The organism is Bacillus crepusculi (assembly GCF_014764715.1).
GTDB lineage: Bacteria > Bacillota > Bacilli > Bacillales > Bacillaceae > Bacillus.
The window spans coordinates 173,015-230,685 of record NZ_JACXXE010000005.1 but is presented as its reverse complement, the minus strand read 5'-3'; the positions used below and the strand labels follow the sequence as shown (position 1 = coordinate 230,685).

52 protein-coding genes, 1 riboswitch and 2 other annotated features (2 of these 55 running past the window's edge) are annotated in these 57,671 nt (G+C 42.4%); of the genes, 6 read left to right on the top strand and 46 right to left on the bottom strand.

Translation table 11 applies throughout. The features are described 5' to 3' along the window. Positions 1–276 carry the 3' portion of a YslB family protein gene (locus IEE86_RS11495; protein ID WP_191097347.1) on the top strand. 168 nt of this gene lie to the left of the window's left edge, so only the last 276 of its 444 coding nucleotides appear in the window; the start codon falls outside the window, past its left edge; it ends in the stop codon at positions 274–276. 295 nt (positions 277–571) lie between these two features. Here the strand turns inward: IEE86_RS11495 and IEE86_RS11490 are convergent, their stop codons facing one another. Genes IEE86_RS11490 through IEE86_RS11480 form a run of 3 tightly spaced genes read right to left on the bottom strand, consistent with a single transcriptional unit; the run spans position 572 to position 5,377 of the window. Further along, positions 572–2,365 (bottom strand): ABC transporter substrate-binding protein, encoded by a 1,794-nt coding sequence (locus IEE86_RS11490; RefSeq protein WP_191097346.1) that lies wholly within the window; start codon positions 2,363–2,365, stop codon positions 572–574. A gap of 20 nt (positions 2,366–2,385) precedes the next feature. Continuing rightward, positions 2,386–3,906 carry an ABC transporter permease gene (locus tag IEE86_RS11485; RefSeq protein ID WP_224740934.1) on the bottom strand — a complete coding sequence of 507 codons (1,521 nt, stop codon included), beginning with the start codon at positions 3,904–3,906 and terminating at the stop codon, positions 2,386–2,388. 13 nt (positions 3,907–3,919) lie between these two features. Continuing rightward, on the bottom strand, positions 3,920–5,377 hold the full coding sequence (locus IEE86_RS11480; protein WP_191097345.1) for an ABC transporter permease: 1,458 nt from the start codon (positions 5,375–5,377) through the stop codon (positions 3,920–3,922). 129 nt (positions 5,378–5,506) lie between these two features. Here IEE86_RS11480 and IEE86_RS11475 point away from each other — a divergent pair, with 129 nt between their 5' ends. Beyond that, positions 5,507–7,276, top strand: a complete 1,770-nt coding sequence (locus IEE86_RS11475) for an ABC transporter ATP-binding protein (RefSeq protein WP_191097344.1) — start codon at positions 5,507–5,509, stop codon at positions 7,274–7,276. A gap of 21 nt (positions 7,277–7,297) precedes the next feature. Here the strand turns inward: IEE86_RS11475 and IEE86_RS11470 are convergent, their stop codons facing one another. From IEE86_RS11470 to zapA, 15 genes are all read right to left on the bottom strand, one after another. Continuing rightward, a complete protein-coding gene (locus IEE86_RS11470; protein WP_191097343.1) occupies positions 7,298–8,533 on the bottom strand; it encodes an aspartate kinase in 1,236 nt (411 codons plus the stop codon). 131 nt (positions 8,534–8,664) lie between these two features. Next, positions 8,665–8,842: riboswitch (Lysine riboswitch) on the bottom strand. 61 nt (positions 8,843–8,903) lie between these two features. Then, a complete protein-coding gene (gene uvrC, locus IEE86_RS11465; protein WP_191097342.1) occupies positions 8,904–10,676 on the bottom strand; it encodes an excinuclease ABC subunit UvrC in 1,773 nt (590 codons plus the stop codon). Between the two features lie 139 nt (positions 10,677–10,815). Next, positions 10,816–11,130 carry a thioredoxin gene (gene trxA, locus IEE86_RS11460; RefSeq protein WP_007501629.1) on the bottom strand — a complete coding sequence of 105 codons (315 nt, stop codon included), beginning with the start codon at positions 11,128–11,130 and terminating at the stop codon, positions 10,816–10,818. Between the two features lie 246 nt (positions 11,131–11,376). Continuing rightward, a complete protein-coding gene (locus IEE86_RS11455) occupies positions 11,377–12,855 on the bottom strand; it encodes an alpha-N-arabinofuranosidase (RefSeq protein ID WP_191097341.1) in 1,479 nt (492 codons plus the stop codon). Positions 12,856–12,930: 75 nt separating this feature from the next. Further along, the gene (locus IEE86_RS11450; RefSeq protein WP_191097340.1) at positions 12,931–13,908 is read right to left on the bottom strand and encodes an electron transfer flavoprotein subunit alpha/FixB family protein; all 978 of its coding nucleotides are present in this window, start codon (positions 13,906–13,908) and stop codon (positions 12,931–12,933) included. Positions 13,909–13,952: 44 nt separating this feature from the next. Next, a complete protein-coding gene (locus IEE86_RS11445; protein WP_191097339.1) occupies positions 13,953–14,726 on the bottom strand; it encodes an electron transfer flavoprotein subunit beta/FixA family protein in 774 nt (257 codons plus the stop codon). 31 nt (positions 14,727–14,757) lie between these two features. Next, positions 14,758–15,537, bottom strand: coding sequence for an enoyl-CoA hydratase (locus tag IEE86_RS11440; RefSeq protein WP_191097338.1), 780 nt, complete (start codon positions 15,535–15,537; stop codon positions 14,758–14,760). 26 nt (positions 15,538–15,563) lie between these two features. Continuing rightward, a complete protein-coding gene (locus tag IEE86_RS11435) occupies positions 15,564–16,148 on the bottom strand; it encodes a TetR/AcrR family transcriptional regulator (RefSeq protein WP_191097337.1) in 585 nt (194 codons plus the stop codon). 169 nt (positions 16,149–16,317) lie between these two features. After that, positions 16,318–18,036, bottom strand: coding sequence for an AMP-binding protein (locus tag IEE86_RS11430; RefSeq protein ID WP_191097336.1), 1,719 nt, complete (start codon positions 18,034–18,036; stop codon positions 16,318–16,320). Positions 18,037–18,137: 101 nt separating this feature from the next. Further along, the gene (locus IEE86_RS11425; RefSeq protein WP_191097377.1) at positions 18,138–18,593 is read right to left on the bottom strand and encodes an Imm63 family immunity protein; all 456 of its coding nucleotides are present in this window, start codon (positions 18,591–18,593) and stop codon (positions 18,138–18,140) included. Between the two features lie 164 nt (positions 18,594–18,757). Beyond that, positions 18,758–19,162 (bottom strand): DUF350 domain-containing protein, encoded by a 405-nt coding sequence (locus tag IEE86_RS11420; protein WP_007501637.1) that lies wholly within the window; start codon positions 19,160–19,162, stop codon positions 18,758–18,760. A gap of 14 nt (positions 19,163–19,176) precedes the next feature. Next, the gene (locus tag IEE86_RS11415) at positions 19,177–21,534 is read right to left on the bottom strand and encodes an endonuclease MutS2 (protein ID WP_191097376.1); all 2,358 of its coding nucleotides are present in this window, start codon (positions 21,532–21,534) and stop codon (positions 19,177–19,179) included. Between the two features lie 21 nt (positions 21,535–21,555). After that, positions 21,556–23,268: a DNA polymerase/3'-5' exonuclease PolX gene (polX, locus tag IEE86_RS11410; RefSeq protein ID WP_191097335.1), complete on the bottom strand. Its 1,713-nt coding sequence runs from the start codon at positions 23,266–23,268 to the stop codon at positions 21,556–21,558. Positions 23,269–23,382: 114 nt separating this feature from the next. After that, positions 23,383–23,916 (bottom strand): CvpA family protein, encoded by a 534-nt coding sequence (locus IEE86_RS11405; protein ID WP_191097334.1) that lies wholly within the window; start codon positions 23,914–23,916, stop codon positions 23,383–23,385. A gap of 7 nt (positions 23,917–23,923) precedes the next feature. Further along, positions 23,924–24,181 carry a cell division protein ZapA gene (gene zapA / locus IEE86_RS11400; RefSeq protein WP_191097333.1) on the bottom strand — a complete coding sequence of 86 codons (258 nt, stop codon included), beginning with the start codon at positions 24,179–24,181 and terminating at the stop codon, positions 23,924–23,926. 179 nt (positions 24,182–24,360) lie between these two features. On the opposite strand from zapA, the gene rnhC reads away from it, so the two are divergent. Beyond that, positions 24,361–25,242, top strand: a complete 882-nt coding sequence (gene rnhC / locus IEE86_RS11395; RefSeq protein ID WP_224740951.1) for a ribonuclease HIII — start codon at positions 24,361–24,363, stop codon at positions 25,240–25,242. A 37-nt stretch (positions 25,243–25,279) separates the two neighbouring features. Here the strand turns inward: rnhC and pheT are convergent, their stop codons facing one another. The 3 genes from pheT to IEE86_RS11380 form a co-directional block, all read right to left on the bottom strand. Then, positions 25,280–27,694: a phenylalanine--tRNA ligase subunit beta gene (gene pheT / locus IEE86_RS11390; protein ID WP_191097331.1), complete on the bottom strand. Its 2,415-nt coding sequence runs from the start codon at positions 27,692–27,694 to the stop codon at positions 25,280–25,282. 15 nt (positions 27,695–27,709) lie between these two features. After that, positions 27,710–28,744, bottom strand: coding sequence for a phenylalanine--tRNA ligase subunit alpha (pheS, locus tag IEE86_RS11385; protein WP_191097330.1), 1,035 nt, complete (start codon positions 28,742–28,744; stop codon positions 27,710–27,712). Between the two features lie 376 nt (positions 28,745–29,120). Beyond that, the gene (locus IEE86_RS11380; protein WP_191097329.1) at positions 29,121–29,864 is read right to left on the bottom strand and encodes a TrmH family RNA methyltransferase; all 744 of its coding nucleotides are present in this window, start codon (positions 29,862–29,864) and stop codon (positions 29,121–29,123) included. A 113-nt stretch (positions 29,865–29,977) separates the two neighbouring features. Here IEE86_RS11380 and sspI point away from each other — a divergent pair, with 113 nt between their 5' ends. After that, positions 29,978–30,199 carry a small acid-soluble spore protein SspI gene (gene sspI / locus IEE86_RS11375; RefSeq protein ID WP_071168808.1) on the top strand — a complete coding sequence of 74 codons (222 nt, stop codon included), beginning with the start codon at positions 29,978–29,980 and terminating at the stop codon, positions 30,197–30,199. 47 nt (positions 30,200–30,246) lie between these two features. On the opposite strand, the gene cstA is transcribed toward sspI, so the two are convergent. Beyond that, a complete protein-coding gene (cstA, locus tag IEE86_RS11370; protein ID WP_191097328.1) occupies positions 30,247–32,043 on the bottom strand; it encodes a carbon starvation protein CstA in 1,797 nt (598 codons plus the stop codon). Positions 32,044–32,394: 351 nt separating this feature from the next. Continuing rightward, positions 32,395–33,483, bottom strand: a complete 1,089-nt coding sequence (locus IEE86_RS11365; protein ID WP_191097327.1) for a M42 family metallopeptidase — start codon at positions 33,481–33,483, stop codon at positions 32,395–32,397. A gap of 179 nt (positions 33,484–33,662) precedes the next feature. Between IEE86_RS11365 and IEE86_RS11360 the strand changes: the two genes are divergently transcribed. Beyond that, positions 33,663–34,067: a sigma-w pathway protein ysdB gene (locus IEE86_RS11360; RefSeq protein ID WP_191097326.1), complete on the top strand. Its 405-nt coding sequence runs from the start codon at positions 33,663–33,665 to the stop codon at positions 34,065–34,067. A 17-nt stretch (positions 34,068–34,084) separates the two neighbouring features. Here the strand turns inward: IEE86_RS11360 and IEE86_RS11355 are convergent, their stop codons facing one another. From IEE86_RS11355 to IEE86_RS11320, 8 genes are all read right to left on the bottom strand, one after another. Next, positions 34,085–34,351, bottom strand: a complete 267-nt coding sequence (locus IEE86_RS11355) for a DUF1294 domain-containing protein (protein WP_191097325.1) — start codon at positions 34,349–34,351, stop codon at positions 34,085–34,087. A gap of 62 nt (positions 34,352–34,413) precedes the next feature. Further along, positions 34,414–34,773, bottom strand: coding sequence for a 50S ribosomal protein L20 (rplT, locus tag IEE86_RS11350; protein WP_007501659.1), 360 nt, complete (start codon positions 34,771–34,773; stop codon positions 34,414–34,416). 31 nt (positions 34,774–34,804) lie between these two features. Then, the gene (rpmI, locus tag IEE86_RS11345; protein ID WP_003216324.1) at positions 34,805–35,005 is read right to left on the bottom strand and encodes a 50S ribosomal protein L35; all 201 of its coding nucleotides are present in this window, start codon (positions 35,003–35,005) and stop codon (positions 34,805–34,807) included. A 24-nt stretch (positions 35,006–35,029) separates the two neighbouring features. Further along, the gene (gene infC / locus IEE86_RS11340) at positions 35,030–35,545 is read right to left on the bottom strand and encodes a translation initiation factor IF-3 (RefSeq protein ID WP_044139937.1); all 516 of its coding nucleotides are present in this window, start codon (positions 35,543–35,545) and stop codon (positions 35,030–35,032) included. 71 nt (positions 35,546–35,616) lie between these two features. Further along, positions 35,617–35,748, bottom strand: a sequence feature (ribosomal protein L20 leader region). A 128-nt stretch (positions 35,749–35,876) separates the two neighbouring features. Continuing rightward, a complete protein-coding gene (lrgB, locus tag IEE86_RS11335; protein ID WP_191097324.1) occupies positions 35,877–36,557 on the bottom strand; it encodes an antiholin-like protein LrgB in 681 nt (226 codons plus the stop codon). A gap of 14 nt (positions 36,558–36,571) precedes the next feature. Beyond that, entirely contained in the window at positions 36,572–37,015 is a 444-nt protein-coding gene (gene lrgA / locus IEE86_RS11330) for an antiholin-like murein hydrolase modulator LrgA (RefSeq protein ID WP_191097323.1), read from the bottom strand. A 136-nt stretch (positions 37,016–37,151) separates the two neighbouring features. Next, positions 37,152–37,892, bottom strand: a complete 741-nt coding sequence (locus IEE86_RS11325) for a LytR/AlgR family response regulator transcription factor (RefSeq protein ID WP_191097322.1) — start codon at positions 37,890–37,892, stop codon at positions 37,152–37,154. Then, complete coding sequence (locus IEE86_RS11320) at positions 37,889–39,646, bottom strand: sensor histidine kinase (protein WP_191097321.1); 1,758 nt, start codon at positions 39,644–39,646, stop codon at positions 37,889–37,891. Before IEE86_RS11320 ends, IEE86_RS11325 begins: the two co-directional genes overlap by 4 nt. Before the next feature lie 178 nt (positions 39,647–39,824). Here IEE86_RS11320 and IEE86_RS11315 point away from each other — a divergent pair, with 178 nt between their 5' ends. Next, entirely contained in the window at positions 39,825–40,604 is a 780-nt protein-coding gene (locus tag IEE86_RS11315) for an HAD family hydrolase (protein WP_191097320.1), read from the top strand. 56 nt (positions 40,605–40,660) lie between these two features. On the opposite strand, the gene IEE86_RS11310 is transcribed toward IEE86_RS11315, so the two are convergent. The 15 genes from IEE86_RS11310 to pnpS form a co-directional block, all read right to left on the bottom strand. Further along, entirely contained in the window at positions 40,661–41,581 is a 921-nt protein-coding gene (locus IEE86_RS11310) for a methyl-accepting chemotaxis protein (protein WP_191097319.1), read from the bottom strand. A 165-nt stretch (positions 41,582–41,746) separates the two neighbouring features. Then, positions 41,747–43,687 carry a threonine--tRNA ligase gene (gene thrS, locus IEE86_RS11305; RefSeq protein WP_191097318.1) on the bottom strand — a complete coding sequence of 647 codons (1,941 nt, stop codon included), beginning with the start codon at positions 43,685–43,687 and terminating at the stop codon, positions 41,747–41,749. Positions 43,688–43,732: 45 nt separating this feature from the next. Further along, positions 43,733–43,981, bottom strand: a binding site (T-box leader). Positions 43,982–44,024: 43 nt separating this feature from the next. Beyond that, positions 44,025–44,894, bottom strand: coding sequence for a putative sporulation protein YtxC (gene ytxC, locus IEE86_RS11300; RefSeq protein WP_191097317.1), 870 nt, complete (start codon positions 44,892–44,894; stop codon positions 44,025–44,027). A gap of 61 nt (positions 44,895–44,955) precedes the next feature. Next, complete coding sequence (locus tag IEE86_RS11295) at positions 44,956–45,594, bottom strand: TVP38/TMEM64 family protein (RefSeq protein ID WP_191097316.1); 639 nt, start codon at positions 45,592–45,594, stop codon at positions 44,956–44,958. A 33-nt stretch (positions 45,595–45,627) separates the two neighbouring features. Then, the gene (dnaI, locus tag IEE86_RS11290; RefSeq protein WP_191097315.1) at positions 45,628–46,557 is read right to left on the bottom strand and encodes a primosomal protein DnaI; all 930 of its coding nucleotides are present in this window, start codon (positions 46,555–46,557) and stop codon (positions 45,628–45,630) included. Positions 46,558–46,574: 17 nt separating this feature from the next. Next, positions 46,575–47,999, bottom strand: coding sequence for a replicative helicase loading/DNA remodeling protein DnaB (gene dnaB, locus IEE86_RS11285; RefSeq protein WP_191097314.1), 1,425 nt, complete (start codon positions 47,997–47,999; stop codon positions 46,575–46,577). A 101-nt stretch (positions 48,000–48,100) separates the two neighbouring features. Continuing rightward, positions 48,101–48,559 (bottom strand): transcriptional regulator NrdR, encoded by a 459-nt coding sequence (nrdR, locus tag IEE86_RS11280; protein ID WP_191097313.1) that lies wholly within the window; start codon positions 48,557–48,559, stop codon positions 48,101–48,103. 4 nt (positions 48,560–48,563) lie between these two features. Next, positions 48,564–48,950, bottom strand: coding sequence for a cytosolic protein (locus tag IEE86_RS11275; protein ID WP_191097312.1), 387 nt, complete (start codon positions 48,948–48,950; stop codon positions 48,564–48,566). Positions 48,951–49,134: 184 nt separating this feature from the next. Then, entirely contained in the window at positions 49,135–49,515 is a 381-nt protein-coding gene (gene speD, locus IEE86_RS11270; RefSeq protein ID WP_003216492.1) for an adenosylmethionine decarboxylase, read from the bottom strand. Positions 49,516–49,749: 234 nt separating this feature from the next. Next, positions 49,750–50,772, bottom strand: a complete 1,023-nt coding sequence (locus IEE86_RS11265; RefSeq protein ID WP_191097311.1) for a glyceraldehyde-3-phosphate dehydrogenase — start codon at positions 50,770–50,772, stop codon at positions 49,750–49,752. A gap of 170 nt (positions 50,773–50,942) precedes the next feature. Continuing rightward, positions 50,943–51,548: a dephospho-CoA kinase gene (gene coaE, locus IEE86_RS11260; protein WP_191097310.1), complete on the bottom strand. Its 606-nt coding sequence runs from the start codon at positions 51,546–51,548 to the stop codon at positions 50,943–50,945. Between the two features lie 13 nt (positions 51,549–51,561). Then, positions 51,562–52,194, bottom strand: coding sequence for a sporulation membrane protein YtaF (gene ytaF / locus IEE86_RS11255; RefSeq protein ID WP_191097309.1), 633 nt, complete (start codon positions 52,192–52,194; stop codon positions 51,562–51,564). Positions 52,195–52,368: 174 nt separating this feature from the next. Continuing rightward, the gene (mutM, locus tag IEE86_RS11250; protein WP_191097308.1) at positions 52,369–53,202 is read right to left on the bottom strand and encodes a DNA-formamidopyrimidine glycosylase; all 834 of its coding nucleotides are present in this window, start codon (positions 53,200–53,202) and stop codon (positions 52,369–52,371) included. Between the two features lie 26 nt (positions 53,203–53,228). Beyond that, the gene (polA, locus tag IEE86_RS11245; protein WP_191097307.1) at positions 53,229–55,868 is read right to left on the bottom strand and encodes a DNA polymerase I; all 2,640 of its coding nucleotides are present in this window, start codon (positions 55,866–55,868) and stop codon (positions 53,229–53,231) included. Positions 55,869–56,112: 244 nt separating this feature from the next. Continuing rightward, positions 56,113–57,671: the 3' portion of a two-component system histidine kinase PnpS gene (pnpS, locus tag IEE86_RS11240; protein WP_191097306.1), read on the bottom strand. It continues 184 nt past the right edge of the window; the window shows 1,559 of its 1,743 coding nt (coding positions 185–1,743); its start codon lies beyond the right edge, outside the window; it ends in the stop codon at positions 56,113–56,115.

Below are 57,671 nucleotides of genomic sequence, written 5' to 3'. Positions count from 1 at the left end.
TGGGAGAAAATCCCCGAATTTTTCCATGATGCCGGATGGGGGACTCTCACGATAACCCATTCTAAAAAACAGGAAATTGAGTTTGAGCTCGAAGGTCCACTTGTATCGAATCGACTCACCTATCAAAAGGAGCCATGTTTTCAAATGGAAGCAGGTTTTATTGCTGAACAGATTCAGCTTCTCAATGAGTACGTTGCTGAATCCTATGAGCAAGTGAAAAAACGTGCTGATAAAGTCATTTTAACCGTTAAATGGGATTTAAGAGACCCTAGCTAACAATGCTTATGAAAGGCGAGGACTTCGTGTCACGCCTTTTTTATATGTCTTCTTCTATCATAGCATACATATAGAAATGGCTTTCGCCAGCGTGTAGACAAACCCTCGCATTCTTTGTCAGTCCTGCGTTCCGGTGCTCACGAATGTCCAATTCGCTCCGCTCCGGTACTCGTCCTTCCTAGACTTCAAGGGCTTTCTATCACGCTGAAAAGAAGACAAAGGGCTAAAATCAAGATCATTTTAGCCCTTTGTCAACAATCTGACATCTACCCCCATCGGAGTAGATGCTTCTTGCTCATTTTTTACTTTCCTGATATGTCACTAAATATTCTTTCACCTTTTTAGCATCCGGCTTCAACTCGTTTTTTGTTTGAACAAGCGGACTGACTGTAGATGATGCCTTGTGTTTATTTCCTTGATAGAAGTTAACAAATTCCTCTTGATTAATGGAATAAAGGATCGCTTTTCGTAAGTCTTCACTTTTTGCCACTTCACGTTTAGAGGTGTTAAATAACAAATAGGCAACAGCATTGCTCTGATTCTTTTGCAAGGCTAGCTTGCTGTCTGCCTCGACTACATCATATTTTGTTTCAGGTATTCCATTAAAAATATGAATTTCTCCATTTCGGAGAGCAGATAACGCACTATCTGGATTTTCGATAAATCGAACGGTGACTTGTGAAATGTTTGGCTCGTTCTCTGTTCCTTTCATATATGCAGGGTTTTTATAAAAAACCGCTTCATAATCGTTTTTATACGATAAAATGTATGGCCCGCTCGCAAACAATTGATTGTTATACATTTTCCCTTCTGTGATTGTACGCTGATCGCCATATGGGATATCCTTTGCTGGATCAAAGGCATCCACATCATATGTGTTTACACGCTCTATCTGTTTCTTAGAAACAATTCCTGCTGATTGATGGGCTAAATAATTTAATACTTGCGGGAATGGCTCTGTTGTCGTGATCTTTACCACTTGATACGCACCTGCTTGATTGTCTGCATCTTCTTTATCTTTTACGAGCTTTTTCACCTTCTGTTGCACATCTTTTTCTAAATCTTCTTTGATCGTACCGCCATTACCTGATGCTGCTTTCAGTTCAGATAGATCGGTTACAACCTCTGCACTTTGAATATGCTCATGCAATGAATATGTACGATGGTCTGGTACTGCGTTTTTATCCTTGGCTCTGTTCAGCGAAAAAACCACATCATCTGCACCTACGCGTTCGCCCGAATCCATCGCTTTTTTATTCTCCACCTTTGCAAAACGGATATCGTCTCTTAATAAGAAGTAATAATGTGTTTTATCTTTTGTTGCGGCATGATTCCAAGAAAGTGAACCTTTTGATGTGACTTTATCATCATCTGTCAAATTCACAAGTCTTACATACATATTGGTATTCAGTGTATTAATTGAGCCATCATTGCCTTTGATCGGATCAAGTGATGTAAGGGAAGCTAGCGCCTGTTGCGTGATGAGCGGATCTTTATTTCTTTTGGATGAATCGTTAAAATCAATTGATTCCCATGCAACTGCCCGAGATTTAGCTAGACGAACGGTCTTCTCATTAATCACCTCTTTGTTCACACCTTGAGCTTTCAATGAATTGTAAAGCGGTGCAATATAGGCCTTATCAAAGACTAGACGCTTTTCTAATTCTTGATACGTTTGAATGTATTCGTCAGGCGTTTCTGTTGCTGCTTTGTCAATCAATTGATCGATTTGTTTATCTGACATGATGCTGTTATCAGCACCGGTTTTAAACAGGCCACGAACCGCATAATCAGGGTTCCCCGTCACAGTCGTCCAGCTCGAAAGAACGATGTCATAATTCCCGGCATCCTTTTGAGCTGTATAGCTGCCATAATCAGGCTGAATATTGAGTTTTACTTTAAATCCATTCTTGACCAATTGATCTCGAACGATATTCAGGTCATCTTCACTACTGCTCATTCCAAGTAATTCAATGGTTTCTTTCGACGCTTGACTACCTTCCTCATTTCCTACACTTGACTTCGTATTGACACAGCCTGCTAATACGAGAAGCAATATGATGAGCAATGGTAATACACTTTTTTTCATAGTATTTCCCCCTTGTGTGTTTACATTTCATCTAATTTTGGATCTAACGCATCCCGTAATGCGTCACCTAAAAAGTTAAATGATAAGACAAGCATGATAATGGCGAGCCCTGGAAAAATTGCTAGATAGGCATGAGATTCTAGATAGGTACTCCCCGCTTTTAATATATTTCCCCATTCCGGAATATGAGGTTCAACGCCAAGGCCCAAGTAACTCAAACTACTTGTCGCAATCACTGCCGACCCAATTGTCAAAGTGGCTTTCACAATCATTGGCGCCAGTGAATTAGGGACAATTTCTTTAAAAATAATAGACCAATCACTAGCACCTAATGCTCGGGCTGAGTGAACATATTCTAGATTAGAAATCATCATGACATTGGCACGCATTGTTCTGGCATAGGTCGGAATCGCTCCTACACTAAGAGCAATGATCAAGTTCACAATATTGGCCCCAAATGCTGCAATGATAGCGATCGCCAGTAATATGCCAGGGATAGCATAAAGAACATCCAGCAACCGCATAATGATATGATCTGTTTTTGGCGTGTAGTATCCAGCAATCGCCCCCAAAAAACCTCCAATGACGGCTGGAATAAGGGTTGAAATGCAGCCAACGAGTAAGGAAATTCTTGCCCCAAAGACAATTTGCGAAAATACATCACGGCCAAATTGATCAGTTCCAAGTGGATAAGCAAGACTTGGTGTTTGCAAAATAGCACCATATTGATTTTCGACCGCCAAGTCATAATCGAAGGTAAATACACTCCACATGGACAGAGAAAAAACAAAAACAATGAACAACAGTCCTAGCATCGCTGCTTGGTTTCTCGTTATTTTCTCCCAGATGGAACGCCATTTTTCAAAACGATATTTTTTGATATGTCTTGTTTTCACCGCAAGCTGTATCGCCAGAAGAAGAGCAAATACGTTGCCCATTACAGATGAAAGCACAAGGGCAATAGCAAAATATGTTCCCGTTACCGGTGATACCTTTCTATCCTCCTGCTTAATGACAAACACAAATACTGCCGTATAAAAGAGACCGATGACAAGCAGAATCAGCATAGCAAGTGGAAAGGAATCCGTTACATAGGGTTTGAATAAATTAAGAGCGGACAAAGCCATGATCACGATATGATTGATCAGCATGTAAAAAGCAAATAGATATGCCAGAGATTTTCTTTCTTTTATGAGACTAAAGGCAAAAACGGTGATGATGAGATGACCAGCCAAAAGACTCAACAACTGCACATAACCTAGACGCCTCGTGAAGGTTTGAATTACACCTGTCTTTTCTAGATCATTCTTTATTTTCCATGTAATACTGACTTGAATAAGTGAAAAGAAAAGGTAAATAAAAGATACACTGAACATCAGTGGCTTCACGGTTTGATTCGCCATATCAACGCTGTTTATAAAGAAAAGAATGGTCATGACAATTGATGCAACAGATGTGAATTTTGCGCCAATATACTCGATAGACCGCTTTTTCACGTGATGCTGCTCATGAGAGTGAATCGACTTCATCGTTGCTGACATTCCTACACCTACTTCAATATTGTTTCATCTTTAATCTAATACGAGGATCAAAAAATGCATATAAAATATCAATGATGACATTCACGACGGAGATGGTAATCGCCACATATACAACCCCTCCCAAAATACTCGGAATATCAGGGATAAACTGCTTATCAACAATATAACTTCCAATCCCACTAATGTTGAATACCTTTTCTGTAACAGCCGCTCCTCCAAGCATGCCACCGAAAAGCAGTCCAATGACGGTAATAATCGGAATCATGGCATTGCCAATTCCATGTCGCCATAGAATATACTGCTGACTTAGCCCCTTTGCTTTTGCTGTAATCATGTAATCTTCATGAATAACTTCGAGCATAGATGACCTGGTCATCCGAGCAATCGAGGCAGTTAACCCCGTACCAAGGACAATGACTGGCATGAGTAAAGATAACCAATTTTCTGGGGAATACGTGGCGGGAAGCCATTTCCATTTAATCGAAAAGTTCAAAATGAAAATGAGCCCTTGCCAAAAGTTTGGAATAGACAACCCAAGTAATGCGATAAACATGAACGAATAATCAAAAAATGAATACGGTCTTGTCGCAGAAATAACCCCTATTGGAATGGCAATCACAATCGCCATGACGAGTGACCAAACGGCTAATGTGAGCGTGATAGGAAATTTATTCGCTATGCTTGTTGCCACTTCTTCATTTCCTGTAAACGATTTTCCTAGATCAAATGTAAAAAGTCCTTTTAAAGCATTCCAAAGCTGTTGGATATATGGCTGATCTAGACCATATAGATGATTAAAAGCTGCGATTTGCTCCTTTGTGGCGGATTCTCCAAGAATATTTACTGCTGGATCAAATGGAGAGAAATAGAGAATGGTAAAGACAAGAATGATTACACCGATAATCACCAATACACTCATAAGCAGCCGTTCAACAACATATTTCAAGAGTGCATGCCGGTATAAAAAAAGCAGAATATACATTGGTAAGCCTGGAATCAATGTCACCATAAGAAAAAGCCGGTTAGATAATAGTGAAGCAAAAACCGTGTGAAACGTGACTTTCGCCTGACCTTGTTTTTTTAGCTCTTCTTCAACCTTCAATTTCACTGTTTTTTGAAAGGCTTCTTCTGTCCACTGATGAGTGAGGCTGTCGATCTCATGTGGATCTATTTTTTCATGGAAGAATTCTTTTTTCCTCAACACTTGCTGCTTAATATCCGCTCTCATTTTCTCTTTAACGCCAGAAACATCTAAACGAGCCTTCACTTCTTCTAATACATGAATATATGTATCTTGTTTACTCTTATGTAAATAATAAAAAAACACAAACAAATGCACGGGTAAACCAACAATCCACAGCACTAATTGATATGTACGGCGCGATTGAATGTCTTGAAATATTCGACTGACCCAGGATGGATGAGATATGCCGCCAATCTCATCATGTTTTACAGCTACCATTCTCGACAACCCATCGTTCCCCCTTTCACATGAATGTTCGTTCCAAAAAGTTAATTGCATTATTCCGATCTGTATAGTAAAGTTTATGCTAGCTTCATTTGAAAGTCAATATCCATATCATACAGGTGGTGGAAAAGATTGAAGGATTTAGCACCTCTTCTAACTGTGAAGGATTTACATATATCTTTTCACACACGGGATGGCGAATTAGAAGCTGTCCGTGGCATTAGCTTTGAAGTAAACAAAGGAGAAACACTTGGTATTGTCGGGGAATCAGGAAGCGGGAAAAGTGTAACAGCCCGGAGTATTTTACAACTCCTTCCATCACCTCCTTCTTTTTTAAAATCAGGAAGTATCACCTTTTTGGGGGAAGAACTCACAACAAAAACGGAAAAAGAAATGCAGGCTGTAAGAGGTCGTGAGATTGGCATGATTTTTCAAGACCCTATGACTTCTCTCAATCCAACGATACGGATTGGCCCCCAAATCGCTGAAAGCTTGATCAAACGCAAAAAGCTTTCAAAAGAAGAAGCTAAACAACAGGCCATTGACCTGATGAAACTTGTAGGGATTCAGCATAGTAAGGAGCGCTATCAGCAATATCCTCATGAATTCTCTGGCGGTATGCGTCAACGGATCGTCATTGCCATCGCTTTAGCCTCTCAGCCAGCCTTGCTTATCGCAGATGAACCAACGACTGCACTCGATGTGACGATACAAGCCCAAATTTTACATGTGATGAAGGATATTCAAGAACGGTTTGGGACCTCGATTATTTTCATCACACACGACCTGGGCGTTGTTGCCGGAATGTGTGATCGGGTGGTTGTGATGAAAGAAGGAAAAATTGTCGAATCCAATACAACAGAAGGATTGTTTGAGAACCCTCAGCATGCATATACACAACAGCTTCTCAATTCTTTGCCTCGTTTACATGAAAAGAAAAAAAACAAGAAAGATTTTGATGCCATACATATCAAGCATCATCCGCCTTTACTGGAAGTGAAATCATTATCTCAGCACTTTCAAATCGGTAAAGGGCATGTGCTAAAAGCGGTTGATCAGATTGATTTTTTGATTAAACGCGGAGAGACACTGGGACTTGTTGGCGAATCAGGTTCAGGGAAATCAACCACTGGCCGAGCGATCCTTCGCTTAAACGAACCAACAGATGGCGATATCTTATTTCAAGGCATTCCAGTCCACCGGCTGTCGAAAAAAGAAATGAAAACGATGCGGCGGCATATGCAGATGATTTTTCAAGACCCATATTCTTCTCTAAATCCTCGCTTTAAAGTGCTGGATATTATCGGACAGGCGCTTGATCTCCACAGGTTAAGCACAAACAACACCGAAAGGAGAAAAAGGGTGGAAGCACTGCTTGAGATGGTCGGCCTCAAGCCGTCACATGCCGATCGGTACCCTCATGAATTCTCCGGAGGACAGCGCCAGAGAATCGGAATCGCAAGGGCGCTTGCCGTAGAACCACAATTGATTGTATGTGATGAACCTCTGTCTGCACTTGATGTTTCTATCCAAGCGCAAATCGTACGCTTATTAGAGGATCTTCAGAAAAAGCTTGGGTTGACTTATTTATTCATTGCACACGATTTGTCGATGGTGAAACATATTAGTGACCGAGTGGCTGTGATGTATGCTGGTAAAATTGTTGAATTAGCCGAAAGTGAGGAGCTTTACAACAATCCGCAGCACCCCTACACAAAATCGCTACTTTCAGCCATCCCTATACCTGATCCTAAAGTGGAAGCAAAGAAGGAAAGATTCGTTTCAGCAGAACAGATGGACGAAGATCCTTATCATTTACAAAATGCAGAGCTAGTAGAAATATCAAAAGATCACTGGGTTGCCATTCCAACAGCACATAAAAAAGAGGTGTACCCGTTGTAGCGGGTACACCTCTTTTGTTGTTTAAGAATGAGCAGCGGCGCTCACCTTTGATAATTCAAACGCATCATGAAGGGCTTCTACAGCTTTCACCATATCTTCACGATCAACGACTGTTGAGACTTTGATTTCAGACGTACTGACCATTTTCACCTGAATGTCTTTTTGAGCTAACACAGCGAACATTTCAGCAGCAACGCCTGGGTTTGAAACCATACCAGACCCAACGATGGATACTTTGGCTAATTTGCTTTCTGTCTCAATCTGCTCGTAGCCAAGTGCGCCTTTGTATTCTTCTAATACTTCAACTGTTTTGGACAAATCATCCGTTTTGACAGAGAAAGAGATCGACGTCTGATTCGTGCTTGTGACGGACTGAATGATGATATCGACATTGATATTTTGCTTAGCAAGCGTCGTAAAAATGGTCGATAGTGTTGTCAAACCGCTTGATAGGCCGCACACCGTCACCCGTGTCATCTGATCTTCAAATGCAATGCCTCTTACAACTAAATTTTGTTCCATGGATGATTCCTCCTCAATTAACGTACCCGATTCATTTACAATACTAGAACGGACTTCTAGTGGGACTTGATAATTTTTCGCAAACTCAACCGCTCTCGGATGCAGGACCCCAGCTCCTAAATTGGCCAGCTCGAGCATCTCATCGTATGAAATACCTGCAAGCTTTCGCGCAGACGGCACATAACGTGGATCTGTCGTAAACACACCTGGTACGTCCGTGTAAATATCACATTTGTCTGCTTTGAGTGCCGCAGCCAGTGCCACAGCTGTCGTGTCTGATCCACCGCGACCAAGTGTTGTAATATGTAGATCATCCGCAATTCCTTGGAAACCTGCTACAACGACGACTTTTCCCGCACTAAGTTCTTCTTTGATTCTTGCTTCATCGATGTCCACGATTCTTGCATTTCCGTGCACCTTCTCTGTTTTCATCCCAGCCTGCCAGCCTGTATAGGAAATGGCATCATAGCCTTTTGCTTGCAGTGCCATTGCCAGTAACGAAATAGTGACTTGCTCTCCAGTTGTGAGCAGCATATCCATTTCTCTTTTGCTTGGATCATCTGTGAGTTCTTTCGCTAGGTCTACTAAAATATCCGTTGATTTGCCCATCGCAGACACCACTACAACCACATCATGTCCAGCCTTGCGTTCAGCGATGACTCTCTCTGCGGCATTGCGTATTTTTTCTGTTGATCCAACGGATGTTCCGCCAAATTTTTGTACAATTAGTCCCATGTCTACCACCCTTTTTCAAAAGATCACGTGTGAGAGAAGAGGCTGCGGAGACTGCTCTAATCACTGCACATAAAAAAGCAATGAGAGAACAAATCTCCCATTGCTTTAAAATCATCATCAAACGATGCAAACAATGAGATAGCCCTCCAAGAAATATATTCTTGACAGCCCTACATTTCTTCAATGTACAGCCAGCGAATAAAATGAGTGGATTTTATTCACTTCGGCGACGCTCCCCTTTCAGCCCTCTTCCTTGATCCCATCGATCTCTGAAGGCTTACTCTTGAAGTTCGCACCTCTATCTTCAACAAACAACACGTTCATTTATTAATTTAGTCACATCTTAACAGACTTTTGGAAAAAGTACAATCTATTTTTTTAATGCCTCCATTAAAAGTTCAGCCGTTTGTTTCGGAATCCCAGCGTCCTGAAAATCTTGGACAGAAGCTTCTTTCATCTTTTTCACAGAGCCAAAATGTTTAAGTAGCTGCTTTTTGCGCTTTTCTCCAATACCTGGCACATCGTCTAAAATAGACTGGAAAGCATTTTTTCCGCGCAGTTGCCGGTGAAAGCTAATGGCGAACCGGTGCACTTCATCTTGAATACGCTGTAATAAATAAAAGGCTTGGCTATTTCGCTCCAGTGCAACGATTTCAAGTGTATCTCCCATCATGAGATTTGATGTCCGGTGTTTTTCATCTTTCACAAGACCTGCCACTGGGACAGACAGATTCAATTCATTTTCAAGCACATCTATGGCTGCGTTAATCTGTCCCTTTCCTCCGTCAATTAAAATTAAATCTGGCAGCGGCAGTTCATCCTTTAACACGCGTGTATATCGTCTTCTAATGACTTCACGCATGGACGCATAATCATCTGGCCCTGAGACGGTTTTGATTTTGTATTTCCGGTATTCCTTTTTATATGGCTTCCCGTCCTGAAAGACGACCATGGCAGAAACCGGGTCTGCACCTTGAATATTTGAGTTATCAAATGCCTCGATCCGGTATGGCATATAAATGTTAAGTGCGTCCCCGAGCTGCTTTACCGCACCAATTGTCCGTTCTTCATCGCGCTCAATGAGCGAGAATTTTTCTTTTAAGGCGATTTTGGCGTTTTGGTGTGCAAGTAAAAGCAAATCCTTTTTCTTTCCTTTTTTCGGCTGGTGAACGTTCGTCTCAAGCAATTGCTCAATCATCTCTTGATCTACGCTGTCTGGCACTAGAATTTCCTTCGGCAGGAAGTGATTGTTCTTTTCATAAAATTGGCCCAAAAACGTGAGGAATTCTTCCTCCGGGTCTTGATACATAGGGAACAGGCTGACATCACGTTCAATCAATTTCCCCTGCCTAATGAAGAAGACTTGGACACACATCCAGCCCTTATCATAGGCATAGGCAAAGACATCTCGATCTGACATATCACCCATTGTCATTTTCTGCTTTTCCATTGTTGAGTCGATGTAAGCGATCTGATCTCTCAGTTCTTTTGCCCGCTCGAACTCTAATTGTTCGGCTGCTTCCTGCATCTTGCCAGTTAGTTCTTTCTTGATTTGCTGATGCCCTCCATTTAGAAACCTGGTGATTTCATCCACGAGCTGCTTATTCGTTTCTTCAGAAATGTCATACACACATGGTGCGAGACATTGCCCAAGATGATAATAAAGACAGACGCGATCAGGGAGTGTCGCACATTTTCTTAGTGGATATAAGCGATCGAGCAGCTTTTTCGTTTCTCTTGCTGCTTGTACGTTCGGATATGGTCCGAAGTATTTCCCTTTGTCCTTTTTTACATTGCGGGTGACGATTAGCTTAGGATGCCGTTCATTCGTAATTTTAATAAAAGGATACGTCTTATCATCCTTGAGCATGACATTGTATTTTGGATCATACTTTTTAATTAAATTCAGCTCTAAAATCAGTGCCTCGATATTAGAAGAGGTGACAATGTATTCAAAGTCCTCAATTTCACTGACGAGCCGCTGCGTTTTGGCATCATGAGATCCAGTGAAATATGAGCGCACTCTATTTTTTAATACCTTTGCCTTCCCCACGTAGATGACCGTATTCTGTCTATCCTTCATTAAGTAACAGCCTGGTCGATCAGGCAGGACTGATAGCTTTTCTTTGATCAGTTTATTCATATTTTCATCCGTCCTTGTTTTCCTCTTTCACTCCTTCTAGTGTATCACGAACATTTGTTTTATACCATATTGAAAGAAAAGCGGCTCTCGTCAATACGAGAACCGCTTCAGTCGTCATGCCACATTGGCATAGATGGATTTATAGATGTTTGTTGACAAGCTCAGCTAGTGCTTCTTTTGGTTTGAAACCAACAGATGTTTCTACGACTTCGCCGTCTTTTAAAACAAGAAGTGTTGGGATACTCATGACGCCGTATTTACCAGCAGTTTCTTGGTTATCGTCTACATCAATTTTTACGATTTTCATTTTATCGCCCATTTCTTGATCAAGTTCTTCAAGAACTGGAGCAATCATTTTACAAGGTCCGCACCATGGTGCCCAAAAGTCTGCAAGAACAACACCTTCTGCAGTTTCTTGTGAAAATGTTGCGTCAGTTGCTTTTACGATAGCCATTATTCATTCCTCCAATGTAAATTATGCTTTTTAGTATAGCATCTACCAATGTGACTTGCGAATGAAATGCTTACGAATCATTTTTTATAAAATGAATTAAAAAACAAACCTTACAATCGCACCAATAACAACAATCGCACCGATGATCATCAGAATGGTTCTAAGCATATAACACAACTCCCTTTCCGCTTCATTTACAATGTATGATGCCCCAACATTCTTCTCATCAAACATTGAAATATGCAATCAAGCCAGATCGACAGTCAACATTACAACCGACATAGGCGGGAGATCAATAGTCAGCTCGCCGCGTTTAACAGCAAATTGCCGAAAGTCCGCAGGCTGAACGGAATGAGGATCTTCGAATGTATTGTGCGCATTCATTCGATCAGCTGTTAGCACGCGGCCAGTGACAGTCTTTTGTGGATCAATCCCATCTATCGCAAGAGCTACCTCTATTTTTTCATGAGGATTCAGGTGACAAAAGCTAATATGCATTTTGTCAGATGAACGCGAGGCTGACACACTGACCTGAGGGATTTTTTCACCTCGGCGTTCATACGGCGGTGAATCAAACTCCACTTCAAGCGCTTCTTCCTCTTGATGCACTTGAAACATGTGAAACACATGATAGGTAGGGGTCAGAATCATCTTTTCGTCTTTCGTTAATACCATCGCTTGCAGGACATTGACCGTCTGGGCAATATTCGCCATATGAATCCGCTGGCAATGGCGGTGAAAAATATGAAAATGCAGGGCACAGACAAGGGCGTCTCTTAGTGTGTTTTGCTGATACAAAAACCCAGGGTTTGTCCCTGGTTCTGGGTCATACCATGTCCCCCATTCATCAATGATCATCCCGATTCTCTTGTCTGGGTCATACTGATCCATGATCTGTCCATGATCCATGACAAGCTGCTCCATTTCATTTGCCTTCTTCAACGTTGTAAACCATTCATCCTCGTCGAAATCAGTCGCAGACCCTTTCTTCTCCCATGTACCGGGTACAGTGTAGTAATGTAAACTAAGCCCATCCATCCATGGTGCAGCCCGCTCCATTAATACTTTTGTCCAATTCACGTCATTTGAATTTGCGCCACAAGCGATTTTGTAAATTTGCTGACCCGCAAACTCTCTTACATACGTTTGGTAGCGTTTGTATAAGTCTGCATAGTATTCAGGCGTCATATTTCCACCGCAGCCCCAGCTTTCATTGCCTACACCAACATAGGTCAGCTTCCATGGGTCTTGTTTTCCATTTTGAATGCGCCAATCGGACATGGGTGTCCCCTTAGGAAATGTGATGTATTCAATCCATTCTGCTAATTCTTGAACAGACCCGCTTCCCACATTGCCGCAAATATAAGGCTCACATTCAAGCAGTTCACACAATCTCATAAATTCATGCGTTCCAAATGCATTGGATTCAACCGTACCGCCCCAATGAGTGTTCACCATCGGTTTTCGTTCACTAAGATCACCTACACCATTTGCCCAGTGGTACTCGTCTGCAAAGCAGCCGCCCGGCCACCTAAGCACCGGTATATGTAATGCTTGAAGAGCCTTTAGCACATCGGTACGAAGCCCTTCAATATGATCAATCGCTGAATCTTCTCCTACCCAAATTCCATCATAAATTCCTCTTCCTAAATGCTCTTGAAAATGCCCATAGATGTGTTTAGAAATACGCCCGATCACGTCATTGACTTTTACTGTTCCCTTCACTTGTCAACCGCTCCTTTGTTTCATGATGACATACAAAAAAACCCAGAATACCTAGGCATTCTGAGTGTATGAGCGTTACGAGTGGATATTCATCTTTTTTAACTCTTCATTCAAAAGCGGAACGACTTCGAACAAGTCACCGACGATTCCATAATCGGCGATTTTAAAAATCTCAGCTTCTGGATCTTTGTTAATCGCAAAAATGACTTTACTGTTAGACATTCCGGCTAAATGCTGTATCGCACCTGATATCCCGCAGGCAATATAAAGGTCAGGTGTAACGACCTTACCGGTTTGACCAATTTGCAGGGCATAATCACAGTAGTCTGCATCGCAAGCTCCACGCGAAGCACCGACTGCTGCACCAAGCGTCTCAGCGAGTTCTTTCAGCGGTTCAAAGCCTTCCTTGCTCTTGACCCCTCGTCCTCCAGCGATAATGACCTTTGCTTCAGATAAGTCTACACCTTCTGACGTTTTTTTAATGACTTCCTTCACGATCGTTCGCAGGTTCTGAATATCAACAGAAACTGGCGTGACTTCACCGCTTCGTGACGCATCACGCTCAAGTGGTGCCACATTGTTTGGCCGGATGGTCGCTAAAAGCAGTCGATCTGTCGAGATGACTTTTTCGAAGGCTTTTCCAGAGTAAATGGGTCTAGTGAAAACGAGATGTTCTCCGGTAACGCTTACATCGATCGCATCTGAAATCAAGCCAGTCTGCAGGCGTGCGGCTATTTTCGGCGATAAGTCTTTTCCGATAGACGTATGGCCAAAGAGCACAGCATCCGGATTGACCTGATCTAGTATGGCTTGAAGCGCCTGCGCAAAGCCATCAGATGTATAATATGAAAGATGCGGATGCTCCACAATCATGACATGATCTGCCCCATAGTAAAGCAGTTCATCCGCTTGATCTTTGACGTCATCCCCTATTAACACACCAATGACCTCACCGCCATCTGCCACCCCGTGAGCGGCAGCAATCGCTTCAAATGTCACATTTCTTAATTTACCGTCACGACTTTCTCCAAGTACAACAACTTTTTTACTCATCCTTCAAGCTCCCCCTTGTTCTCGTGATATCGTAAAGTGGATGTTTAGATGACTTTTGCTTCATTTCTTAGTAGTTCTGTCAGTTCTTTGACTTGATCCTGAAGCTCACCGCTCAGCACCTTGCCACCCTCTTTTTTCTCCGGTAAGAAACGTTCAATCGTTTTGATTTTATATGGCACATCGTCTTCACTCAGATCTAAATCATCAAGTTCCAATTCTTCTAAAGGCTTTTTCTTTGCCTTCATAATGCCTGGTAATGAAGGATAGCGAGGCTCATTTAAGCCTTGCTGCGCTGTGACAACAAGCGGGAGCTCAGCAGAAATCACTTCCACGTCACCCTCTGCATCTCGTTCAATCGAAGCAGAGCCGCCGTCAATTTGAATATTTGTAATCGTTGTGACATATGGAAAACCAAGTAATTCAGCAAGACGCGGGGCTACTTGTCCAGAGCCCCCGTCAATCGCCACATTCCCCGCTAAGATCAAGGACGCCTCTTTGTCTTTTAAATAGTGATAAAGAATGGTCGAAGCTGAATATTGATCCCATTCTTCTAAGTCGTCTTCCACATTTAATAAAACGGCTTTGTCACAGCCCATAGCAAGCGCTGTTCTTAGCTGTTTCTCCGCGTCTTCACTGCCAACTGTCACAACAGTCACTTCTCCCCCGTGCTCATCGCGAAGCTGAATGGCTTCTTCTATGGCGTACTCGTCATAAGGATTAATAATGAACTCTGCCCCATCTTCTTGAATTGCACCAGACTGAATGGAAATCTTCTCTTCCGTGTCAAACGTACGCTTCATCAACACAAATATATTCATTCATTTCTCCCCCTTGTGTCGTACTAATCCCTTATTCCCCTTTAAAATTCGGTTTGCGCTTTTCGATAAAGGCCCTGATACCTTCCTTGGCATCATTCGATTGGAAAACCTCACCAAACTTTTTGGCTTCGAGCTTCATTCCACCATCATATGAATACAATTTTGTTGCGTTCAATAAATCAAGCACATACTCGAGTGATTTTGGGCTTTTCGCTGCAAATTTTGCCGCAAGTGTTTTGGCTGCCTCGAGCGCCTCTTCCTCTGTTTCAGCCAGCTTTGAAACAAGTCCGCAGGCGAATGCTTCCGCGCCTGTAATCGGTTCAGCTGTTCCCATCATTTCAAGCGCTTTAGCAGAACCAACATAGCGAGGGAGGCGCTGCGTGCCGCCGAATCCTGGAATGATGCCGAGGTTTAATTCCGGCAGCCCAAGCTTCGCATCTTTTGTTGCGATTCGAATATCACAAGACATTGCCAGCTCAAGGCCTCCGCCTAATGCTGCTCCGTGAATCGAGGCAATGACTGGCTTTGGACATTGTTCAATCCGTTCAAAAACTTGCTGCCCTCTGTCTGCAAGACTTGCATAATCAGACTCTTTCTGTAAGGTCGTAAATTCCTTAATATCAGCACCTGCCGAGAAAAATCTGCCTTCTCCGTGGATCACAATGGCTCTTACTTCTTCATTCTGTTCGAGCTGGTCAAACATGTCGTTAAGCTCAGTGAGAAGCTGAGAAGATAAGGCGTTTGCAGGTGGGTTCTGAATTGTGATGAGCGCTGTCTGCCTTTCATGATGTAAGCTAAGTATCTTTTCCATGTCAATCATCCTTTTTCACATTGTCTTTAAGATTGATGTATTCCGTTTAACAGTAGATCATGTACGTTTTCTGCGAGTGCAGGCAGGTCATACTTTTGATCATTCATGACCCATGTTGTCGCGGTTTCATCAATCGTGCCAAATACCATTTGTCTCGCTAAGCGGACATCTAGATTTTGTCTGAATTCTCCTGTTTTCTTTCCCTCTGCTAAAATCGACTCGAGCATATTTAAATACCCTTTCAGCACCTCATTGATTTTTTGCCGCAGCTCAAGGTTTGACTGCCTAAGTTCAAGCTGTGTCACAAGAGCCAAATGATGATTTTGCGCAAGCATGCGAAAATGCTCCTCAATCAGCAGTAGAAGCTTTTCTTTGGCAGACGGTTTTTTTTGAATATCGGTTTCCATCCGTTCGATGAATTGTCCCATTTTTTCTTTAAATAAAGAGATCAGAATATCCTCTTTGTTTTTGAAATAGAGATAAATGGTTCCGTCTGCTACCCCTGCTTGTTTGGCAATCTTTGAAACTTGTGATTGATGATAGCCGTTCTCTGCAATCACCACAACTGCTGCATCAATAATCTGCATGTACTTCGGTCTTTTCTGCTTCAATGTGCTTCGTCCCTTTCTGAATTGAATGAGCATTCATTCATAACTTCATGTTAAAAAGAAACGAGTGATTTGTCAAGTGCTCTTTCTTCATTCTTTTCAACCTTTAGCATACCAGAGCAGACAGTCACAATTCAAATCATCCGGCCGATAGACCGGATGATGCAGGTCGTTATTTCTCAGATTGATCGACAGGCGTTTCAGATGAAGAAGCGTGCTTTCTTTTTTCTTCTTCAATTAACACTCTGCGCAAAATCTTCCCGACAGCCGTTTTAGGGAGCGACTCTTTAAATTCATACACGCGCGGTACTTTAAATGAAGCAATTCTTGTTCTGACAAAGCGATCGAGTTCATCCTCTGTTAAATAGGCATCCTTTTTCGGCACAACAAACGCCTTCACTGTTTCTCCCCTGTACGGATCTGGAATACCTGCCACGACGACTTCCTGCACAAGCTCATGTTCATAAAGGGCTTCTTCGACCTCTCTCGGGTAAATATTATAGCCGCTCGCAATGATGACATCTTTTTTCCGGTCGACTATATAGAAGAAACCGTCCTCATCCATATACCCAATATCTCCGGTGAAAAACCAGCCATCTCTTAATACCGCCTCAGTCTCCTCTGGCTGATTCCAGTACCCTTTCATAATCTGCGGCCCTTTGACAATAATTTCTCCATGCTCATATGGCTCTTTGAGTCCCCCAGTTTCCTCGCAATAAATGCCAGCATCTGTACTAGGCCAAGGACAGCCAATGCTGCCTGTTTTATTTGCTCCCCATAAGAAGTTGGCATGGGTAACTGGTGAAGTTTCTGAAAGACCATACCCCTCCACTAAACGGCCGCCTGTTAATTTTTCAAAGCTCTGTTTGACTTCAACAGGAAGTGCCGCCGATCCGCTTAAACATGCCGTAATAGACGACAGGTCATACTTTTCAATGTTCGGGTGATGCAGCAGGGCAATATACATCGTTGGTGCGCCTGGAAAGAGCGTCGGCTTCTGTTTTTCAATCGTTTTTAGGGTATCAGCTACATCAAAGCGCGGAAGAAGAATCATTTGATGACCTTCTTTGACAGCAAGGTTTAATACGGTCGTCATTCCGTACACATGAAAAAATGGAATGACGCCAAGGATTCGTTCTTTTCCCCTCGTCGTTTTATACATCCAGGAAGCACACATTTCTGTATTCGCTAAAATATTTTCATGCGTGAGCATGACTCCTTTTGGTAAACCGGTTGTTCCGCCTGTATACTGCAAAACAGCGACATCCTCTTTTGGCTCAAAGGCAAGCGCGGGAATCTGTTCTCCTGAAGATTCTTTCATGATTTGTGAGAAATGATGAATGGTATCACTTTTCTCTACTTGGATGACCATGTTGTTTTTTCTTTTTTGGACAATAGGGAACAGAATGTTTTTCGGAAATGGTAAATAATCTTGTAATTTGGTCATGATTAAGTGCTCCACACTTGTCAGCGCTTTCATTTTATAGGCCTTTGGATACAATAGATCGAGTGTGATCAGCACTTTGGAGCCGCTGTCCTCCATTTGATATTCCAGTTCTTTTTCTGTATACAGCGGGTTCGTTTGAACAACAATGCCGCCTGCTATTAAAACAGCATAATAAGAAATGACCGATTGAGGGCAGTTTGGCAGCATGATCGCCACCCTGTCGCCTTTTTTCACGCCATTTTTCATTAGATGGCTGGCTAGCTTCAATACGTCTTCTTGCAGCTGTTCATAGGTGATGTTTTTTCCTAGAAAATGAATGGCTGTATGCTCAGGTGCAGCCTCTGTGGAGCTGAATAAGTAAGATTGTAACGTTTCATTTGGGATGGTGAGTTCGTGGGGAATTTGATTCGGGTAATGCAGAAGCCAACGTTTATCTGACTGCATAAAAACCCTCCTTCCTGAACTTTCGTACTATTATATTATAGCAAACTTTTCCTTCGGGCTGTTTGCTTTTTTCAAATAGAGCTTGGTTCCATTGCACACCTTTACTTTTTCGCCGGTGTTTCTATAGATGCTCTTTTTCCTTCATGATGCCACTTTTCATATAATCCTCCGATTGCACGGAACGACTCGTTTACTCGTTCCACGATCTGTTGATGGATACTCGGATCATTAGGTAAATGCGTATGGATGTTGTCGACTTGATACTGCTTCATCATGTCTCGGTATACAGTAAGAAAGATCGTGTCTTCTAAAATCCAGTAAATGACTTCGTCCGCATCTGTTGTTCTTTTATCCAGCATTTTCACTCCTCGTTCATATTGAATGAGGATATAGCCACTCGAATCGATCTGAATATAAGGGCTCAAATCATCAAAAAATCCAGTCGTTTGAAATGGACGTGCGATATACGGTTCATATATGTCTCGGGGAAGTGATGTCTTTTTAAGACAAGTATCAATGCACTTCATCAGTTCGTCTTTTTGCAAGATTTGATTCATCATCCATTCGCCGCCTTCGATGAGATAAAAGCTGTCAAGGGCTTCCCTGACAGCTTTCTCACTTTGTCTTCTTCATTTCATAGGAACATGTAAACGGCGCCAATGACCGCAAAAGTGCAGGCAACTACGATTAATACTTTTGCTAGCTTTTCCATGTCGTCTCCTTAAATGCCGGCTGCTACTACATAAGACAGCCCAACTGAAATAATGAGTGAAATAAACCCGACCGCTCTATTATCATTCTCAATCTCTTTGTCTACTTTAAATCGTGGTGTTAAAAATTCAAAAATGAAATAGCTGACAAGCAGCATCACAAAGCCGTATACACCCCATCCAACCATTTGAAGGAGAGAGTTGTGCTGTGCGATGGAATGCTGAAACACATTCGCAATCCCAAAGATCTTCCCGCCGGTTGCCATAGCAACCGCTAAGTTCCCCCGCTGAATCTCTTCCCAGTTTTTATAGGAGGTCACGAGTTCAAATATGGTCAGAAATAAGACAAGACATAGGACGGCCACGCTGTAATAGGCGGCAATTTCCACAAGTTCATTTTCCCAAAAGGCTTTCATGCGTTTTCTCCTTTTTACTTTAATTCGACGATGGTGACGCCTGATCCTCCCTCGCCTTGTTCACCAAAACGAGCATTTTTCACACTTCTGTGCTGTTTTAATAATTCCTGGACGCCTTTTCTAAGGGCACCCGTTCCTTTTCCGTGAATAATCGACACACGCGGATAGCCAGCTAATACCGCATCATCTAAATATTTCTCGACTCTGCTTAGGGCATTCTCGTAACGCTCTCCTCTTAAATCAAGCTCAAGCGATACATGATAATCTTTCCCTTTAACCGCCGTAATGGCTTTCTCTTGCTTAAATTCGGGTGCTGATTTGACAAATTCCATGTCTTTTTCTTTTACTTTCATTTTCAGAATGCCCATTTGGACACTCCATTCTTTGTTACCCGTTTGTTCGATCAGTGTTCCTTTTTGTCCGAAGGTGAGCACTTTGACTTCATCACCTGGTTTTAGCTGTCTTGCTATTTTTTTCGCTGGCTCTGGTTTTTTCTTCCGGTCAAACTCAGGGACTGCTTCTTCAAGACGCTTTCTCGCATCGATGAGTTCATGCTCTTTGAACGAGCGATGCTCACTTTTGATCGACCTGAGCTCTTGGATGATGTCTTCTGCTTCTTTCGATGCTTGTTCAATTTTTTCTTTCGCTTTTTGTTCGGCCTCTTCAAGCAGTTTGTCCTTTTGCTCATTCCATTCAAGAATTTGTCTTTGCAATTCTTTATGAAGCTTCTCTGCTTCTTTTCTATAGGCTTCTGTCTCATGCAATTCTTCTTCGGCTTGTTTTTTGCTGTCTTCTAATGAAGCAATCATTTGGTCTACTTCATTATGCTCTGCATGCATATCCGCCTTAGCCCGGTCAATGAGATGATCAGGCAAACCAAGACGTTTGGAAATTTCAAACGCATTACTTCGTCCAGGTACACCGATAAGCAAACGGTACGTTGGGGATAAGGTTTCAATGTCAAACTCCACGCTCGCATTTGTGACACCTTCTCGGTTATATCCGTATGCCTTTAGCTCAGGATAGTGAGTCGTTGCGATGACGCGTGCATTTGTTTGATGCACTTCGTCTAAAATACTCATGGCGAGTGCCGCACCTTCAGCAGGGTCTGTTCCTGCCCCTAATTCATCAAATAACACAAGTGATTGAGACGTCAAATGCTTTAAAATATCCACAATATTGACCATATGTGAGGAGAACGTACTCAAGCTTTGTTCAATGGACTGCTCGTCTCCAATATCGGCAAAGACTTGGTCGAATACAGCCACTTCCGAGCCTTCTTCCACTGGAATATGAAGACCTGCTTGCGTCATCAGCGTCAGTAGACCGAGTGTTTTTAAGGTAACTGTCTTCCCCCCTGTATTTGGTCCAGTGATCACGATCGTAGAGAAATCTTTGCCGAGCTCAATGTCATTTGCGACCACCTGATCCCGAGGCAAGAGGGGATGTCTTGCTCGTTTTAAATAAATCTCTCCTTGGTCATTCACAGAGGGCTTTGTCGCTTTTTCTGCCTTCGCATATTTGGCTTTAGCAAAAATAAAATCTAATGTCTGCAGCTCCTTTACATTGTGAAGCAGTTCCTCAATGTGCTCTGACACGCTCTCTGTCAGCATTTGCAGAATCTTTTCGATCTCTTGTTTTTCTTTTAAACGAGTTTGCTGTAAGGTGTTATTTAAATCCACAACCACTTGCGGCTCAATAAAAAGTGTTGCCCCAGAAGAAGATTGATCGTGAACAATCCCGCCATAATTCGAGCGGTACTCTTGTTTTACGGGAATAACAAACCGATCATTCCGAATGGTGACAATCGTGTCTGACAGCATTTTTGAAGCAGATTGCGAACGAATCATCGACTCTAATTTATCACGTACTTTTGATTCTAGTGAACGTAATTGCGTTCGTATGGTTCGAAGTGCCGGTGTTGCGTGATCAAGCACTTCTCCATTATCACCGATACAGCTCTCGATTTCTTTTCTGACTTCAGGCAGTAAAATGAGCGATTCTGCATATGTATGAAGGCGTGGTATATCGACACCATCTTCATACATTGACGTGAGAAAGTGCTTCATATTTTTCGCAGTATATAATAGCGCTGCGATTTCCATCAGCTCAGAAGGACTTAATATACTGCCGATTTCTGCCCGTTTGACTCCGCGTCTAATATCCGTTAACCCGCCAAATGGTGCAGATCCCTTTAAGCGGATGACATCTTGCGCTTCTGCAACCTCTTCCAGCAAATGCTGAATGGCTTCTATATCCGTGAGCGGCGTTAAATCCTGGGCCTTTTCTTTTCCTAAAGTGGATGCGGTATAGGACATGACTTTTTCTTTTATTTTATGAAATTCTAATGATGCTAACACTTTTTGTTGCAGCATGGTCCAGCCTCCTAACGACTACCTGTCACGCGTTAAAAACTTTTTCATTTCGTTTAGAGAAAAAGTATTCACGACATTTGCTTTTGGTGTCCAGCCCTTTCTTGCAGCTGTTACACCGACTTCCATATGATCCAGCATGGCGATGTTATGCGCATCTGTATTGATCATGATGTTCACACCCGCTTCGTTTGCTTTCATTAAATGTTCTGTTTTCAAATCAAGTCTTGACGGGTTGCTGTTGAGCTCAAGTGCAGTGCCTGTTTTCTTCGCAAGCTCTATGAGCTGATCAATATTTAAGGCATAGCCGTCCCGTCTCCCAATCAAACGGCCTGTTGGATGAGCAATTAAATCCACATGCTGATTTCGCAGAGCATTTTCAAGGCGCTCCATTATGACTTCCTCAGGCTGAGAGAAGCTAGAATGGATAGAGGCAATCACAAAATCCATGTCTGCTAAAAAGTCATCATCATAATCTAACGATCCATCCGGCAGGATATCCATTTCGACCCCTTTGAATATGTGAAAATGCTCAAATTCCTGATTAAGCTTGTCAATTTCTTTTGCTTGCAGGCGCAAACGTTCTTTTGTTAAACCGTTGGCTACTTTTAAATATTGTGAGTGGTCTGTAATGGCGATGTAATCATACCCTTTTGCGATACATGCCTCTGCCATCTCACGTATAGAGAATGCACCATCACTCCATGTCGAGTGCATATGAAGGTCGCCTTTCATATCTTTCAGGTCTACAAATTGCATACTTTCTTTATACGTATCAATCTCTGCTCCGGTTTCACGAATTTCTGGCGGAATGAGTGGAAGTTGAAAATGGGCATAAAAAGCGCTTTCGTCTTCGAATGTTTTCACTTCGCCTGTTTCAATTGTTTCAACGCCATATTCGCTAATACGCTCTCCGCGTTCCTTCGCAAGCTGCCGCATTCGAATATTGTGATCTTTTGAGCCAGTGAAATGGTGCAACGTTGTCGCAAATTGCTCTGTTGTCACAAGCCGGAAATCCACGCTGATCTCAAAATCAAGGGCAAGAATGACAGATACTTTCGTATCACCGCTTGCAATGACATCTTTTACGTCATCAAGTGCAACGAGCTGCTCTCTGACCTGTTCAGGATCGTCTGTTGCAATGATATAATCTAAGTCTTTCACAGTTTCACGTGCACGTCTTAAACTGCCAGCTCTTGAAAAGCGGATGATTCCCTTCATATGTTCCAGCGCATGATCAATCCGCTCTGCGACATCTAAAGCAAAGCCAATTGGCAGCCGTTCAGGCTGCTTTCCCGCTTCCTCAAGGGCTGCAAGAATTTTTTCTTCTGTTTTTTTACCGAAGCCAGCGAGCGCTTGTACGTTCTCCGCTTCGCATGCTTCTTTAAGAGATTGTGCATCGTGGACGCCAAGCTCTTGGTAAAGCTTCGCAATCTTCTTCCCGCCGAGTCCTGGCAATTTTAAGAGCGGAACAAGTCCTTCAGGCACTTCTTTTTTTAATTGTTCGAGTGTTTCTGATTGTCCTTTTTCGATATACTCTGTGATCACAGCAAAGGTTCCTTTTCCAATGCCGGGTAATGCTAATAGATCATCTATTTGAGAAAGGCTGCGGTCATCTTGTTCCAGTGCCGCTGCTGCTTTACGAAAGGCAGAAATTTTAAAAGGATTATCTCCTTTTAGTTCCATATAAACTGCAATTGTTTCAAGAAGTTTGATAATATCTTTTTTATTCATCTCTCATCCTCCAGCCGCTTTGGCATCTTCCTTTATAAATATACAAACTTTCCCTTCATCCGACAACTTTCAGTCATGGAATGAGAAAAAACTTCTCCAAGAAAGGAGAAGTTTTTAAACGCCATACGTCGTCCATAGGTCTTTGACAACGTTGGACAGATAAGGGGTGTTGCCTACGATCACATCTGCTAACATTGATTTGCTCATCATTGTTTGCAGCGCATCAACTGGAAGTAATGCAGCGACAAACAATAGAATAAACACAAATAGATAGGTTTCAAGAAATCCTAAAACACCGCCAAGCAGTTTGTTGACTTGTTTAATCACAGGTATACTTGCAATGGTTGTGAGCAATCCGCCAACGATGGCGAGCAGGATTTTGGTCAAGATAAACAGAATGATAAACGCAATGGTATTATAATAAGCTGTTTCTAAATTTCCGCTAAAGAACGCGAGCTGCGCTTGACCGCCGCTAAAATTAGGTGCTGGAATCCACGTAAGCTGTGGTGCAAGTGACTGATAAAACATGGAAGCCACTAAAATAGAAACAACAAAGCTAATCAATTTAATAAATTGAAGAATAAACCCGCGCTTTAGACCGACAAGCGTTCCCATAAGAAGCAAAAACAAAATGATGATATCGATCACGGTAATTTCATTCCTTTTCTTTAAGCTGAACCTCTAGTTTTTCGTATTGCTCTTTTAATTTCAAGTAGTCGTGGACGACATTGACTGCTGTCAGTACAGCTAATTTGTTTATATCAAGGTATGGGTTTTTTTCGTTTATTTCTCTCATTTTATCATCAACAATTGAAGCAACATGTCGCATATGCATCTTTGTTTCTTGACCGATGATCGTATAGGACTGTCCGTAAATCTCAACTGTTGTTTTTGTTTTACCGCCGTCAGACAACGTTTTTCCTCCATTCCACGAGAATCCTAGTCTCTATCATAACATGTTTAGACATTGAATGGAAAGACGAGCCCTTCCCTGTTATGGTACACTTTAGAAATCAATGATATCAAGGTAAAAAGGAGTTATCCACTGTGCCCCAATCCGTCTTAAAAGCAACTTCAGAAGACCTCAAAAAGATGAAGAGCGCATATGCGCACCATTTAACTGACACTTTACCGCCAGGCGCCCTCTTTCAAGCAAAGGTCCCTGGCTGTACGATTACAGCCTATCGTTCTGGTAAAGTGCTGTTTCAAGGACAAAAGGCAGAAGCAGAAGCAAGTCAGTTCAGCCATTTAAAAGCAGCTGATACAACAAGTAAAAAATCACCTGCTACTGTCACAAAATACAGCCCGCCGCCCGGCATTGCTTCTATGTCAGTGATCGGTTCAGATGAGGTAGGTACAGGTGATTATTTTGGACCGATGACGGTCTGCGCGGCCTATGTTGATGCCAGCCAGCTTGCTCTGATGAAAGAGCTTGGCGTAAAAGACTCAAAAGGACTAAAGGACCCGCAGATTATCAACATTGCCAAAAATCTCATCAAAACCATTCCGTTCAGTCTTCTCGTTCTCCGAAATGAGAAGTACAATACGATGCAGGAAAAGGGCATGAGCCAAGGGAAAATGAAGGCACTGCTTCATAATCAAGTGATCACCTCTGTATTAGAGAAACTAGATGGGAAAGAACCAGAAGCCATTTTAATTGACCAATTTGCAGAGCCTGGTATTTATTTCAAGCACCTTGCAGGAAAAAAAATCATTCGGGAGCGGACGTACTTTAGTACAAAAGCAGAAGGCATCCATTTGTCGGTTGCAGCGGCTTCCATTATCGCAAGGTACGCCTTTTTAATTGAGATGGATAAATTATCAAAGGCAGCAGGCTTTGACATTCCAAAAGGCGCCGGTCCTCATGTGGACAAGGCGGCCGCCAAGCTCATCAAGCTACACGGCGAAGCCGCTTTACGTCAATTTACAAAGCTGCATTTTGCCAACACCCAAAAAGCGAAAAAAATGTTATAAAAAGAGCTAGGGCCCATGTGGCTCTAGCTCTTTTTCTTTAACCGCGTAATACAGCTTGATACGTATCTTCTAATGCTTTCAATACTTTTGTATGAACAGCCGTAACGTCTTCCTCTGTCAATGTTTGCTCAGGGTTTAAATATTGGAGAGAGAATGCAACAGATTTCTTGCCTTCTTCCATATGTTCACCCTCATACACGTCAAAGACGGATACATCTGTCAGTAAATGGCCTCCTGCTTCATAGATGACCTGCTCCAGCTGGCCGCTTGAAATATGTTTATCGACGACAAGGGCAATATCTCTTGTCACAGCAGGGAATCTCGGAATCGCTGTATATTTCATATCCTCTGTTTCAGATGTCATCACATCTGTTAGGTCAAACTCGAATACATACGTTTCCTTTACATCTAATTCCTTTTCAATGACCGGATGAAGTGCCGCAACAAAACCAATCACTTTTCCATTTAAGTGAACATCTGCTGTGCGTCCTGGGTGAAGACCCTCACGCTCTGCTTGAACATATGTGATTTGCTCTGATACACCAAGCTTTTCAAAAAGACCCTCAGCAATTCCCTTTGCTACATAAAAATCAACAGCTTTTTTCTCGCCCTGCCAAAGATTTTTATGCCATAGGCCTGTGAGCGCACCAGCGACATGCTCTTTTTCCACTGGTTTTGCTCCTTCAGCTTCTGCTAAGAAAACAGAACCCGTTTCATAAAATCCAAATGAATCAGCCTGTCTTGCCAGGTTATACGCGACAGAATCAAGTAAATTTGGCAAAAGACTTTGTCTTAGCACACTGCGTTCCTCACTCATTGGCAGTGATAGTTTCGTTTCATAAGCTGGATTTAAGGCAAAGGCTGTAGACTTATGCTGATTCGTCAATGAATACGTAATCGCTTGAGAAAGTCCTGCCCCCTCTAAGAAACGTCTCACCTTCCTGCGCTTCACTTGATACGGCGTAAGACCACCAACTGTACCAGCTGTCGCGGGTAGTGTAGAAGGAATATTATCATAGCCATATAATCTCGCTACTTCCTCAATTAGGTCTTCTTCAATCGTAATATCCATTCTGCGAGAAGGAACCGTTACGACAAGAACTTCATTGGACTCACCCACTGTAAAGCCCAGTTTCTTGAAAATTTGAATCATATCTTCTTTGGAAATGCTCATTCCGAGTACTTTATTTACACGCTCAGTTGATACGTGGATGACATTCATACTTGTTTCAAGGTGATTTTCCTCAACAGTACCACTTAGCACGTCACCACCTGCATAGAGGCTGATCAATTGAGCAGCTCTTTCAGCTGCAGGTTTCGTACGCTGCGGATCGAGTCCTTTTTCAAATCGTGTGCTTGATTCACTGCGAAGCCCTAAGTCTCTAGATGCTTGACGGATGGTTTGACCGTTGAAATATGCCGCTTCTAAAAGAATCGTTGTCGTCTCATCACGCACCTCAGATTCAAGACCGCCCATAACTCCTGCTACAGCGTGCGCCTTCGTCCCATTTGTAATGACAAGATGCTTTGATGACAATGTGCGTTCTTGCTCATCCAGTGTTTGAATGATTTCGCTATCAGATGCCTTACGTACAACCACCTGCTTTGAACCAAAGCGGTCATAATCAAATGCATGAAGCGGCTGACCATATTCAAGCAGCACAAAATTCGTAATATCCACGACGTTGTTAATTGGGCGAATGCCCGCATTCATCAATCTTGTTTGCATCCAAAGCGGCGCAGGTCCAATTTTTACATTTTTAATGATCTTCGCTGCATAAAGTGGATTTGCTTCTTGATCCTCAATTTTTACAGAAATATAGTCTGCTGCTTTTTCCGAAGACGTTTCATATGTTGCATGAGGAAGTTTGACTTCTTTTCCTAAAATAGCCGCCACTTCATAAGCCACACCTAGCATATTGAGGGCATCGGCACGGTTTGGAGTTAAGCCAAGCTCTAGTACCGCATCGTCTAATTGAAGTGCCTGAAGGGCATCATCTCCTGGCTTGACGTCATTTGGGAAAACAAAGATACCTTCTGCATATTCCTTTGGTACGAGTTTGCTTTCTACACCTAATTCTTGCAGAGAACAAATCATGCCATGAGACTCCTCGCCGCGCAGCTTTGCTTTTTTAATTTTAAAGTTCCCAGGAAGAACTGCGCCAACCGTTGCGACGGCCACATATTGGCCTTTATCCACATTCGGAGCTCCGCAAATAATTTGAACCGGTTCGTCTTCACCGATATCCACGAGACATTTGTTTAATTTATCGGCATTCGGGTGCTGTTCTCGCTCCACGACGTGTCCAACGACAACCCCTTTGATGCCTTCACCTTTATATTCAACGGCTTCCACTTCAATCCCGCTTCTAGTGATTTTTTCTGCTAATTCATCTGGCTTGATGCCTTCTAAATCGACATAGTCTTCTAACCATTTATATGAAACAAACATGTTGATTTCCTCCTCTTAGTCCTGCTTGAATTGCTTTGTGAATCTAATGTCATTTGTGTAGAAATGGCGAATATCATCAATGCCATATTTCAGCATCGCAATACGCTCAACGCCCATTCCAAAAGCAAAGCCTTGGTAAGTATCTGGATCAAATCCGCTCATTTTCAGGACATTTGGATGAACCATTCCTGCACCTAAAATCTCAATCCAGCCTGTTCCTTTACATACAGAACAGCCCTTTCCGCCGCATTTAAAGCAAGACACATCTACTTCGACAGATGGTTCTGTGAATGGGAAAAAGCTTGGGCGCAGTCTAATTTCACGATCTTCACCAAACATTTTTCTTGCGACCGTCTCTAGCGTTCCTTTTAAATCACTCATGCTAATATTGTGATCTACGACAAGCCCTTCAATCTGCATGAATTGATGTGAATGAGTGGCGTCATCGCTGTCACGTCTATATACTTTTCCAGGACAGATGATCTTCACAGGGCCTTGGCCTTTATATTTCTCAAGTGTACGTGCTTGAACTGGTGACGTTTGTGTTCTCATCAATGTATCTTCGGTAATATAGAAGCTGTCCTGCATATCACGCGCCGGATGCTCCTTCGGAAGATTGAGTGCTTCAAAGTTATAGTAATCCGTTTCTACCTCAGGACCTTCCTCAACGGTATAACCCATGCCAATAAATAAATCTTCAATATCTTCTACAACAATCGTTAATGGGTGTCTCGCCCCAATTTTGATTGGACTTGCTGGTAATGTGACATCAATGGTTTGAGAAGCCAGTTTTTTCTTTACTTCTTCTGCTTCCAGCTGTTCATTTTTTTCTGAAATGGCACTAGCAATCTGCTCTCTCACTTCGTTTGCGAGCGCGCCCATTTTTGGTCTTTCTTCTGCGGAAAGCTTGCCCATTCCGCGAAGGACTTCAGTAATCGGCCCTTTTTTCCCTAAATATTGTACACGAATGTCATTGACCTCTTTGAGCGAGCTAGCTGCTTCTACCTTCGCTATCGCCTCTGTTTCAAGCTGTTTTAACGTTTCTTGCATGAGTGTAATCCTCCTTTTGATATACAAAACCGTCTGGATAAACGGTTGTTTGATCGTTTGAAGACAATAAAAAAACCCGCCCCTCCAAAAAAGAAGGGACGAGTTGTGGTCGCGGTACCACCCTTGTTAAGCACACATACATGTGCGAATAAGCTTCATTGACATAACGGAATCAAACGAATCCGGTTCACCTTTACGCAAAGACTGCGGTCCCGGTGACAACTCCAGAGGTGAATTCTTGTTTCAGCATTCCTTAAATGCACTTTCAGTCTACGATGCATTCTCCCTATAAGGCCGCTCCTTGAAACAATCTTCCTCTATCATGGTTTTTAAAATATTAGTTTCATTATAGTGAAAATAAACACATGATGCAACACTATCCGCGCAAATGATAGACAAGAACAGCTGCTGCAACAGCTACATTTAAAGATTCTGCCTGACCGTACATTGGCACATATAAATTTTGGTCTGTCATTTGCAAAATCTCTGGATCAATGCCTGCTCCCTCGTTGCCAACAATTAATGCAAATGGACCTTCTGATGCTATGTGTCTATACTCTTTCGCATCTTTTAAAGCACTCCCATATACGGGTACACCTTGCGCCTTTAATGCTGGAATTGTCTGTTGAAGTGTTTGTTTTATGATAGGCAGGTGAAAATGAGAGCCTTGTGCTGAACGGAGCGTTTTTCCGTTAAACGCATCAACGGTTCCGTCTCCTAGGATCACAGCATCAAGACCCGCTGCATCTGCTGTTCGAATGAGTGTGCCTAAATTCCCCGGGTCCTGCACTGCATCTAAAAGTAAAATTCGCTCATACTTCTTTTCTTCAAATACAGGAAGTGTGCATACCGCTGCAATGTGCTGAGGCGTTTCCGTTTCCGTCATCGCAGTAAAAGCCTCTGCACTTAATTCATACAGCTCAATGTCAGGCTCGATGTCAGCAGGGAGCATGTCAGGCGTTGTGACCATTAACTCTTTCACAACCCCGCTCTTTAATGCTTCTTCTACTAAGTGTTTTCCTTCAACAAGGAACAGCCCCGTTTTCGTTCGTTCTTTTTTTGTATGCAGCTTTTTCCATTGTTTAATGCTTGCGTTTTTAGCTGATTCTATATATTTCAAGCGACTTTAACTCCTTTAAATATCATGAATTTATTATATCTCATGCACACTACATAATAAACCTGTCTTTGAGACAGAATAGGGCTATTACCATCAAAAAAGGAGTGTGGATTATGGATTTTAATTTAAGAGGTGCAGTCATTCAAAACATTACTGGCCATAATCAAGAGCAACTGGAACATACGATTTTAGATGCCATTCAAAGCGGTGAGGAAAAAATGCTGCCAGGCCTTGGCGTGTTGTTTGAGGTGTTATGGCAAGAGGCATCAGAGGACGAAAAAAATGAAATCCTTGAAACGCTGGAGCAAGGCTTAAAGCCACAGCAGCAGCAATAAAAGAAGCCGGTTTGCTTATGTATGACAGCAAACCGGCTTTTGTTCGTTTATCCAGTGATAGGTGTCTCCATCCCTAGCGCTGGATCACGCCAAATCTCGATCCATTTTTTAATCGCAAACACAATAATCACAAATCCTAAAATCAGCATGATGATCGACAGCACCGCATTCAGCACGCTGTAACCTGACGCTTCAGGATTGAGATATACATTCGCGACCATCCAATAGCCTGCATAATTCACCGTGACATATAAGTAAGCAAGCGGAATTAAACAAGTAAGCATATATCGCCTTTTATCCGCTATTTTCAACACAACCGTTGCACCAATGATCAAGCCTACTGAGGCCATTAATTGGTTTGAAACCCCAAATAGCGCCCAAATGGACCCGATGTCTCCAGAGTAAAGCAAGTATCCCCACATAAAACAGGCAAGCGCACTTGCAAACACAGACCCAGGTACCCAGTCATTTCGTTTAAGCGGTTTATATGCCTCACCAAAGAAGTCCTGAATCAAATATCGCGCCACACGCGTTCCGGCATCAATAGCGGTTAAAATAAAGACTGCTTCAAACATAATGACGAATTGGAAGAAATAAGACGCCAAATGACTAAAGAACGGAATCCCCGTAAAGATATACGCCATCCCTACAGCTAACGTCACCGCTCCACCCGTTCTCCCTTCTAAATCAAGACCAATTTCCTTACTCAGCTGCGGAAGGTTCTCGACACTCATACCGAGCGTTCGAAACACTTCTGGTGTACTGTTAATCGCAAAATAATCTCCTGGATGAAGAGCTGTGGCGGCAATTAACGCCATGATCCCAACCAAGCATTCTACTAGCATTGCACCAAACGCAACAGGCTTCATATCACTCCAGCGATCCAGCATTTTAGGCGTAGTGCCTGAGCCAACGAATGCATGGAAACCAGAAATAGCACCACAAGCAATTGTAATTGAAATAAAAGGCCAGACAGGACCAGCTAAAACAGGTCCTCCTCCATTCACAAACTCGGTAAATGCCGGGAATTGAATGGAGGGATTCACGACAAAGATTCCAGCAATCAGAGCAATGAAAACACCAATTTTCATAAAACTACTTAAGTAGTCTCTTGGTGCCAATAGTAGCCAAACTGGCAGAGCCGCAGCAAAGAATGCATAGATTGGCAGAGCAAGAGCCAGCGTTTTTGTATCGAGGGTTAAAAAATCACCAAGCGCCGTTCCTTGAACATGTGGTCCAAGGAATACACCCATCATCAGTAAAATAAAACCCGCAGATGTAGCCAGCTTTAAATTTCCTGTCTTTTTATAATAAAGACCGACCCCCATTGCAATTGGAATGGTAATTCCGACGGCAAATGTTCCCCACGGGTTTCGTTCTAATGCATGAAGCACCACCATCGACAGACCTGCCATTGTAATCGTAATGATAAACAGCATCGCAAGACCTGTACAAAATCCTGCAACAGGACCGAGCTCTTCCTTCGCTACCTCTGATAGTGATTTTCCCTTTTTTCGCATCGAAGCAAATAAGACGACTAGGTCATGTACAGCTCCGCCAATCACGGCTCCAATTAAAAGCCAAAGGAGACCGGGTAAATACCCAAATTGTGCGGCTAAAATCGGACCAACTAATGGGCCGGCAGCTGCAATCGCAGCAAAGTGATGTCCAAATGTGACCCATTTATTTGTTGGCACATAATCTTTTCCGTCCTCTAGTGCGTGAGCCGGTGTTGGGTGATCATCTGTGACCTTTAATACCTTGACCATCATAAATGTGCCATAAAGACGATACGCAATCGCTAAAATACACATAGATCCTATGACAATTGTAACCGCATTCATTTAACCATCCCCTTTGCATAAACAATTTGTTACAAATATAACATAAATTGATTGATTTTTTCTTTCTTTTAAAACCAAGTTGACAAATAGGAATAATTAGTTTATTCTTAAGCTAGCTTCACCTACTTCCATAAACTCTCTTTTGGCAGAGCAATCTCTAGGCTCTGTCCTTTTTATTGCTTTCATCTTACAAAAATAAAAGACGGATCACATGTGCCTTTGTAACTAGAAAACCTTCTCTTCTTTCGCTAAAAATAGTTCTATTGATGTGAATTGAACAACAACATTCATTTCCTGGGAAATTCAATCGAACAAAAAAGCCTTTCCCCATACTGAGGAAAGGCTTTCCTATTAAGAGCCGTACGTAATCTGCTCGACAGTTTTTTGATCAAGTCTTTTGATCACTTCTGTTAAAAGCTTCACTGCGTTTTCATAATCATCTCGGTGAATCATTGCAGCATGAGTATGAATATATCTGCTTGGAATCCCGATGGATAGCGATGGAACACCATGACCAGTTAAGTGAATACCTCCAGCATCTGTACCCCCGCCTGGCACTGAATCATATTGATAAGGGATGTTTAATTCATCTGCTGTTTGGACAACAAAATCACGAAGCCCTTTATGGGATACCATCGAAGCATCAAATACCACGATTGTTGGTCCTTTGCCAAGTTTGCTTGTTGCTTCTTTTTCAGTGATGCCTGGTGTATCTCCTGCTACACCAACATCAATGGCAAATCCAATATCAGGCTGGATCGTGGCAGCCGCCGTTTTGGCTCCGCGTAAACCTACTTCCTCTTGAACAGTTGCGACACTGTAAGCAATATTTTCATGCTGAGCGTCATGTAAATTCTTCATGACATCAATCGCCACTGCACAGCCGATACGGTTGTCCCATGCTTTTGCAAGGAGCATTTTTTCATCATTCATTACCGTAAACTCAAAGTAAGGAACGATTTGATCTCCAGGCAGCACGCCCCACTCCATCGCCTGTTCCTTGCTTGAAGCCCCAATATCAATAAACATATCTGTGATTTCAATTGTTTTTTTGCGGGCTTCTGGTGATAAGACGTGTGGCGGTTTAGAACCTATCACACCTGTGATTTCCCCTTTTTTCGTCACAATGGTGACACGCTGCGCAAGCATGACCTGTGACCACCAGCCACCGACCGTTTGAAAACGAATATAGCCTTTGTCATCAATTTTTGTCACCATGAATCCGACTTCATCCAAGTGACCAGCAAGCATAATTTTAGGGCCATGTGCGTTTCCTTCCTTCTTAGCGATTAAGCTGCCAAGGCGGTCTGTCGAGACTTCATCTGCATATGTTTCTATGTATGTCTGCATGACTTTTTTGACATCACGTTCATTTCCTGGAATGCCTTTTGCATCCGTTAGGTCTTTCAGCATAGTTAATGTTTGGTCTAGTTTTGTCATTGTGCATATCCTCCTTTATCTTCATGGTGCATTCTTATTATACAAAACCTCTTTCGTTCAATACGATCTTTTTATGAATATTTTTTCGTTTTACGAAATATTTTTTTAAAAAAAGCTGAAACCTTTTGGCCTTTTCATTCGTAGTACATCAGATAACGGTATTGGAGGTGCATCCTGTCATGTTTGTAATCCTCATTAGACTCGCTCTTGTTGCACTGCTTGTCTATATTTTCTACATGGCGGTAAAATTCTTCTCAAATCCGAGAAGAAAGCTGAAACAAGCGCAATTAAAAGAAGGCTTTTATTTTATGGACGAACAGCAAAATGCGCGCAAAAATTTTAATTTCGTCTATAAAGGTGTCTTGTTTGAAGGGGAAAAGCATGTTCCTTCTAAGGATCATCCTCTGTTTGTCCACTCCATTTACGTTTGGACGGAGTCACCTGAGAAGCTAAATGAATTTACATTAGAAGACTTTGAAAAACTTGAGGAAAACATTATCGAACGGTATCCTCAAACAAAAATTGATTGGGATCACCCCATCAAAAAAATCAAACAAAAAAAAGGAGCAGACACGTCGTCCTGATGGCGTCTGCTCCTTTTTCAGATGAATTGGATATATGCTAATACGATCAACTGCAAAACAATTAAAGAAGGCATGCCAATTTGAAAGGCAGGATGCTTTGTTTTATGCCGGAAATACTGCATCCCAAGAAATGAACCAACAGCGCCAAAAAGCACCGCAGCACTCCATAAGTGCGCCTCGGAAATTCTCCATTTATATGCTTTCGCCCGGCGTTTATCCTCTCCCATAAGAAAAAAACCATAGCCATTCACTAAGATGAGCAGCAGAATGAGACCGATATTCATTTTTTTCACCTCACATGATAAGAAAAAAGATCACCCCTCGACGGAATGATCTTTTATATAACTTACTTGTCTAGTTGTGCTTTTGCAGCATCAGCAAGCTGGTTGAATGCGTTTAGGTCATTCACAGCAAGGTCAGCAAGCATTTTGCGGTTGACTTCGATACCAGAAAGCTTTAAGCCATGCATTAAACGGCTGTAAGAAAGACCGTTCATACGAGCTGCAGCATTGATACGAGTGATCCATAGTTTACGGAAGTCACGTTTTTTCTGACGACGGTCACGGAAAGCGTAGTTTCCAGATTTCATGACCTGTTGGTTTGCTACTTTGTATAATCTATGTTTTGAACCGAAATAACCTTTTGCTAATTTAAGAACCTTTTTACGACGCTGACGCGACACAGTTCCGCCTTTTACTCTTGGCATTGTAATTCCCTCCTATGATTCCTATTCCAAATTACTTGATGTTTGCAAGTTGTTGTTTGATACGTTTGAAATCTCCAGCACTTACGATTGCGCTCTTACGCAATTTACGTTTTTGCTTTGTAGATTTGTTAGCGAATAAGTGACTTGTATACGCATGAGAACGTTTAAGTTTACCAGAACCTGTTTTTTTGAAGCGTTTAGCAGATCCGCGGTGAGTTTTCATTTTTGGCATTGGATATTTCCTCCCTCTGTTACTTTACTTTTCGACTTTTGGTGCAAGCATAAGGAACATGCTGCGTCCGTCCATCTTAGGTTTTGTTTCTACTGTTGCTACTTCAGCGCAAGCTTCAGAGAAACGGTCTAACACGCGCTGTCCGATTTCTTTATGCGTAATCGCACGGCCTTTAAAGCGGATAGAAGCTTTCACTTTATCTCCCTTTTCAAGGAATTTGATTGCATTACGGAGCTTCGTGTTAAAATCATGTTCATCGATTGTCGGGCTCAACCGAACTTCTTTTAAGCTAATGATTTTTTGATTCTTACGTGCCTCTTTATCCTTCTTCTGCTGTTCGAATCGGAACTTACCATAGTCCATGATTCGGCAAACAGGTGGTTTTGCATTTGCAGCAACTAACACAAGGTCAAGATTGGCTTTAGCAGCTATCTCCAGTGCTTCCTGGCGGGTTTTAATCCCCAACTGATCGCCATTTTGTCCGATTAAACGAACTTCACGCGCACGAATTCCTTCATTAACTAATTGATCTTTGCTAATAGTGAGCCACCTCCATGAGATTTTGAATTGAGTTCACAATTCATTTTGACCATTTCGTTGTATGTTTTACAGGCAAACAAAAAGTGTGGGCATATAAAACACCCACACTGCGAACATTTGCATGAAAAAATAAATGTACGGTCAACCTGTCAACTACAAGCGTGTGTCAATCAGGTGAGAAGCGGGTGCTTCTGCTTGTGATATCTATTCAATTCGTTAACTATTCTACACAATTTTCATTTGTCCGTCAAGTAACCGAACTCTTGAAACAACTTTTTCATTTTAGCATGATGAAACGATTTGGGCAAGACTTTTTCAAACAATCATGCCATCAAAGAATCAATTGCATAAAGATTGGGATGACGATGACAGTCACAACACCTACGACCACCACGGCGATACTGGCCATGGCCGCTTCTACTTCTCCCATCTCAATCCCAACAGAAACGCCAAGTGCATGTCCAGATGTACCAAGTGCAAGACCTTTTGCCACTGGATTTTTAATTCGAAACATTTTCAAGAAGAAGGCACCGAGCGCATAGACAATGACTGCGTTAAATATGACCGCAAAGGCTGTAATATCCGCAATTCCGCCAATATCCTTTGCAATCGGAAGAGCAATCGCTGTCGTCGCAGCCTGTGGTAGCATGCTTTTCATGACAGCGGCATCAAGGTGAATCCCTTTAGCTACGACATACACAATCGTAATGGAACAAAGCGAGCCTACAAAAATAGCGGATAGAATTTGCCACCAATATTTCTTAAGAAGCGCTCTTTGCTTATAAAGCGGAATGGCAAAGGCAATGGTAGCTGGCTCTAAGAAAAACTTAATGATTTGACCGCCCTCATGATAATCTTCATAGGAAAAACCGCCAACTTTCAAAAATATAATACCTAGCACCATGGCAACAAAAAGTGGTGTAAATAAGAAGAAACCTTTTGATTTTTTAAATAAGAATGTGCCTATTCCAAAGGCGACTAATGAGACGACAATGCCAAAATACGGACCCATCTTATACCTCTCCTTTAATGCGTACTTGAAGCTGGTTTATTTGAATGAGAAGGAGTTGATTTGGTCTCCTCTGTCTCTTTTCGTTTCTGCGGTCTTTCTGATAATTGCATCAGAAGCTGCGTGAACAATCCTGTCGTTGCAAGTAACATAATGGTTGCAATGATAATCACACCGACTACTTGCACGCCTACCTCTTGCATGACACCAAGTGATTGAATGACCGAGATACCAGAGGGAACAAATAGGAAGCTAATGAGCCCTGTCAATGATGTACCTAATTGCTCGACCTGCTCAAGTTTCACAATTTTTGTTGTTAATAAAACAAATAATAGAACCAAACCAATCACGGATGCGGGCATCGGAATCGGTAAATACATTGAAATGAGATTAGAAACGAACATTACGGTTGCAAAGATAAATGCTTGAGATAAAAATCCATATACTTTAGTGGCACTCATGCCCTTTCACCTCTTTCTTCGACTGCCCTCAGTATACGGCATGAAATAAACAAATAAAGCGTTTACAACAAAACTCGCCGGATTCAATGACTGAAATGCAAAAAACGAGTGTTGAAATACAAACAAAAAAGCCGCCCTACTCTAGCAGGAGCGACTTCTTAAGTTCTTTCGCATATGTGCGGCTGACAGGAATGATAGACCCGTCTGTCATATGCAGATTATACGTTGAATTAAACCACGGCTGTACTTCTTTCATATGAGAGGTGTTGACGATATAGCTTCGATGGACCCTCATAAAGTAAGCCTCAGGCAGCTTCTTTTCAATGACCACTAGCGGTTCTGTGACCTCATACATGTGATCCCTTGTTTTCACGACCTTTTTCCCCTCACTGAGCCCTACATACATAATCTCTTCGACTTGCAGGATGACAATCGAGTCATCGACTGAGATGGCTAATTTTTTTTGCTGGTGGGGGAGTTTCTCTTCTGACAGCTGGTGCTCCTGCGCATCTTTCGATTTCCACTTTTTAAACTTTTGGATCGTTTGCAAAAGCCGCTCTTCATCAAATGGCTTTGTTAAGTAATCAAGCGCACTCACCTCAAACGCCTTCAGCGCATATTGATCAAAGGCTGTCGCAAATACAATCGCTGGCGGATCAGACATCCGGTTGAGCCGTTTGGCCACATCAAATCCGTTCTCACCAGATAAGTCGATGTCTAAAAAGAGCAAATCAGGCTTATGATCGACCATCCGGTCAAAAGCAGATTCTATATTTTCTGCTTCCTCTATTTGAACGTCCTCTTTCGTTCTTCGTAATAAGTATTTTAATTCGTCTCTTGCTAACACTTCATCATCTACGATTAATACCTTCATCAACGAGAATCATCCTTTTTTACATAGTCCATTGGAATGTGAAATGAGATGTCAGTACCTTTGTCACTATGAATGGTTAAAGCAGCTTGTCTGCCAAAAATCCCTCTTAATCGCTGATCTAAATTATAAAGGGCCGTACCCGTCCCTTCTAGTGATTCAACAGGCGCTTTTAACAGCTGAGCCATCTTGTCATCCTCGATCCCCTGTCCATTATCTGTCACTTTCATATAGACATGCCCATCTTTCAGCAAGGCGGATACGACGACTTCACAATTCGTTTGATGTTTAGGAAAAGCGTGTCTTACTGCATTTTCAACAAGCACCTGAAGCACAAAGGGCGGGATCATCACCTGCTCCAGCTCTTTTTCAATTTGAAAGGACACATGGTATTTATTTGGAAACCTTGCTTGTTCAAGTGACAAATAAGCCTCTACATGCTGAATCTCTTTATGCAATGGAATGAGCAGCTGGCGGGCGCCTTGCAAATTTGAACGAAAATAAATACTCAGCTGCAGCAGCAGCTTCCTTGCCATCTCCACATTGGTTCTGCACAAAACAGAGATGGTATTAATGGCGTTAAACAAAAAGTGCGGATTTACCTGTGCTTGAAGCGCTTTGATCTCTGCATCTTTTAGCAATCGGCTTTGGGTCTCTGCCTCCCCAAGCTCAAGCTGTGTGGAAAACAGCATGGCCAAACCTTCTGCAAGCTCCTCTTCCACCCTGCTTAATCCGACCGGCGAATTGAAATACATTTTTAAGGTTCCGATCGTTTGACCGTTTGACGTGAGCGGCAACACAATCGCCGCTTCTAGAGGACAATGGGCGACTGAACAATTAATGTCGTCTTTCGAATGCGCCTTCATAATCTTACCGCTCATCAACACTTGCTTCGACAGCCCGGTGATTAGGCTTTTAGATGGAATATGATGATCTGTTCCATCTCCGACATGTGCTAAAATCTTTTCTGTATCTGTTAAGGAGACGGCATCTGTTTCTGTTAATTGATGAATGATCTCCGCCACACTTTTACAAGACTGTTCATTTAACCCTTGACGGAAAAAAGGCAGCGTTTGATCTGCGATAGAAAACACACGATGTGTCTGCATCGCCTTGGCCTGCTCTTCTTGGCGAATCACTGACTGTAAAATCGATAAAAAGATAAAGCTTCCGATTCCATTCACAAAGATCATCGGCAGCGCAATGATACTCACAAGCCCCCAAGCATCCGCAAATGGCTTGGCAAACAGAAGGATAATGATCATCTGTAAAGTTTCCATCGCCACACCAAAAAATGCTGCTTGGCGAGGTGTTACCATTCGATTCTTCCGCTTAAACCTGCTACCGACATAGCCTGCGATCACACCGGCTAAAATCGAAGAAATCGCACAGCTGAGCGCCGTGCTCCCTCCTAGTGAATAGCGATGGATTCCTGCTAAAAGCCCTGCGCCAATGCCAACAAACGGCCCCCCTATCAAGCCAGCCATTTCGATCCCCATAATTCTCGTATTAGCAATAGAGCTTGACGATCCAAGATGATAAGAAAACTCATGATTCATGACCATCTGCTGCTGGATTTCAATTCCTGTGTAATTGCTGATTATACTAAAGGAAGCAAAAATAAAGACAAGGATTGCCTTTTTTCGAAACCCTTGATTGTGAAGTAATAGATTGCGAAAGCCCTTCACATGGGCAAGCACAAACCCTAAAATAACGATGATCCCCACACGCTCGATCATCATAATAATTAAATGAAGCAAACCAGCCACCCCAATTGATGTATGTCATATCTACTGTCTTTCTATTCTATCATGTGCGGTCAATGATCAAAGATCTCTCAAATCTTTTCTTTATTGCCCTCATCTTCTATTGTAAAATGAACATGAGCCTGTCACATGCAATTGAAGGTAACTTACATACATAACAAGGGAGAAGATCATGAAAGCCGTATTTTTCGATTTAGATGATACTTTGCTTTGGGATGAAAAAAGCATTCATACAACTTTTCAGGAAACATGCCGGGAAGCAGAAAAGAAATATGGACTTGATCCAGAAACGTTTGAACAGATTGTACGTGAAGAAGCAAGAAAGCTGTACTCGTCCTATGAAACATATGATTATACTGTCATGATCGGAATCAATCCTTTCGAAGGACTGTGGTCAAATTTTAGTGAGCCGATTAGCGAAGGCTTTCAAAAGCTGAACGCCCTTGCACCAGAGTATCGCAAAAACGCTTGGACAAACGGCTTAAAAGAAGCAGGAATTGATGATGAGGCATTTGGACAATATTTGGCTGATTTCTTTGCAGCAGAACGCAGAAAACGTCCGTACGTCTACGAAGAAACGTATCCTGTTTTAGACCGCCTGAAAGGCAGCTATGAATTGCTGCTTTTAACAAACGGAGACCCTAGTCTTCAAAAAGAAAAGCTTGCAGGTGTACCGGAGCTTGCGCCTTATTTTGATGAAATTGTGATTTCAGGAGATTACGGGAAAGGCAAGCCTGATCCTGGCATCTTCGAGCACTGCCTTCAGCTATTAAATGTAACAAAAGACGATGTGATCATGGTTGGAGATAATCCAAAAACAGATATTCTCGGGGCATCTCGCGTTGGTATCCAAACCGTTTGGATCAATCGCCATGGCAAGAAAAACGAAACAGATGTGACACCAGATTATGAAATCAAAGACTTACATGAATTGTTTGATATATTAAAGTAGAACAAAAGAGAAAACACCCTTCTCCTAATGAGATTGGGTGTTTTTTGTATCCTCAGCTAAACAATAGCCGCTAGACTTTGCGCTTGCCTGTCTAACCCGCGGGCTGCTTCTCCTACATTGATAAATTCCTCGCTAGCCTGCTTTACAAGATCCCGGTTTGTAAACACACTTGTCTTTGCCCGGCTCGTTCCACTGCTGACCTTTTCTACTTCCGCATGAATCGCCTTCACATATCGATCCACCTTGACGATCGCGTCCTTTGAATCAGTGGCAAGCTTTCGAATTTCTGCCGCCACGACACTAAAGCCATTTCCATAGGAACCTGCATGTGCAGCTTCTATCGCCGCATTTAATGCGAGCAGCTGCGTTTGTGAGGCAATGCTGTTAATGGTCGTGGCAATGGAGCTGATGGACTCTACCTGCTCCGTTAATCCTTCTAGTAAACTCATATTTTGATCTGTTTCATTGGCTATATGGTCAAAGGAGGCATTGACACTTTGACTATGCTGAATGCCAATTTCTGCTCGTTCCATTAATTTTGCAGACATACCCTTTAGGTCTTCTACTACCTGTTTCATTGTGTTTTCTCTCTCCGTAATATCTGTTGCCACTTTCACAACAGCCACTACGGTTCCCTCGTCATTGAGCACTGGTGTATACGTCGCTTCAAGCCATAAGCTGTCACCTTGCTTCGTGATCCGCTGCACTTTTTCCTGAAAGACTTGCCCATCTTTCAAACGCTTCCAAAACATGTGATAGCTTGCGTGTTCTGCAATATGCGGAGGGCAGAACTGTCTATGTCTTAAACCGATCATCTCTTGCTTCGAATATCCCATGGCTTTTGCAAAAATATCGTTAACCCACAGCACCTCACCTGTGACATCAAATTCAATCATTGCAAGTGAGTGCTCCAATGCACGAAGAACAGCTGTTTGTTCTAATACTTGTGATGATATAGTATTTGTTGTTTGAATCATCGCTTTCATTCCCCCAATTTGTCTTGAACCAATAGTACATACATACCCATACTTTCGTACTATCTAAACGTATCATTCAAAGAACTGGATCACCAGTGGAGAATTTTTTCCCAAAAGAAAAAAGCCAGCGATCAAAAAAGATCACTGACTGTTTCGTTGAAAAGATTATTTTTTCGCTTCTGCTACTGCGTGTTTCACAAAAGCTTCAAGATCCATTGTTTCTGAATCTTGTTCACCATATTTTCTTACATTGACAGCACCATTTTCTGCTTCTTGATCGCCCACGACAAGCATGTATGGGATCTTTTGCATTTGCGCTTCTCTAATTTTGTATCCAATCTTTTCATCTCGGCTGTCAAGCTCTACACGAAGGCCTTCAAGCTGCAAGCGTTCTTGCACTTTTTTCGCATAGTCTAGATGAACAGATGGTGAAACCGGGATCACCTGGAATTGTACAGGTGCCAGCCATGTTGGAAGGGCTCCTTTGTACTCTTCAATTAAGAAGGCAACAAAGCGTTCCATTGTAGAAACAACGCCTCTATGAATGACGACTGGACGATGGTGCTTTCCATCTTCTCCGATGTATGTGAGATCAAAACGTTCAGGAAGTAAGAAATCAAGCTGTACAGTGGATAATGTCTCTTCTTTTCCAAGAGCTGTCTTCACTTGTACATCAAGCTTCGGTCCATAAAATGCCGCTTCGCCTTCTGCTTCATAATAGTCATGACCAAGCTCGTTCATTGCATCCTTCAGCATCGATTGCGCTTTATTCCACATCGCATCGTCGTCGAAATACTTCTCAGTATCCTCTGGATCACGGTAAGATAAGCGGAATGTGTAGTCATTCAAGCCGAAATCTTGATACACTTCTTCAATTAAACGAACTGTACGGATGAACTCGTCTTTGATTTGATCTGGACGAACAAAGATGTGTGCATCGTTTAATGTCATGCCGCGAACACGCTGAAGGCCTGATAAGGCACCTGACATTTCATAGCGGTGCATTGTACCAAGCTCTGCAATACGAATTGGCAATTCGCGATAGCTATGTGGCTCGTTTTTGTAAATCATCATATGGTGCGGACAGTTCATAGGGCGAAGAACAAGATCTTCGTTGTCCATCTCCATCACTGGGAACATGTCCTCTTGATAATGCGCCCAGTGGCCCGATGTTTTATACAATTCGACACTTGCAAGAACTGGTGTATACACATGCTCATAGCCAAGACGCACTTCTTTATCCACAATATAACGCTCGATCACGCGGCGGATTGTTGCCCCTTTTGGCAGCCAAAGCGGAAGTCCTTGACCTACCTTTTGAGAGTTCGCAAACAGCTTCAGTTCTTTTCCAAGTTTACGGTGATCTCGTTCTTTTGCTTCTTCAAGCAGACGTAAATGTTCATTTAAATCTTCTTTGTTGAAAAAAGCTGTCCCGTAAATACGCTGAAGCATTTGATTGTTACTGTCACCTCTCCAGTATGCACCTGCAAGGCTAAGCAGCTTAAACTCTTTGATTTTCCCTGTAGACGGTAAGTGAATTCCGCGGCATAGGTCAAAGAATTCACCTTGCTCATAAATGGTAACAGCTTCGCCTTCTGGTATCGCCTCTAATAGTTCAAGCTTCAGTTTATCACCGATCTCTTCAAAGCGTTTTTTCGCTTCTTCTCTTGATACTTCAATGCGCTCAATTGGCAGATTGCTGTTAATGATTTTTTTCATTTCTTTTTCAATCTTTGGTAGGTCTTCAGGTGTAATTGCAACATCAATGTCGACATCGTAGTAGAACCCATTTTCGATCACAGGACCTACACCAAACTGGACGTGATGCTCTTTTCCGTAAATACGTTTAATCGCCTGCGCAAGTAAATGCGCTGTACTGTGGCGCATAATATCAAGTGCTTCATCACTTTTATCTGTGATGATCTCGATTGTTCCACTTTCTAAAAGCGGCGTACGCAGATCTATTTCTTTGCCGTTCAATTTACCGGCAAGCGCTTTTTTCTTTAGGCCCGGGCTAATTGATGCCGCGATGTCTTCTGTTGTGGCTGTTTTGTCAAACTCCTTGACTGCTCCATCTGGAAATGTAAGTTGAATGTGTTCTGACATCTCTGGTCACTCCTTTTTTTGGCAATATAAAAACCCCGCCCCCTGGAAAGGGACGAGGTTGAATAAACGGAATCGTGGTTCCACCCTTTTTCCCGTATTTGCAGCTTGCTTTTTCATAAGCAAATACGGCTTGTGGTTCGATAACGGGAATTCCCGTCAGCTATTACTAAACAAGTTCACAGCTGATGTTCAAAGGTGGTAAAGCAAATGGTCCTCTGCTAGGAAGCTTTCAGCCACGGCTTCCCTCTCTTTAAGCGGGTGTTCATTTGTTCATGTCCTTATCAATACGGTCTCTGTATGAAGTTACACCGTATTATAAAACGTTTTTTCGTGAAAATCAAGAAAGCTTTTCACTTTTCTTTTCCAAATGGTCATGAACAAATTGAACATTTTGTTCATCAAACGAATGAGGCGGGAACACCTCGACCCGTTCCTGAAAAATATTTTGGATGGTTTGCACCATCGAGTGCCCTGTGTCATTTGTAAACAGGGCAATCTTTTGCGGTGCAATGGATACGAGTGGTGCAATCAGCTGTGAATCAATATACATTGGATGCTCTCTTACAAACTGTCTGTCTATGTATTGTTTTTGATCACGCTCAGAAGCGTAGCGAAATTCCCAAATCACCAGGCGGTCCTGATGCACAACATGTACCTTTTCGAGCTTGGGCTTTCTTGCCATGACATAGTCTCGAAGGGATTGAATAAAGTTTTGATATTCTTGTTCCATTTTGTATTCTTCAATGGACACTTCAACATAGTTTTTCAGCCGCCGGTCATACTCTGACAGCCTAAAGGTCATAAATGAACCAATTGAAAATATTCCTTGCTGTAAAGAAATTGTCTCAAGCTCCTTTTTTAACAGGTCTTCTCTTGACGGGTCTTGATGAATGCCGGGAATATCGTCTAAATCCCCGTTCATGATACTATGAGCGATTGAAAGAATTTGGTGCTGCTCTTCGGGATCTTTAAATAAGTATGTGTTTTCAAGGATGCTACGCATGCGCTCGTTTTCTTTGCATTCCAAAAAAAAGTGAACCAGTAATGGCCGCACGATGTGCTCAAGTGCTTCTTTTGATTCCTTCGCCTCTATGAGAAGCCGGTTCTTCCCTTGTTGAATTGACATGTGATGCCGACTGTCCAAGTGTTCAGCAAGATGTAAAAAAGCGGCGGTATCATATTCATCTTCAAAGATTATTTCAAGCATGTTTGTCCCCCCCTAACGACATCTGTTACATATATATGGGGGAAACATAAAAAATAGACGCCTAAAATAAATCAGGCATCTTTCTTTTTAAGATGAATGGTACAGAGATAAAGATCAAATAAATCAAACAAACAATCGCTAAGGCGGCATAATTACCGCTCACAAAGCTTGATCCGAGGACATTTAACGCAACTGTACCCGGTATTAAGCCTAAAAAGGTCGCTGCGGCAAACGCACGATATTTCGCATGCGATGCTGCTGCCGCATAGCTGACAAAATCAAAATGAATAGGTGCAATACGCAATAACAAAATATAAAGAAACCCATGCTCCTGAATACGGGACGTCACCGCCTTCAGCTTCCGGCCGCTTTCATTCGTTTCATTCTTCTTTGAACGGAAGGTTGAAGCAAGCAGGAAAGAGCCTGTTGCCCCGGCGGTAGCACCAACGAGGGCATAAATGGTCCCAAGTACACTGCCGAATGCCAAGCCTGCTGCTAGTGAAAAGACAGTGAGAGGAACAAGAACAAACGGGCGAAAAAGGGATAAAAAAAGAAAAACAAAGGGTGCCAGCATCCCAAATTGAAGGATCCAATTCTTCACATCTTTCGGCGCGAGCTGAAGATGCTGTTTATTCAGCCACCATAGCGTAGCAGCGAGAACACCAATCACGAGAAAAAGCAGCCATTTTCTTTTGTTCATCTCATCCGCTCCTCCTTCATGTGACGTACGCTTTTATAAATGACGGCGATTTTCTCCTTCAAGCACAACTGGCTCTGCTAAATAGAGAATGCGTTCCATTAAGCGAGCTGCTTTGACCTCTTCTTTTTCTCCGCGCTGTGAGTACGTAAAGTGATGCTTGAGTTCACTCGGTGAGAAATTAGAAGAGAAGAAGGTCGGTAGCTGCTCTGCCATGCGATATTGTAAGATCGTTCCGAGCAGTTCATCTCGTACCCAGCTTGTCATCGACTCTGCCCCAATATCATCAAGCATTAAGATAGGCGTTGATTTGACCATATTCAGCTTCTGTTCCAGTGTATGATCGGCTAACGAATTTTTTAACTCTCTTACAAATTCAGGCACGTATACAAGGAGAGATGGGTATTCTTTTTCCGCTAGCTGCTGCGCAATCGCTGCGAGAATAAATGTTTTCCCTACCCCAAACTTACCGTGTAAATACAAGCCTTTTCCTTTACCCGTCTCATCATAGCTTTGCAGGAATTGACCTACTTTTTGGATGACCTCTTGTCTTCCCGTGACGTTCAGATCAGCGAAGGTCGCTTGAAGAACATTTTGCGGAATGTACATGCTTTTCATCAGCTCTTGCTGTTTCTTCTGTCTATCGAGCCGTAGCTTGACTGGACAAGGGGAATACTCAATATCAATACTCTGACCTTTGATCACAAGCTTCGGGTGATATCCATCTAAAATGGCATTTACGTTCTCTTCCTCTAAGCAGTAAGAGCAGCCTTTTGATTGCTGAACGTATTCAAAGAGCCGATTCAAGCTACGATTGATCATATCTTCTTGTATCTCTTCTTGATGCTCCTTTAAAAAGGCTTTTACATCTTTATCAGCTAACACACTTTCTTTAATCTGATTGTATCTCACGCGAAAATCTACTCGTCCTTTTAGCTGTTCAAATGAACGACCGATCGGTTTCATCTCCATCTCACCTCACATTAATGTGCATTGTATTTTTTCATATTTTTAAACTGATCTAACAGTTTTTCCTTTTCTCGTTCGAGATCCTCTGTAGACAAACTGTCAGCTTGTTCCTTTGCCGGCTGTTCTTTCGTTTCAGTTTCTTTCATCCAGTCAGGCAGTTTCTCCTCGCGGACGACTTTTCCTGATCCATATGTGCTTCGCTGCTTTTTCTGCTGCGCCCACTCTGTCATTTGCCTGTTCTCTTCTTTGGCAATTTCCATGGCTGCCGCAACCGTTTTAATTTTCTTTCTCACCCAATGGGCAGCGATTTTTTGCATATATGTTTTGGACAGCTTCATATCTGTTTTCAGTAATGTATAGTAGATCAGAACGTTCATGACACCTGGTTCTAGCTGCTGCTCAAGCATGATATCTTCGACAATTCTTAAGTCGGCATACGTTGGCTCAATGCCATCTGCCATATCTTTTAGCAGCTCCCTAGGCGAAATATGATTTAGCTTTTCGATCAATCTGGCATCAGGTGTATCTGCCGCCGGCGTCTTGGAAGCATCATGGCGTAAATGTCTTGGCTGTTTTTGATCAATCAGTTTCGGCTGTTCGCCTCTGTATTCAATTTGATACCAGTCTCTTGCAGCCTTTCTTAGCTCTTCTGTTGAGATCATTTGATCCGAACCGCAGGCGCCCGCTACAATATTTTGCATTTGCAGCGGGGTGATGCCGTATACAACAGCTAACTTCTTAATCGTCTCTTTCACCTGCTTTGTCAAAGCCTTCCTTGGAATCATCATGTCAGACATGCCCGCTAGCAGTAGATCAAAATCAAAGGATTCGTCTGAAAGCGGTGCAGGCTGACTAGATCCCACCGTCACATATTCATAGCCCGCATCTAGCGATGACGCCTGATTGATTTCTTCTGTCATCTTACGTTCGCCTGGCTGCAATACGTGAAAGACTTCTTCAAATGACCGCGAGATATTCTTCGCTTCTGCTGGAACACCTGGATAAGAAAAATAATCACGAAGCTGCATATATTTTGCTTTTTCTACACGATGATAGAGCAGGACATTCAGCATACCGTCTTGGAAAAACTCATCAGGCCTTAGCGGCGGCACAAGCTCATATGTAAACAGTCTGCCCTCTTCCGTTTCCTGTTCATATGTGCGGAGTAAACCGATCGCTTCAAGCTTTAAACGTTCCTCAAAAATATCATTTAAATTCGTTTGCAGCATGACCATAAGCTGCCGATGAGGTGCTGGCTTGCCCCACATGCGATTTTGTTCCAGCTCTCCCCACAGCGTCATGTACAAGCTGAAAGCGGACATGCCAATGAGCGGCTGATATAAAAGAGTGATGAGCTGTCTATCGATGTCACCGAGCAACGAAGCGCTTTTGACGACATACGGATCGACGGCTAGCACTTCCTTCCAATGCTCTGTCATATGCTGATCCTCCCCCTGAATACGATTGTTTCCATTGTACACTCTTTTTGCGTTTTACGCTTTACGCAGGAAAAAGAGCATGAAGAATCTTCAGCTCTTTTTTAGCGTTCTTTTTTTAATAAATCTTTTAATTCGTCAATAAACACATTGATGTCTTTAAACTGCCGGTAAACCGAAGCAAATCTGACGTAAGACACTTCATCAATTTTCGCCAGCTCGTCCATCACCATTTCACCAACAAGCTCACTTTTGACTTCTGATATGCCTTGATTACGCAGTTCTTTTTCGATGTTAAAGCAAACATCTTCCAGCTGTTTCAAAGCGACAGGACGCTTTTCACATGCTTTGATGAGCCCTCTCAGCATCTTTTCCCGGCTGAATTCTTCTCGTATCCCTTCTTTTTTCACCACGATAAGTGGTAATTCCTCTAGCTTTTCAAACGTCGTAAAGCGATATTGGCAGCTTTCGCACTCTCTTCTACGACGGATGGATTTCCCTTCATCTACTGGTCTTGAATCAAGCACCCTTGTGCCAAGGTGCTGACATGTGGGACATTTCATTTCATCAGCTCCGATCTATTCTTGGAAGTTGTTTGTCTAGTTCTTCATAAAGGGACAAAACGGTCTTTCGACTGTAGCCAAAATCTGTTGGCAGGGCCGTTTCTGTTGTCACGTTAAAATCGACAGCTGTTTCAAAAGGACGAATTGAAATGACAGTCGCTACGAGAAAGGCTTTTTTCGGCTTTCGTATGTTTGCGCTGATTTCACCTCGTTCTGCTGAAACAGATGTCACTTGATAGGAATCGTTTCGAGAAAGAATGGCTTCCACCGCTTGAAAAGCTTGTGCATTTGTCGATTTGTAGTAACGGCTTTTCAGCTCTGACACCGAATGATGGTCAGAAGTTTCCGTATGGTTTGAAATCAATTGTTTGAATGTTTGTCCGAAAATCATACACACATCCCCTTTGCCTTTATGCCTCTTCTTTATTTTATAAAAAAAACCTTTGTTTTCCTAGAACAAAAGTATAGACAAGCTCGGGAATGTTGGGTGTTATATATGAAACAAATATAAAAAGGAGCATAACACAAAGGCATTCAATGCTTTTGGCCAGCTCCCATTGCAATCTTTTTTATGTTTACAGTGCTTTGGCTTGTGCCTGTTTCACTTGTACAGGTCCCATGCCTCGAGGAATTTCGATGTTCTCTCTTGTTTCAGCACCTAGTTCATCTCCGATATGATCTGCTGCGATATTCGGATCTAGGTCGCCGCAAGTATAGACATCTATGCTCGCATAACCATGTTCAGGAAAGCTGTGAATTGTCAGATGAGATTCAGAAATAATGACAACTCCACTTACTCCTTGAGGTGCAAATTTGTGAAAAGCAACCTCTCTTACTTCAGCTCCTGATTTCAAAGCTGCATTTACAAACGTTTTTTCAATAAAATCCATGTCGTTCAGTTTATCACAGTCGCATCCCCATAACTCAGAGATAACGTGACGTCCGATTGTTTCCATCATGGACCCCCCTTAAACAAGAATAAAAGAGTGAAGTTCTAAGCAGCCGGACCGGACATATACCACGGGGGAAAGTTAGTCCTAAGAGGTCCTAACCCTTTAAGTATACCCGAATGAGTCTGCGAACAAGAAGTTCACGAAAGATAGTATACTTTGTTTAGACCCATTTTGCAAGCTGTGTTTTTAGTGGGATTTTCTCTCATTTCTTGAAAAGGGACGTTTTTCTTCTTCATTTCAAACAGCAGAAAGCTCTTTCATCTTTGAGCCAACAAACTTCACAAGATCGACCACTCTGCATGAATAACCCCATTCATTGTCATACCATGCAAGGACTTTCACTTTTCTATCATCCATCACCATCGTTGTGAGTCCATCAACGACAGCTGAATAAGGATTTGTGTTAAAGTCTGTGGAAACAAGCGGTTCATCCGTATAATCTAAAATACCAGCAAGAGATGTTTTTGATGCATTTGAGAAGGCAGCATTTACCTCTTCTACGGTCACATCTTTTTTCAAGTCGACCACAAGATCAACCATCGACACATTTGAGACTGGCACGCGAAGCGCAAGCCCATGCAATTTCCCTTTCATGTGCGGAAGCACTAAAGAAAGCGCTTTAGCGGCACCTGTCGTAGTTGGAATGATGGACTGAGCACATGCTCTTGCCCGGCGCAAATCCTTATGCGGGTTGTCGATATTTTTTTGATCATTTGTATAAGCATGAACCGTTGTCATTAAGCCGTTTTCGATGCCAAATTCATCATCTAACAGCTTGACAACTGGCGCTAAACAGTTTGTTGTACAGGATGCGTTTGAAATAATGACGTGCTTTTCAGGATCAAGATCATCCTCATTGACACCCATCACAATCGTAATGTCTTCATTTTTACCTGGAGCTGTTAAAACGACTTTTTTCGCTCCAGCATCTATATGGCCCATCGCTTGATCTTTTGAATTAAATTTCCCTGTAGCTTCTATAACGATATCAATCCCAAGCTCTCCCCATGGAAGCTGCTTTGGGTCTCTGTTATTGAGCAAAAGCACTCTTTTTCCATTCACAATCAAAGCGTCATCTTCTGCTGTCACATCGCATTCGTAACGTCCATGATTTGTGTCATATTTAATTAAATGTGCTAGCGTTTCGGCAGGATAGCTTGCGTTCACCGCTACAATTTGAATTTGATCGTCAAGCATTGCTTTTCTAAAGACCATGCGTCCAATTCTGCCAAATCCATTGATCGCTGCTTTTACCTTCATGAACAGGTCACTCCTCTATTATGTGTTATACTCAATAAATTTATTTATGAAATTAGTATATCACATTAGAATGTAATTGCCAGTATATAAACATATATTTTCGAAAAAGGGCTGTTCTTTTCAATGAAATAAGAAAAAAGCATAAAAAAGAAGAGTACAATTATGTACTCTTACTGATCTGTATGTTCCCATTCGTTTAATATGTTCTGTAATTGTTTTCTAATAAAAGCAAGATCTTGTGTGTTTTCTATCACGCGGTCTGCTTTTTTACATTTCTCCTCAAGAGGCTGCTGGGAATGAATACGATTCAGCGCTTCTTCCTTGCTAAGGTCGTTTCGATTCATAAGCCGTGATAGCTGCAATTCAGGCGTTGTATACACCACAATGATACGGTCGACAAGACTCTCCAGCTGACTCTCAAATAAAAGCGGGATATCAAGGACAACAAATGTTTCTTGGCTATTGATCCCTTCATCTCGCTGCTTGAGCATTTCCTTTCTGACTTCTGGATGAACGATCGCATTGAGCTGCTTTCTTTTCTCCTCATCAGAAAAAATAATCGCTCCAAGCTGCTGCCGGTTCAGCTCACCATTTGGCAGGAGGACATCCTCACCAAAGGTTTGAACGATTTGATGAAGGGCTGGTGTTCCTTTAGAGACGGCTTCTTTTGCAATGACATCTGCATCCACGACCCGGATGCCCTTCTCTTTTATCATCTGCGAGACTGTGCTTTTTCCACTAGCAATCCCGCCTGTTAATCCAATGACGAGCGTCAAATGATTTCCTCCTTTACAGCTTCCAAACCCCAATTAAAATAAGCAGAAGCCCTGGTAAGCATGCGAGCTTATCAATCCAGCGCCAATTCGCCAAGTAATGTCCGGAACGCAGCCCAATACACACAAAGAGTGAGCTCATTACTGCGACCGTCACACTCATCACAAGGGGTGAAAACCCTAGAATCGCTGCACCAATCCCTGCGCCAAAAGCATCAATGGATAAAGCAATTCCAAGAAGCACTGCTTCCATTCCATTAATCGTCCCAGAGCGGTCAATATCTGCACTTGTCGGCTTTCGCAAAATGTGAATGACAAGCCCAAGCGATTGCACCTCTACATTAAGCAATGTCTTTTCATGAAGAAGCAAGTCACGTTCTTTCGCTGGTTTATAAAATTGATACAGAACCCAAAATCCAATGGCGATCAAAATACCTCCACCAAGCTTATCTGTCACTGAGACAGGGAGGAATGTCGTCAGCAGGCTGCCAATCAGCATGGAAATGAGCAGCACAATCCCTGAACAGCATGCAATAATGACAATGGCTTTAAATGGGATTCTCATTTTACGGAGACCATAGGTAAAGCCTACAGAAAAGCTGTCAATGCTGACTGCAATAGCTAAAAACAAGAGCGAAATCGAAATCATACCTGAACTCTTCCTTTCTGTTCATGCAACGATGATCAAGAGTCTCTGGGCGTCCTAAGACTCTTCTTCACTATATGAAGAGCAGGTGGGCTGTGTGTCAGTCTACACCTTGCTGAAAAATGAATGTTTTTTATCGTATGCATCGCAAAAAGGAAGCATGCTGATGGCTCTCCTTTATTGAGGGCGCTTTTGGCAGGTCACACAAAAATGAGTGCCGCGCCCTCCAACAACCGTTTTTTCAATGATGCTTCCGCATGTTTGGCAAGGCTCTCCCCGCCGGTCATATACAAGAAGCTGCAATTGAAATGTTCCAATATCGCCTTGTGAATTAATATATGAACGAATCGTGCTTCCTCCCGCATCTACCGCCACTTGAAGTGTATCGACAATATACTTGTGGAGCACTTCACACGATTCCAAACTTAACTGATTTGCTTTTGTTTCTGGATGGATGCCTGATTTAAACAGGACTTCATCCACATAAATATTACCAAGTCCCACGACAATCTTTTGATCAAGTAGCGCCGTTTTGATCACGCGGGACGTCTTTTTCAATTGCTCCCATAAATACGCCGGAGTGAACTGTTCAGAAAAGGGTTCATACCCCAGCTGTGAGAGCGGGAGTTCTTTTTCCTCTTCACCTGGATGAAATAGATGCATCGTGCCAAATTTACGCACATCATGGTACCGAAGCTCGGTCCCATCTGTAAACGTAAAGACGACGTGAACGTGTTTATCATAAGGCTCATCTGCTTCATGTACACGATATTTTCCTTCCATCCTTAAATGGGAGACCATCACGTAGTGGTCTAAATGAAAGAGTAAAAACTTCCCTCTTCTTTCAATCGTTTGTATGGTTTCTCCTACCATCCTTCTTGCAAACTCTTCCGGTTCCCCAGGACGTTTGATGATGTTTGGCCATTTGATATCGACCGTTTCAATCGTTTTTCCTTTGACTAACCGCTTGAGAGTGCGCCGGACGGTTTCAACCTCTGGTAATTCCGGCATGCTCCTCGCTCCTTTTCTCTCTCTAATTATTTTGCGTCGTACCAAGATGGGCCAGAAGCAAAATCGACTTTTAGCGGCACATCGAGCTGAAGTGCGTTTTCCATGACTTCAGGGACAATTTTTTCGAGTATGGCGATTTCTTCTTTCGGCGCTTCGAAGATCAGTTCATCGTGCACCTGCAATAAAAGGGTTGCCTGAAGGTTTTCTTCTTTTAGCTTTCGCGCCATATCAATCATCGCTTTTTTGATGATATCTGCGGCACTGCCTTGAATCGGTGTGTTCATTGCCGTTCTTTCTGCAAAGCTTTTGATATTAAAATTACGGCTTGTGATATCCGGAATATATCGTCTACGTTTTAGAAGTGTCGTGACGTAGCCTTTTTGTTTTGCTTCCTGCACGATGTCTTCCATATATGTTTTCACGCCTTTAAAGCTTGTTAAATAGCGTTCGATAAATGCCGCTGCTTCTTTTCTTGTAATCCCAAGGTTTTGAGATAACCCATAGTCACTGATTCCGTATACAATACCGAAGTTCACAGCCTTAGCCTGTCTTCTCATAGAGGAAGTCACTTCTTCTTTTGATACATGGAATACATCCATCGCAGTTTTCGTGTGAATATCCATATCTTGCGTAAACGCTTCGATCAAGTTCTCATCTTGAGAAATATGGGCGAGCACACGCAGCTCAATTTGTGAATAATCAGCTGCAAACATAAGCCAGCCCTCTTTTGACGGGACGAATGCTTGACGAATCTTTCGTCCTTCTTCTAAACGAATCGGGATATTTTGAAGGTTTGGATCTGTGGAACTTAGTCTTCCTGTTTGCGTGAGCGCCTGATTAAACCTTGTATGCACTTTATGGGTATCCTTGCGCGTTACTTTCATTAAGCCTTCCACATAAGTCGATTGCAGCTTTCCGATTTGGCGGTAATGCAGAATTGACCGAATAATTTCGTGCTTGTCTTCAAGCTTTTCAAGTACATCCGCAGACGTGGAATAGCCTGTTTTAGTCTTTTTAATAATCGGCAGACCTAATTTTTCAAATAAAATCACACCGAGCTGTTTAGGTGAATTGATGTTAAACGTTTCTCCCGCTAAGCGGTGAATGGTTTCTTCATATTCCTTGAGCTTTTTCGTTAATTCTTCACGCATCTTCTCTAGGCGCTCAATATCCACTTTTACCCCGATAGATTCCATTTCACCTAAGATGAGCGCAAGCGGCAGCTCTAAGTCTTCATACAGCTCATGCTGATCATTGTTTTCTAATGCTTCAAGCGTTAGATCATGCAGGGCAGAGATCGCCGCGGCTTTCTGTCCAAGATGATCCCGCAATTCATCTTCAGGTGGAATCGCCTGCTTTGCTCCTTTTCCGTACACTTTTTCATCAGAGTGGGCGATATTCAAACCATACTCCTTCGCCACACTTGCGACGTCCTCATATGATTTCTGCGGGTTGACAACATAGGAAGCGAGCAATACATCGTAATCGACACCTTTTAGATCGACATCATGCCATCTAAGAGCGACAACTGCTCTTTTTGAATCAAAGACCCATTTCTTCTTCGTTTCATCCTGTGCCCATTGTTTAAACGCGTCTGATTGAAGTGCATCTTCTTTTGTGATAAAAAACGCACCGTTTTCATTATGGATGGCAAAACCGATCAAATCTGCTTCGTGATAATTATCTCCTAGCTGTTCTACCACAAGCGCGGCATGATCTGTCAGCACCTCTTCAGTTACATCTGTCATTTTTTTCACTTCTAACGCCTCTATTTCGACCTGTTCACCTGTTTCTGGTGCTTCTCCTAGTCGTTCTAGCAGCGTTTGAAAGCCTAGTTCTTTATAAAGCGAGATGACCTGCTCCATGTGAGGACCATCATAGGCGAGATCTTTGCTTGACACATCTATTGGTGCTTCTACGAGAATCGTCGCCAGCTTTTTACTCATCACCGCTTGTTCTTTATATTCTTCAAGCTTTTCTTTTAGCTTTTTGCCGCTGACCTCATCAATATGTTCAAGCAGGTTTTCAACCGTTTCAAACTGCTTTAGCAATTTAATCGCTGTTTTCTCGCCAACACCAGGCACCCCTGGGATATTATCTGAGGCGTCTCCCATCAGCCCTTTCATGTCAATGATTTGATCTGGGCGCAGGCCATATTTTTCTTCAATATGAGCCGGAGTGTAGTATTCGACTTCTGTGATGCCTTTTTTCGTGACAGCGACCGTCGTATGATCCGTTGAAAGCTGCGTTAAGTCTTTATCTCCAGAGAAGATTTTGACCTCAAAGCCGTCCTTTTCTGCCTCTACTGCCAGTGTACCGATAATGTCATCCGCCTCGTATTGCGGAAGCTCGTACCTTTTCACTTGATAGGCATCTAATAGTTCACGGATGAACGGCATTTGTTCTGATAGCTCTGGCGGCGTTTTTTGCCTACCACCTTTATATTCTTTAAATGTCTCGTGGCGGAACGTTGTTTTTCCCGCATCAAACGCGACGAGCATATGGGTCGGCTTCTCGTCCTCTAGCATTTTCATTAAGATCATCGCAAAGCCATAAATCGCATTAGTATGTACGCCTTTATCATTTGATAATAACGGCAAAGCAAAAAAGGCTCGATAAGCGAGACTGTTTCCATCCACTAGTACTAATTTCTTTTTGTCTGTCATTGTTTTTAATCCTCCATCGACTGAGCCATCCCAGCCGTCTCTTTACACGTTGTCTCTTTATTTTATCAAAGTTTATTTTGAAAAGAAAATAGACGGACCTGAATAAAAAAGGGACGAAAACAACAAGTATTTTCGTCCTTCCAAAATTGGCTCCTTGGATGAAGGGGTTCCTATTCATCCTACCAATGATTGTTTAACAAAACATGAATTCATTGTAAAGATCATGTAAATTTTAACGTTTTTTCTATTTTGATTTCAGGCTTACTGTAAAAGTCGTCCCTTTGCCTTGTTTGCTATGGACAGAAATCGTCCCTTCATGCGCTTCGACTAAGTGTTTGACAATGGCAAGGCCAAGGCCAGTACCGCCTGAATTCCTGCTTCTATCTTTATCAATTCGATAAAATCTCTCAAATATTCTTGGAATCTCGCTTTTTTTCATCCCAATTCCTGTATCGGCTACGTCAAATTCATAGGCGTCCTTCCGCGGTCTTGCCGAGATGGTGACACTTCCTCCCTCTGGTGTATAGGTGAGCGCATTGTTCACGAGATTGAGGAAGATTTGCTTTAATCTGAGCGGGTCCGCCATGACATAGACCGGTTCTTTCGGAACACGCACTTGTAATTGAATGCCTTTTTCTGCGGCCTTTTGTTTTAAGAGCACTTCAATCTCCTGAATGATTTCTGTCGCATTGGTTTCTTGAATATTCAGCTTAAAATGCTGTTGTTCAATTTTAGACAGATCGAGTAAGTCTTGAATGAGTGTCTCTAATCGGATACTCTCTTTTAGGATGATCGAAAGGAATTCTGTCAGCGCTTCTTTGTCATCAATTGCTCCATCAAGTAGGGTTTCGGAGAATCCTTTAATCGACGTAATCGGTGTCTTTAATTCATGGGATACGTTCGCGACAAAGTCTTTTCGCATCTGTTCTAGCTGCTTTGTTTCTGTCACATCATGAAACACAAGGACAATCCCTTTCCATTCATCGTCCGTACTTAAAATGGGGACGCCATCGACTTGAAAGTAGCGGCGTTCAATCCCAACAGCTAGACGTAAAAACTTCCGCACCTTCGTTTCTGTCATGAAAATTTCGTCAATTAGCTCAATAATCTCTTCATGTGTGAAGGCTTCATGGTACAGCTTGTGCATGTAAATATGCTTTTGCACCTTAAATTGCTTGCGGAAGGTTCGATTGACCAGGTGGATATATCCCATCTTATCAATCAAAATAATCCCGGCTCCAATGTTTTCAATAACTGTTTGCAGTCGATCTCGCTGCATTTCACCTGCACTTGTCATTTCTTGAAGGCTTTCTGCCAGACGCTTCATTGAGGTATTAAGCTCACTTGTTTCAATGATCAGTTCTTCATAGTTATTCGTATCATAATTTCCGCGTTCCAGCTGTTTGGCTACCTTTGTGGCATAATCAATCGGTTTCACATACTTCATTGACATACGGTAGCCAAAGAAGACGATGATAATGATAGCCGAACCAAGACAAAACGCTAATGCAAGCCAGAGCTGGCCGTCAATTTCATTTAAAGGCTGGTATGAAGCATGGAGAAACAAATAGCCCGCCGGTTCGTTTTGTTTCATGATAGGGACCGCATAATGAAATAGCGCATCCTTCTCTTGATCAATGACAGTTCCTTTTGTTTGGAGCTGTTCATTTTTCAGCGTGTTTTGAATGATGGCTTTTTGTTCTGCTTGACCCGTTGTATGTATGATATTCCCCTTCAGGTCCACAATCGACGCATTCATATCGAGGTGCTTCTTTGCTTGATTGAGGACCTCTTCGTTTTGCT

Coding starts and splice junctions, on each gene's coding strand:
- dnaB (WP_191097314.1), bottom strand. CDS start 47,999: ATGACAGAGCATTGGAAGGAAGTGCTAGCCGTCGATCCGTATGTCGTC.
- IEE86_RS11430 (WP_191097336.1), bottom strand. CDS start 18,036: ATGCAGTCAGATAAACGTTGGCTTCTGCATTACCCGAATCAAATTCCC.
- speD (WP_003216492.1), bottom strand. CDS start 49,515: ATGGAAACAATCGGACGTCACGTTATCTCTGAGTTATGGGGATGCGAC.
- lrgA (WP_191097323.1), bottom strand. CDS start 37,015: ATGAGTGCCACTAAAGTATATGGATTTTTATCTCAAGCATTTATCTTT.
- IEE86_RS11425 (WP_191097377.1), bottom strand. CDS start 18,593: ATGAATCAAATCTTGCAAAAAGACGAACTGATGAAGTGCATTGATACT.
- pheS (WP_191097330.1), bottom strand. CDS start 28,744: ATGCAAGAAACGTTAAAACAGCTTGAAACAGAGGCGATAGCGAAGGTA.
- dnaI (WP_191097315.1), bottom strand. CDS start 46,557: ATGAAACCGATCGGTCGTTCATTTGAACAGCTAAAAGGACGAGTAGAT.
- IEE86_RS11295 (WP_191097316.1), bottom strand. CDS start 45,594: ATGAACAAAAGAAAATGGCTGCTTTTTCTCGTGATTGGTGTTCTCGCT.
- mutM (WP_191097308.1), bottom strand. CDS start 53,202: ATGCCGGAATTACCAGAGGTTGAAACCGTCCGGCGCACTCTCAAGCGG.
- rnhC (WP_224740951.1), top strand. CDS start 24,361: ATGAAGAGCGCATATGCGCACCATTTAACTGACACTTTACCGCCAGGC.
- rplT (WP_007501659.1), bottom strand. CDS start 34,773: ATGCCAAGAGTAAAAGGCGGAACTGTGTCGCGTCAGCGTCGTAAAAAG.
- sspI (WP_071168808.1), top strand. CDS start 29,978: ATGGATTTTAATTTAAGAGGTGCAGTCATTCAAAACATTACTGGCCAT.
- uvrC (WP_191097342.1), bottom strand. CDS start 10,676: ATGAATAAACTGATCAAAGAAAAGCTATCAGTCCTGCCTGATCGACCA.
- IEE86_RS11440 (WP_191097338.1), bottom strand. CDS start 15,537: ATGGAAAAGATACTTAGCTTACATCATGAAAGGCAGACAGCGCTCATC.
- cstA (WP_191097328.1), bottom strand. CDS start 32,043: ATGAATGCGGTTACAATTGTCATAGGATCTATGTGTATTTTAGCGATT.
- ytaF (WP_191097309.1), bottom strand. CDS start 52,194: ATGATTTCGATTTCGCTCTTGTTTTTAGCTATTGCAGTCAGCATTGAC.
- ytxC (WP_191097317.1), bottom strand. CDS start 44,894: ATGCTTGAAATAATCTTTGAAGATGAATATGATACCGCCGCTTTTTTA.
- IEE86_RS11365 (WP_191097327.1), bottom strand. CDS start 33,483: ATGACAAAACTAGACCAAACATTAACTATGCTGAAAGACCTAACGGAT.
- pheT (WP_191097331.1), bottom strand. CDS start 27,694: ATGTTTGTTTCATATAAATGGTTAGAAGACTATGTCGATTTAGAAGGC.
- polA (WP_191097307.1), bottom strand. CDS start 55,868: ATGACAGACAAAAAGAAATTAGTACTAGTGGATGGAAACAGTCTCGCT.
- IEE86_RS11470 (WP_191097343.1), bottom strand. CDS start 8,533: ATGGGACTAATTGTACAAAAATTTGGCGGAACATCCGTTGGATCAACA.
- polX (WP_191097335.1), bottom strand. CDS start 23,268: ATGAATAAAAAAGATATTATCAAACTTCTTGAAACAATTGCAGTTTAT.
- trxA (WP_007501629.1), bottom strand. CDS start 11,130: ATGGCTATCGTAAAAGCAACTGACGCAACATTTTCACAAGAAACTGCA.
- IEE86_RS11315 (WP_191097320.1), top strand. CDS start 39,825: ATGAAAGCCGTATTTTTCGATTTAGATGATACTTTGCTTTGGGATGAA.
- IEE86_RS11360 (WP_191097326.1), top strand. CDS start 33,663: ATGTTTGTAATCCTCATTAGACTCGCTCTTGTTGCACTGCTTGTCTAT.
- IEE86_RS11485 (WP_224740934.1), bottom strand. CDS start 3,906: ATGTCAGCAACGATGAAGTCGATTCACTCTCATGAGCAGCATCACGTG.
- thrS (WP_191097318.1), bottom strand. CDS start 43,687: ATGTCAGAACACATTCAACTTACATTTCCAGATGGAGCAGTCAAGGAG.
- IEE86_RS11445 (WP_191097339.1), bottom strand. CDS start 14,726: ATGAATATATTTGTGTTGATGAAGCGTACGTTTGACACGGAAGAGAAG.
- lrgB (WP_191097324.1), bottom strand. CDS start 36,557: ATGGGTCCGTATTTTGGCATTGTCGTCTCATTAGTCGCCTTTGGAATA.
- nrdR (WP_191097313.1), bottom strand. CDS start 48,559: ATGAAATGTCCCACATGTCAGCACCTTGGCACAAGGGTGCTTGATTCA.
- IEE86_RS11450 (WP_191097340.1), bottom strand. CDS start 13,908: ATGAGTAAAAAAGTTGTTGTACTTGGAGAAAGTCGTGACGGTAAATTA.
- IEE86_RS11275 (WP_191097312.1), bottom strand. CDS start 48,950: ATGATTTTCGGACAAACATTCAAACAATTGATTTCAAACCATACGGAA.
- IEE86_RS11490 (WP_191097346.1), bottom strand. CDS start 2,365: ATGAAAAAAAGTGTATTACCATTGCTCATCATATTGCTTCTCGTATTA.
- IEE86_RS11310 (WP_191097319.1), bottom strand. CDS start 41,581: ATGATTCAAACAACAAATACTATATCATCACAAGTATTAGAACAAACA.
- IEE86_RS11355 (WP_191097325.1), bottom strand. CDS start 34,351: ATGAATATCGGTCTCATTCTGCTGCTCATCTTAGTGAATGGCTATGGT.
- rpmI (WP_003216324.1), bottom strand. CDS start 35,005: ATGCCAAAAATGAAAACTCACCGCGGATCTGCTAAACGCTTCAAAAAA.
- IEE86_RS11420 (WP_007501637.1), bottom strand. CDS start 19,162: ATGAAAGCCTTTTGGGAAAATGAACTTGTGGAAATTGCCGCCTATTAC.
- IEE86_RS11265 (WP_191097311.1), bottom strand. CDS start 50,772: ATGAAGGTAAAAGCAGCGATCAATGGATTTGGCAGAATTGGACGCATG.